Origin of the sequence: Alteromonas sp. Cnat3-28 (assembly GCF_022348265.1) — a bacterium.
GTDB lineage: Bacteria > Pseudomonadota > Gammaproteobacteria > Enterobacterales > Alteromonadaceae > Alteromonas > Alteromonas macleodii.
Map to the genome: position 1 here is coordinate 57672 of NZ_JAKREY010000014.1, position 48081 is coordinate 105752.

General features: G+C 45.2%; 41 protein-coding genes (1 of these 41 cut by a window edge). 16 read left to right on the forward strand and 25 right to left on the reverse strand.

Annotated features, from left to right (window positions below; genetic code table 11):
• A protein-coding gene (locus tag MHM87_RS14470; protein ID WP_239259767.1) for a BadF/BadG/BcrA/BcrD ATPase family protein crosses the window boundary here: on the reverse strand, positions 1–768 show its 5' portion. It extends 108 nt beyond the left edge of the window; the window shows 768 of its 876 coding nt (coding positions 1–768); it begins with the start codon at positions 766–768; its stop codon lies beyond the left edge, outside the window.
• A 253-nt stretch (positions 769–1021) separates the two neighbouring features.
• Here MHM87_RS14470 and MHM87_RS14475 point away from each other — a divergent pair, with 253 nt between their 5' ends.
• On the forward strand, positions 1022–1786 hold the full coding sequence (locus tag MHM87_RS14475; protein ID WP_049589038.1) for a MipA/OmpV family protein: 765 nt from the start codon (positions 1022–1024) through the stop codon (positions 1784–1786).
• 111 nt (positions 1787–1897) lie between these two features.
• Here the strand turns inward: MHM87_RS14475 and MHM87_RS14480 are convergent, their stop codons facing one another.
• The 4 genes from MHM87_RS14480 to MHM87_RS14495 form a co-directional block, all read right to left on the reverse strand.
• Complete coding sequence (locus tag MHM87_RS14480; RefSeq protein WP_230962271.1) at positions 1898–2392, reverse strand: CreA family protein; 495 nt, start codon at positions 2390–2392, stop codon at positions 1898–1900.
• Positions 2393–2523: 131 nt separating this feature from the next.
• Positions 2524–4107 carry a histidine ammonia-lyase gene (gene hutH, locus MHM87_RS14485; RefSeq protein WP_156077963.1) on the reverse strand — a complete coding sequence of 528 codons (1584 nt, stop codon included), beginning with the start codon at positions 4105–4107 and terminating at the stop codon, positions 2524–2526.
• A 2-nt stretch (positions 4108–4109) separates the two neighbouring features.
• Positions 4110–5849, reverse strand: coding sequence for a urocanate hydratase (hutU, locus tag MHM87_RS14490; RefSeq protein ID WP_239259769.1), 1740 nt, complete (start codon positions 5847–5849; stop codon positions 4110–4112).
• A gap of 105 nt (positions 5850–5954) precedes the next feature.
• Positions 5955–6779, reverse strand: a complete 825-nt coding sequence (locus MHM87_RS14495; RefSeq protein WP_275443723.1) for a UTRA domain-containing protein — start codon at positions 6777–6779, stop codon at positions 5955–5957.
• Between the two features lie 192 nt (positions 6780–6971).
• Here MHM87_RS14495 and hutI point away from each other — a divergent pair, with 192 nt between their 5' ends.
• Both hutI and hutG read left to right on the forward strand, forming a co-directional pair.
• Positions 6972–8231, forward strand: coding sequence for an imidazolonepropionase (gene hutI / locus MHM87_RS14500; protein ID WP_239259774.1), 1260 nt, complete (start codon positions 6972–6974; stop codon positions 8229–8231).
• Complete coding sequence (gene hutG, locus MHM87_RS14505; RefSeq protein ID WP_239239472.1) at positions 8224–9192, forward strand: formimidoylglutamase; 969 nt, start codon at positions 8224–8226, stop codon at positions 9190–9192. Before hutI ends, hutG begins: the two co-directional genes overlap by 8 nt.
• Before the next feature lie 34 nt (positions 9193–9226).
• Here hutG and sstT read toward each other — a convergent pair whose 3' ends face one another.
• The 5 genes from sstT to MHM87_RS14530 form a co-directional block, all read right to left on the reverse strand.
• A complete protein-coding gene (gene sstT / locus MHM87_RS14510; RefSeq protein ID WP_239259776.1) occupies positions 9227–10447 on the reverse strand; it encodes a serine/threonine transporter SstT in 1221 nt (406 codons plus the stop codon).
• A 114-nt stretch (positions 10448–10561) separates the two neighbouring features.
• Positions 10562–11983 carry a S41 family peptidase gene (locus MHM87_RS20000; protein WP_239259778.1) on the reverse strand — a complete coding sequence of 474 codons (1422 nt, stop codon included), beginning with the start codon at positions 11981–11983 and terminating at the stop codon, positions 10562–10564.
• A 125-nt stretch (positions 11984–12108) separates the two neighbouring features.
• Positions 12109–15846, reverse strand: coding sequence for an AAA family ATPase (locus tag MHM87_RS14520; RefSeq protein ID WP_239259780.1), 3738 nt, complete (start codon positions 15844–15846; stop codon positions 12109–12111).
• Positions 15847–15850: 4 nt separating this feature from the next.
• Positions 15851–17383, reverse strand: a complete 1533-nt coding sequence (sbcD, locus tag MHM87_RS14525; RefSeq protein ID WP_239259782.1) for an exonuclease subunit SbcD — start codon at positions 17381–17383, stop codon at positions 15851–15853.
• Positions 17384–17643: 260 nt separating this feature from the next.
• Positions 17644–18936 (reverse strand): TMEM143 family protein, encoded by a 1293-nt coding sequence (locus tag MHM87_RS14530; RefSeq protein ID WP_239259784.1) that lies wholly within the window; start codon positions 18934–18936, stop codon positions 17644–17646.
• 209 nt (positions 18937–19145) lie between these two features.
• Between MHM87_RS14530 and MHM87_RS14535 the strand changes: the two genes are divergently transcribed.
• The gene (locus tag MHM87_RS14535) at positions 19146–19400 is read left to right on the forward strand and encodes a hypothetical protein (protein ID WP_239259786.1); all 255 of its coding nucleotides are present in this window, start codon (positions 19146–19148) and stop codon (positions 19398–19400) included.
• A gap of 6 nt (positions 19401–19406) precedes the next feature.
• A complete protein-coding gene (locus tag MHM87_RS14540; RefSeq protein WP_275443725.1) occupies positions 19407–20444 on the forward strand; it encodes a methyl-accepting chemotaxis protein in 1038 nt (345 codons plus the stop codon).
• A gap of 128 nt (positions 20445–20572) precedes the next feature.
• Here MHM87_RS14540 and MHM87_RS14545 read toward each other — a convergent pair whose 3' ends face one another.
• Positions 20573–20896: a DUF3718 domain-containing protein gene (locus tag MHM87_RS14545; protein ID WP_014978455.1), complete on the reverse strand. Its 324-nt coding sequence runs from the start codon at positions 20894–20896 to the stop codon at positions 20573–20575.
• Positions 20897–21218: 322 nt separating this feature from the next.
• On the opposite strand from MHM87_RS14545, the gene MHM87_RS14550 reads away from it, so the two are divergent.
• Positions 21219–21821: a YigZ family protein gene (locus MHM87_RS14550; protein WP_239259788.1), complete on the forward strand. Its 603-nt coding sequence runs from the start codon at positions 21219–21221 to the stop codon at positions 21819–21821.
• Between the two features lie 130 nt (positions 21822–21951).
• Here the strand turns inward: MHM87_RS14550 and MHM87_RS14555 are convergent, their stop codons facing one another.
• The 3 genes from MHM87_RS14555 to MHM87_RS14565 form a co-directional block, all read right to left on the reverse strand.
• Positions 21952–22488 carry a redoxin domain-containing protein gene (locus MHM87_RS14555; protein WP_014975770.1) on the reverse strand — a complete coding sequence of 179 codons (537 nt, stop codon included), beginning with the start codon at positions 22486–22488 and terminating at the stop codon, positions 21952–21954.
• 320 nt (positions 22489–22808) lie between these two features.
• Positions 22809–24755 carry a M1 family metallopeptidase gene (locus MHM87_RS14560; protein ID WP_239259790.1) on the reverse strand — a complete coding sequence of 649 codons (1947 nt, stop codon included), beginning with the start codon at positions 24753–24755 and terminating at the stop codon, positions 22809–22811.
• A gap of 220 nt (positions 24756–24975) precedes the next feature.
• Entirely contained in the window at positions 24976–25404 is a 429-nt protein-coding gene (locus MHM87_RS14565) for an organic hydroperoxide resistance protein (RefSeq protein ID WP_171338468.1), read from the reverse strand.
• A 139-nt stretch (positions 25405–25543) separates the two neighbouring features.
• On the opposite strand from MHM87_RS14565, the gene MHM87_RS14570 reads away from it, so the two are divergent.
• From MHM87_RS14570 to MHM87_RS14580, 3 genes are all read left to right on the forward strand, one after another.
• Positions 25544–25996: a MarR family transcriptional regulator gene (locus MHM87_RS14570; protein WP_239259793.1), complete on the forward strand. Its 453-nt coding sequence runs from the start codon at positions 25544–25546 to the stop codon at positions 25994–25996.
• A 337-nt stretch (positions 25997–26333) separates the two neighbouring features.
• Positions 26334–27008, forward strand: a complete 675-nt coding sequence (locus MHM87_RS14575; protein ID WP_014948411.1) for a hemolysin III family protein — start codon at positions 26334–26336, stop codon at positions 27006–27008.
• 46 nt (positions 27009–27054) lie between these two features.
• Positions 27055–27582, forward strand: coding sequence for a hypothetical protein (locus MHM87_RS14580; protein WP_239259796.1), 528 nt, complete (start codon positions 27055–27057; stop codon positions 27580–27582).
• 100 nt (positions 27583–27682) lie between these two features.
• Here MHM87_RS14580 and MHM87_RS14585 read toward each other — a convergent pair whose 3' ends face one another.
• The 4 genes from MHM87_RS14585 to MHM87_RS14600 form a co-directional block, all read right to left on the reverse strand.
• Positions 27683–28624 carry a hypothetical protein gene (locus tag MHM87_RS14585; protein ID WP_014975764.1) on the reverse strand — a complete coding sequence of 314 codons (942 nt, stop codon included), beginning with the start codon at positions 28622–28624 and terminating at the stop codon, positions 27683–27685.
• 17 nt (positions 28625–28641) lie between these two features.
• Positions 28642–29400, reverse strand: coding sequence for a hypothetical protein (locus MHM87_RS14590; protein ID WP_239259798.1), 759 nt, complete (start codon positions 29398–29400; stop codon positions 28642–28644).
• Entirely contained in the window at positions 29400–29930 is a 531-nt protein-coding gene (locus MHM87_RS14595; RefSeq protein ID WP_014975762.1) for a sigma-70 family RNA polymerase sigma factor, read from the reverse strand. The genes MHM87_RS14590 and MHM87_RS14595 overlap by 1 nt, the downstream gene beginning before the upstream one ends.
• 256 nt (positions 29931–30186) lie before the next feature.
• A complete protein-coding gene (locus MHM87_RS14600) occupies positions 30187–31095 on the reverse strand; it encodes a hydrogen peroxide-inducible genes activator (RefSeq protein ID WP_014948406.1) in 909 nt (302 codons plus the stop codon).
• Between the two features lie 335 nt (positions 31096–31430).
• On the opposite strand from MHM87_RS14600, the gene MHM87_RS14605 reads away from it, so the two are divergent.
• On the forward strand, positions 31431–32408 hold the full coding sequence (locus MHM87_RS14605; RefSeq protein WP_014975760.1) for a universal stress protein: 978 nt from the start codon (positions 31431–31433) through the stop codon (positions 32406–32408).
• Positions 32409–32504: 96 nt separating this feature from the next.
• Here MHM87_RS14605 and MHM87_RS14610 read toward each other — a convergent pair whose 3' ends face one another.
• The 6 genes from MHM87_RS14610 to MHM87_RS14635 all read right to left on the reverse strand — a co-directional run bounded on the left by MHM87_RS14610 (position 32505) and on the right by MHM87_RS14635 (position 39535).
• Entirely contained in the window at positions 32505–33776 is a 1272-nt protein-coding gene (locus tag MHM87_RS14610) for an inorganic phosphate transporter (RefSeq protein ID WP_039224609.1), read from the reverse strand.
• Positions 33777–34116: 340 nt separating this feature from the next.
• On the reverse strand, positions 34117–34833 hold the full coding sequence (gene phoU, locus MHM87_RS14615; RefSeq protein ID WP_014948403.1) for a phosphate signaling complex protein PhoU: 717 nt from the start codon (positions 34831–34833) through the stop codon (positions 34117–34119).
• A complete protein-coding gene (locus MHM87_RS14620) occupies positions 34821–34991 on the reverse strand; it encodes a hypothetical protein (RefSeq protein WP_239259814.1) in 171 nt (56 codons plus the stop codon). The genes phoU and MHM87_RS14620 overlap by 13 nt, the downstream gene beginning before the upstream one ends.
• Positions 34984–35790, reverse strand: a complete 807-nt coding sequence (gene pstB / locus MHM87_RS14625; RefSeq protein WP_014948402.1) for a phosphate ABC transporter ATP-binding protein PstB — start codon at positions 35788–35790, stop codon at positions 34984–34986. Before pstB ends, MHM87_RS14620 begins: the two co-directional genes overlap by 8 nt.
• A gap of 15 nt (positions 35791–35805) precedes the next feature.
• Positions 35806–37365: a phosphate ABC transporter permease PstA gene (gene pstA, locus MHM87_RS14630; RefSeq protein WP_049586204.1), complete on the reverse strand. Its 1560-nt coding sequence runs from the start codon at positions 37363–37365 to the stop codon at positions 35806–35808.
• A complete protein-coding gene (locus MHM87_RS14635) occupies positions 37358–39535 on the reverse strand; it encodes an ABC transporter permease subunit (protein ID WP_239259800.1) in 2178 nt (725 codons plus the stop codon). The genes pstA and MHM87_RS14635 overlap by 8 nt, the downstream gene beginning before the upstream one ends.
• A 209-nt stretch (positions 39536–39744) precedes the next feature.
• Between MHM87_RS14635 and MHM87_RS14640 the strand changes: the two genes are divergently transcribed.
• The 4 genes from MHM87_RS14640 (at position 39745) to MHM87_RS14655 (ending at position 45007) form a co-directional block, all read left to right on the forward strand.
• Entirely contained in the window at positions 39745–40251 is a 507-nt protein-coding gene (locus MHM87_RS14640) for an ACT domain-containing protein (RefSeq protein ID WP_239259802.1), read from the forward strand.
• 187 nt (positions 40252–40438) lie between these two features.
• Positions 40439–42511: a polyphosphate kinase 1 gene (gene ppk1 / locus MHM87_RS14645; protein ID WP_014948398.1), complete on the forward strand. Its 2073-nt coding sequence runs from the start codon at positions 40439–40441 to the stop codon at positions 42509–42511.
• 16 nt (positions 42512–42527) lie between these two features.
• Positions 42528–44090: an exopolyphosphatase gene (ppx, locus tag MHM87_RS14650; RefSeq protein WP_239259804.1), complete on the forward strand. Its 1563-nt coding sequence runs from the start codon at positions 42528–42530 to the stop codon at positions 44088–44090.
• Between the two features lie 149 nt (positions 44091–44239).
• Positions 44240–45007 (forward strand): transporter substrate-binding domain-containing protein, encoded by a 768-nt coding sequence (locus MHM87_RS14655; protein WP_239259806.1) that lies wholly within the window; start codon positions 44240–44242, stop codon positions 45005–45007.
• A 24-nt stretch (positions 45008–45031) separates the two neighbouring features.
• Here the strand turns inward: MHM87_RS14655 and MHM87_RS14660 are convergent, their stop codons facing one another.
• The gene (locus MHM87_RS14660; RefSeq protein WP_239259808.1) at positions 45032–47158 is read right to left on the reverse strand and encodes a S9 family peptidase; all 2127 of its coding nucleotides are present in this window, start codon (positions 47156–47158) and stop codon (positions 45032–45034) included.
• A 233-nt stretch (positions 47159–47391) separates the two neighbouring features.
• Between MHM87_RS14660 and MHM87_RS14665 the strand changes: the two genes are divergently transcribed.
• Positions 47392–47841, forward strand: a complete 450-nt coding sequence (locus MHM87_RS14665; protein WP_014948394.1) for a hypothetical protein — start codon at positions 47392–47394, stop codon at positions 47839–47841.
• Between the two features lie 155 nt (positions 47842–47996).
• Positions 47997–48081: valyl-tRNA synthetase (locus tag MHM87_RS14670; protein WP_081333992.1), on the forward strand; the 85-nt coding region annotated here is incomplete at its 3' end.

Sequence of the window (48081 nt, forward strand, 5' to 3'; positions counted from 1 at the left end):
ATCAGCGAGACCGCCAACCAAACATAGCGGCAATGTAGAAGCCTGATTAATCAATGCTTCACCCAACTGATTGAGGTAATTTGCTCCCTTTCGAATAAGAGAGGTCGCGGCGGCACACTGGTCTCGATAAGCCTGTATAACCACTGGGGCAATATCACCAAAATCTGCAGCGTTGTAATTTGCCACCAAGGTCACTAATTGCTGAGGTGACGCTAAATTAAGGTGCTCACAAATTCGCTTCTTTAGTTCACTAACGGGCTCTACGCCGTCATAAGAAAGCAGTACATGCTTTATAGCTGATAAGCCCAACCACGCACCACTTGCATCATCGCCAACTTGCAGACCGTAACCACCTTTGTCAGTAAATACACCCTTGTCGTAACGGGTTGCCGCTGAACCTGTACCGCAAATAATAAGGGCTCCAGACTGATTTTCGTGCGCGCCCAAACAAGCGGCGTGTAAATCACTTATTACCACGGTATCGGAAAATGGGTTGTCTAACGCCAAAAAAGACTGCTTTGCTTGCGGAATATTCGCCCCTGCCAATCCAGCAGCTAGCAACACTTCTTCGCATGTAATCGGCAACGCAGCACTGCCTATTGCGTCTAACGTTGCGTCTATTACCGACCCCATTGCTTGTTCGGGGTTGGTCATTATATTTGCAGGGCCTGCCGCCCCTTCACCTAATGTATTGCCATCAATATCTTGCAACAATGCACGGCACCGGGTGCCACCACCGTCAATACCCACTACATATTTGTAACTCACGGGTTACCTGCTTCTCTAAACTATTCAATACAACTTGTTGTATGCACTTTACCACACCGATTTCACAGAATAACTTGCTTTCTTGCCAGTAAAGCAGCCTTTCACGTTACCTGAAGGCCCTTATACCAATCCGCATAGATAATTGCCCACTCAGAAGCCGCTGCAAAAACGTACAGGTTAGCTCAATAGGCACAAGCGAATATGATCGAAGAACACAGCAGAGCAGTATCTTGATTAAAAAGGAAATTTACCTATGAATTTAAAAACCGTTATTGGCGCAATAACTCTAGCTTGTATAGGTGTTAGTTCTACTCCTGCTTTTGCACAACAAGCTGGCGCTCAACAGCCTCAGGGTTGGATGTGGGGTTTTGGCGTCGCAGCATCGCAAGATGTATATACCGACTTTGATAATCGCGTTGTTCCTATTCCTATTATCGGCTACACCGGTGAAAAGTTACGCGTTTACGGACCATTTATTGGCTATGAACTTTTTCGCGAAAGTGGCTTTACTCTTGACGCTCAGCTTGTCCCGATATTTGCAGGTTATGAAGAAGATGACAGTGCCGTATTTACAGGTATGGACGACAGAGATTTTAGCTACGCGGCCGGAGTTGGGCTTAACTACAACACGGGTAGCTGGGTTTATTCATTGTCAACCAATGCCGATATTCTTGGTAAGTTTGATGGCTACCAAGCGTCCGCCCGTATCGGGAAAAGGTTTAGAATAAATAACGTCATGATCGAGCCGTCTATAGGCGTAAACTACCAAGACAGCAATTACGTCGACTATTACTACGGCGTACGCCCTGAAGAAGCCACAGCATTTCGAAGTGCATATAACGGCGATAGCGCGCTCAATACGGAAGTACGCGTTGCCATCTCGACCCGACAGTTTCTGGGCGGCATGACCCGTTTAGAAGTTGGCGCCACCTTCTTTGACGATAGCATCAGCGATAGCCCGCTGACAGACGATGATACCGCGCTTAACGCCATGCTGGTTTATACACGCTTTTTCTAGACTATTGCTAATAGCCTACTCTACAACCGCGTGGATAGATTAAATACAAGGTGCTAGCATCAAAAAGCCCTCATGTAAGAGGGCTTTTTAATATTGAGTTGATGCGTTTCGCTACGCGGGCTTTTTAAACGCTAGCGTTTCCCACAGTGGTACCGTAGACAAACTATGTTTATAGCTGCCAGATGTCTCTTTGGTGCTGTAAGACAAATAAATCAGCGTTTTTGAGTCGGCATCGTAAATTCTTCGAAGCTTCATGTTTTTGAAAAACACGCTCTTAGATTTTTTAAAAATTACTTCACCTGAATCTGACTTATCAATGGCGTTTAACATCTCAGCCGTAATAGGGCCGGTTTGTCTGCACGCGATTGAACTGTCTGATGGGTCCGACAAATCAAGGTTCGCTTCAATACTTGAAATATGGCAGGTTACACCTGTCACGATGGGGTCTTGAAGCGCATCAATTTTAATGTCTTTTGTGGTAAAAAGACCAAGAGACACATCGCCCACTTCGCTGTCGCTACAGCCTGCCAACGTAAACACCGACGCGGCGAGTAAACCCAACACAGTGCTTTTCGCAAAAGAGCCGCTCTTAAATCTGCCTTTCATAGAAGTATGATTCATAGAAGTACGAGCCTCGTATGAACTTAACCAACGTCCATTTGTTTTCATATCATTCCCACCTCTACTCTATTGATGATCTTTATTTGTTTACTCGAAATACCGAGCCTGTGATCATTTTAGCCTAACAGGTTTAACTGTGTCTTATCCATAAGGTCGTGCTGCTTAATAAGTTGCTTTGCCTTTTCAATGTCTGGCGCAAAATAACGGTCTTTGTCGTAAAACGGCACTTGGTCTCTTAGTAGCTGCATCAACACTTGGAGCTTTTCGCTGGTTTTAAACGGCTTCCTGAAATCTAACCCTTGGCAGGCCGCTAACCACTCAATGGCCAATATACCTGCCACGTTATCGAAAATATCTCGTAAACGCCTCGCGGCGAAGGTAGCCATAGACACGTGGTCTTCTTGGTTCGCAGACGTAGGCAACGAATCGATAGATGCGGGGTGCGCCAGGGTTTTGTTTTCACTAGCAAGCGCCGCACAGGTAACCTGCGCAATCATGAAGCCCGAGTTTACCCCACCATTTTCAACCAGGAACGGTGGCAAACCACTTAAATGCGTATCAATCATTAGCGACATTCTGCGCTCCGACAGTGCGCCAATTTCAGATAGTGCAATAGCCAGCATATCTGCCGCCATTGCCACTGTTTCCGCATGAAAGTTTCCGCCAGATAGAATATCGCCAGTTGGCGTATCAGCGTCATCATTATTTTCAACAAAAACCAACGGGTTGTCGCTTACTCCATTAGCTTCAACCACCAAAATCTCTTGGGCATAGCGCATTTGCTGTAAACACGCTCCCATCACCTGTGGCTGGCAACGCAGAGAGTACGGGTCTTGCACTTTTTCACATCGTTGATGTGAATGACCAATCTCTGAGGTGTCTAGCAATGTTCTAAACGCAGTGGCCACATCGCTCTGGCTTTTGTGGCCACGCACTTCGTGGATCCGCGCGTCGAACGGCACGCGGGAACCTAACGCGGCCTCAACAGTAAGCGCACCAATACCAATAGCACTATGAAGCGCATTTTCAGTATAAAATAACCCCTGAAGTGCAAACGCTGTCGAGGCTTGCGTGCCGTTTAACAGTGCTAAGCCTTCTTTGGGTGCCAGCGCAATTGGCTGCATGCCGGCTATTTCAAGGGCTTGGGCTGCACTAATTCTCTCTCCTTTATAAAAAGCTTCCCCTTCCCCTAACAGCACCACACTCATGTGTGCTAAAGGCGCTAAGTCGCCGCTGGCGCCTACCGAGCCTTTTTCAGGAATGGCGGGATAAACCTGTGCATTAAACAAGGTAATGAGCGCTTCTATTACGCTGAGGCGAATGCCAGAATAACCACGGGCCAAGGAGTTAATTTTTAACAGCATGAGCAGGCGCACAGTATCTTCTTGCATAAAGTCGCCCGTACCGGCCGCGTGCGATAACACAATACTGCGCTGTAATAGCTCTAACTCATCAACATTAATACGAGTATTAGCCAACAAACCAAAGCCGGTATTGATGCCATAGACAGTACGGTTTTCTTTAATGACATTAAGCACTACTTGCTCGGCGGCGTTTATAGCGGGTACTGCGCTTTCATCTAACGATAAATGAACGTGGCTTCGATGTACTTCCCGTAGCTGATCTAACGTCAATGTACCTGGCACAAGATTAAGTTGCTTAACACCACCGTTTTCAGTAATAAAAGACGAATGCGACATGACTATTTCTCCCCACCAAAGCTTTTGTTCGCGCTTGAATGTGTGCTTGTTCCATCGGGGCTTTGATTATTAGCCGCGCTATTGACCATGGGAAGATCCAAGTTGTGCTTGGCAGCACAGTCTTTTGCAATGTCGTAGCCTGCATCTGCATGACGCATTACGCCCGTGGCAGGGTCGTTATGAAGAACCCGAGCAATACGCTCAGCCGCTTCGTCCGAACCGTCACAAACAATGACTACACCCGAGTGTTGGCTAAAACCCATTCCTACACCGCCACCATGATGAAGGCTTACCCAGGTTGCACCACCCGCTGTATTTAATAGGGCGTTCAGCAGCGGCCAGTCCGAAACGGCATCTGAACCATCGAGCATGGCCTCGGTTTCTCTATTCGGTGAAGCTACCGAACCAGAGTCGAGATGATCCCGTCCAATCACAACTGGCGCGCTTAGCTCGCCACTGCGAACCATTTCATTAAAGGCAAGCCCCAGCTTTTGTCTTTCACCCAGCCCCACCCAGCAAATACGCGCGGGCAGGCCTTGGAATTGAATGCGTTCTTTGGCCATATCTAGCCAGTTATGTAGATGGGGGTTGTCGGGTATAAGCTCTTTAACTTTAGCGTCCGTTTTATAGATATCTTCCGGATCGCCTGACAGCGCAGCCCATCTGAAAGGCCCTATGCCTTGACAAAAAAGCGGTCGTATATAGGCAGGAACGAAACCTGGGAAATCGAACGCATGCTCAATACCCTCTTCTAGCGCCATTTGTCTAATGTTGTTGCCATAATCAAGAGTAGCAGCGCCAGCTTGTTGGAAACCAAGCATTGCTTTAACTTGCAGCGCCATCGACTGTTTAGCACTTTTCACCACACCCGCTTCGTCTTTTTTACGCTGCGCCTCAGCCTGATCTAACGTCCACCCCACTGGTAGGTAGCCATTCAGCGGATCGTGCGCACTGGTTTGATCGGTTACAACGTCGGGAATAATCCCTTTCGCTAGCATATCGGGAAAGACTTCAGCAGCATTGCCTAATAGGCCAATTGATACAGGCATCCCAGCTTCTTTGGCTTCTTCTAGGAGTTGCATGGCTTCATCTAACGAATGCGCTTTTTTGTCCAAATAGCCCGTGCGAATTCTGAAATCTATGCGAGTTTCATCCACCTCCACAGCTACCATTGAAAAGCCAGCCATGGTTGCAGCTAAAGGCTGTGCTCCGCCCATACCGCCCAAGCCACCAGTCAAAATCCAGCGTCCTTCAGCGCTTCCTTCAAAATGCGTTTTGGCCACGCTCACAAACGTTTCATAAGTACCCTGGACAATGCCTTGCGAGCCTATGTATATCCATGACCCTGCGGTCATTTGCCCGTACATCATCAAACCTTCTTTATCCAGAGCGTTAAAGTGCTCCCAGTTTGCCCAATGCGGTACAAGGTTAGAGTTAGCAATTAACACACGAGGGGCATTTTCGTGAGTGGGAAATACCCCAACAGGTTTGCCTGATTGAACCAGCAACGTCTCATCAGTATTTAAGCGCTTGAGTACTTCTACGATTTTGTCGTAAGACGCCCAGTCACGGGCCGCACGTCCAATACCGCCGTAAACCACCAGATTCTGCGGATGCTCCGCAACGTCTGGATCCAGGTTATTCATTAACATGCGAAGCGGCGCTTCCGTTTGCCAGCTCTTCGCATTTAGCGTACTGCCTCTTGGGGCACGTATTTCTCTTGTAGGGTCGAGGCGTTTCATAAACTTCTCCTAGGCATATTCTTACGTTTGCCGATTTGTTTTTTATTAGGAAGTGTCATCTTTTTAGAAAGCAATGAGTTGCTAGCGCCTTTGGCGCAATGACACTTAGAACTCCAAGTGTCCTCCCAAGCGGTATCGACTGCCTGGGTGATACAGCACCGCGTGGCTAACCACTGCGCTTGAACTCGCTTTTGGACTATTATCTAAGGATGTATCTGACGTCGCCTTTAAACCGTTCTTTAACTTGGCATTCGCCGTCGAGGGCTCGCCAATATTGCTCTCATCACTCGTTATTGCGCTTGGCACTCGAGAGAATGTTCGTCGCGTAATTTTCAGGCACGGCTCTTTAGGCTTAATCAATAGTGCTTGTGCAATATCTTTTTCAACAACCACAGCTTCTACGCTGTGATCGGCTTGTGAAAGGGGCGCGACCTGATTCAAATAAAAGTTTGCAGTTTGAGCTTTAAAATCTTTATCTAAATAGTCGTTAATCCACGCTGGGTTAACCCACCTATCTTCATACTGCACGGGTAGATTGTTCTCGCAGTGTACGATAATGCTATGAAATACTGGTTCTCCCACATCGATACCCAGTCGTTGAGCAATAGCATCACTGGCTGGCGAGGTTTCCAACACTAATATCTCGTTAGTGTATCTATGCCCCCGCTGCTCTATTTCATCGCGAATACTTTTGATCTCAAGCATTGAGCTCATAGGGCGACTATCTGACACAAACGTGCCTATCCCCTGGCTGCGCATTAAAATGCCCTCGTCCACCATTTCACTTAACGCTCTTCTAGCAGTCATTCGGCTTACACCGTGCTGCTGGGCAAGTTGGTTTTCTGAAGGCACTTGGCTACCCGGCTTCATCTCACCACTTTCGATGGCATCCAAAATTGCTGTCTTAATTACTCTGTACCGAGGTTGCATATCGTGGCCATTCACAACTAAATTGTTAATAATATGCTAACAGCATACTTGTATATACAAGTATGCACAAGTACACTGAACTCAAAATTTACACTGCGTTTCAGTAAAGATTCTGGACAAAGCCAGTCAAAGAACTAGAAGACCAGTTAAACGAAAAAACCAGACAAGAGGTGGCTTAGAGTGGAGCACGTTATGGGTTATCAGTACGACACGCTTATTTACAATGCTCGCATTGCGTCTATGCAAGACAACGAGTTGCCATATGGCGAATTACTGCCACACGCCATTGCCATAAAAGACGGCAAAATTGCTGCGTTACTTCCTTGCGATGACTCACTAGACGAAGTGTTTGAGCAGGCCAAAAGCATAATAGATGCCACTACCCTAATTCAGCAAATTGAAGGATCAACACCCAAACATCCATGGATATTGCCTGGTTTCATCGATTGTCATACGCATCTGGTGTATGGCGGCAATCGCGCCGAAGAATTTGAAATGCGATTGCAGGGGGCAAGTTATGTAGACATTGCGCAGCGCGGCGGTGGCATTAAAGGGACGGTTGAAAAAACTCGACGCTCTGACGAACACACTCTGCTTCACACTGCGATAAAGCGAGCAAAGCGACTGTGCGAAGAAGGTGTTACCACCATTGAAGTCAAATCAGGATACGGGCTGGATTTAGACACTGAAGTGCGTATGTTACGTGTGGCAAAATCCCTTGAGCAGCACCTTCCTGTGAGTATTCAAACTACCTATTTAGGCGCTCACGCCCTGCCCAATGAATTTGCTGAGGACTCAGACGGATATATCGATTTTATTTGCGAGGAGGCACTGCCTCATATTGCTTCGCAAAACTTGGCTGACGCCGTTGATGTATTTTGTGAAACTATTGGTTTTTCAACTTCACAAACAGAACGGGTGTTTAGCTGCGCACAGCAGCACGGCTTACCCATTAAAGCTCATGTAGAACAGCTTAGCGACAGCAAAGGTGCAGTGCTAGCAGCTAAGTATGGCGCACTATCGGTAGATCACATTGAATATTTAGCTGACAGCGATATTCCCTTACTTGCCCAAAGTGGCACCGTTGCCGTGCTTTTACCAGGCGCTTTTTATTACCTAAGTGAAGTTCAAAAGCCGCCGGTAGACGCCCTAAGGGCGCACAATGTGCCCATGGCCTTAGCGACTGACTTTAATCCAGGTAGTTCGCCGTTGGCCTCAATCCTTACCGCGATAAATATGGGTTGTGTGCTGTTTCAACTTACGCCAGAAGAAGCGCTACGCGGCGCTACTGCTCACGCGGCTAGCGCACTCGGGCTGCACGACCGAGGTGTTATTGAAGCAGGCAAGCTTGCTGACTTAACGCTGTGGGATATCGAAACACCGGCAGAGCTTGCCTATTGTATTAATGGACACCGCCCCATTGCGGTGTTTAAGGAAGGTAAACATGTTTAAGTGGCAAGGCAGAATAGACAGTGAAGACGGCATTGAGGGCCTACGTTGGCATCAAAAAGTTAACGAGCTTGAAGTTGGCGAAGATAATTCATTAGCCAACGCCGTTACCCTTGTTGGGTTTGAGAGTGATTTAGGTGTGGCATTTAACAAAGGCCGCGTAGGTGCAGCGGCTGGTCCAAACGCTATTCGCCAGGCACTGGCAAACTTGCCTTGGCACTGGCCAAGCGCAGCATTGGCTGATCTAGGGAATGTTACCGCTAAAGAGAACTTAGCCCAGGCACAAACCCAATATGCCGACGCCATTTGCTATGCGCTCAAGCAAAATGATGGTTTGGTCATCGGTCTGGGAGGGGGACATGAAATTGCATGGGGTAGCTATCAAGGGGTTTTCAATGCTAAGCCCGAAAGCGCACGCATTGGTATTATTAATTTCGACGCCCATTTTGATTTAAGAAAGCCTTCACCAAACACCAGTTCAGGTACGCCGTTCAGGCAAGTGTATGATCACTGCCAGTTACACGACACACCGTTTCATTATGCTTGTTTGGGCGTATCGAAAGCGGCTAATACACCAGCGCTGTTTAACTTTGCCAATACGTCCAACACGCGCTATTTAACCGATGTGGCGTTAAATGATGAATCACTGTGTATGCAGCGAATAGATGAGCTACTATCTCCGATGCTAAAAGACATCGATGAGCTTTACGTCACTGTATGTTTAGATGCATTTCCAGCAGCACAAGCACCTGGCGTTAGCGCGCCCAGTGCATTGGGAATATCCCCCACACTTGTTATCAACACGCTACACTTTTTAGCACAGCACCAAAGTACTTATGGGTATCAATGGAGACTGTGTGACGTTGCGGAAATGAACCCCAATTATGATATTGATAGCCGCACAGCAAAGCTGGCTGCACGGCTAATTTTTGAAGCAGTAGATGCAATAAACTCGCACATTTAACGAGTTAACGCTTTAACGTTTGACGCTTTTATGTTTACTGGCCGCCTGCCCTTTCACATGCAGCGGCGGTAAACAAGACATCAGTGGAACTATTTAATGCTGTTTCAGCAGAGTCTTGCAGTACGCCAACAATAAAGCCCACCGCAACCACCTGCATAGCCACTTCATTGGGTATATTGAACAGGCTACAGGCAAGCGGAATAAGCAGTAGCGAACCACCTGCAACACCTGAACTTCCACATGCTGATACCGCAGCGATAACGCTTAACAATACAGCAGTAGGGAAATCTACAGCAATTCCCAAGGTATTAACCGCAGCTAGCGTCAACACGGTTATTGTGATTGCAGCCCCAGCCATATTAATCGTGGCGCCTAACGGAATAGATACCGAATAGGTGTCTTCATCAAGCTTTAAGCGTTTACAAAGCGCCATGTTTACCGGAATGTTCGCCGCCGAACTACGGGTAAAAAACGCCGTAATACCGCTTTCTTTCAGGCATTTGAACACCAAAGGATAAGGGTTCTTTTTGGTTGCCAGAAATACTAACAAGGGGTTGGTCACAAGTGCGATAAATAGCATCGCGCCAATCAGTACCGTTAATAAATGAGAGTATCCAAGCAATGCTTCAAAGCCCGTTGTAGCAATGGTATTAGCTACCAAGCCGAAAATACCGAAGGGCGCGAGTTTAATAACAAAACCCACCACGGTTGTTACGCTATCTGCCATATTTTGAAGTAGCGCTTTCGTTGCCTCGCTAGCATGACGTAGACCTAAACCTAGGCCTACAGCCCACGTGAGAATACCAATGTAGTTTCCATTTACTAATGCATTTACCGGATTATCTACCATGTTATAAAGCAAAGTAGTAAGGACTTCCGACACACCTTTCGGCGCAGCTTGGCTAACATCTGAAGTCACTAAGCTTAAGCTTGTAGGAAAAGCAAAGCTTGCCAACACGGCGGTGAGCGCGGCCAGTAGTGTGCCCATCAAATAAAGCACAAGCACGGGTTTGATAAAGGTTTGCTCGTTTTGCTTATGGTTGGCAATGGATGCCATGACCAAAACAAAAACCAATAAAGGAGCTATTGCTTTTAAGGCTTTTACAAATAAGTTACCCAATAGCCCTGCTGATTGAGCAGCTGAAGGTGAAAAACTCGCTATCGCAATACCGCATACGATACCAATGATAATTTGCAGTACCAAACTGCCATTCATGTAGCGCTGAAACAGGCTGGGGCGTGACGTTGAATCCATAAATGTTGGTCCATTATTATTTTGACGACGCACCATAATGTAAAACCCCAGACAAATGAACCTGTTTGGTCTTAGTTACTCGCAAATAACCGTATGCTTGCCGTTTATAAGGGTTTACATGCCTTCAAGTATCTTTTGCGTATAAGACGTCCACTGGTAAAGCGAAAGTTCTCCATCAATATAATAGTCTGGCTGAATGCCTACCCCATCAATGGCCATATGCGGAATGCGTAAACTTTTAGTCAGGCTGTAATACAAAGTAAAAGTACCGCTCGGCGAATCAGTTTGATACATGTTAGAAATATCGAGTACACCTGCGGTAGTTTGCCCAAACAACTTTACTTTTTTGCTTTGTTTAGCTGCCAGTAAGAACTGCTCAGCGGTGCTGCCATTACTTGAATCAACAAGCACGCCAATACTCTTCGGCAAGGGTTCAATTTTATCGAATGTCTCCACCGTTACGTCTTCATCAATATTGATGTAGCTGCCGATGTGTTGATTAAGAATGTCGTACCCGTCTTTTGCCCATTGCTTTTCTTCTTCACTAAAATGAGGGTTTTGCAAAAAGCCAAGCATTCTAGAGTTGTTAAGCTCCGTAGATAAATATTCCATGCCTACAGTGCGAATAGGATTGGTGTATAAAATAGGGAGTAAAGACGCATAGCTTACGTCACTACCACCACCGTTTCCTCGGATGTCGATAATGAGGTTTTCAGTTTTCAAAATCGTATCCAGGTGCTTTGCAATAACCGCGTCGATGTCTTTTTTGAAGGCATGATCGAAAGCCGGTATGCGAACTAACACAGTGTTCTCTGAAACTTTCTCGAATAGCGGAGCCTTTGTACTTAGTAGGCGAACATAGCGTGTTATTTCAGGCGACGATTCTTGTCGCGGTTCCTCTCGCGACATAACGATAAAGCTATTGCCCAACACCACTTCATTGTTACCCAAGAGTGTCATGGTATCGATTTGTCGGGCGGAGTGATCGCCCATAAAAAACGTCACTTTTGCAGTATTGTTGTCTTCAGGGTCATTAACGATGAACTTTACTTGTCCCGCCTTCCATGAAGGGTTGGTACTTTCAACGATATAAGCTTTATGGACATTACCTTCTTTTTTTAAGGCAACCGTATAGCTTGAGAATTGCCAAATCCCCTCAAGAGTTTCGTCACGTTGGCTTTTCAAATACTGTTTAAATGCCGATAAGTCGAAATCATGCACTACCGATTCGCGTACCGCTTCCTCTGAGCCATTCGTATTTAGCGCAAGACCAACATGTCCCTTGCGAAAAAACGTAAGCCAGTCGCTAAGCACAGTTTGGCATTGCGCTTCGCTTTTGGCGCTTTGTACTCGCGCCAAAATCGCACTATTGTGGGCGGAATAAAGGTCCAGCCCTTTATTCTCTACGGTATATTGAAAACCGGCATCGTTGTTTTCAAACGTGCTTTTTAGCCATGCAAACTCACTTTCACACTGAAAGGTACTACCAAACGAACAGAAAGAGGCAAAAAGAGGGAATATCGCAAATCGTTTCACTAAATATGATGTCCATATCTACTTTTAATAACGATAAAGTATCATAAAACCATGATCTTGCGAGTATTTACCAAGCACATACTTGTAAGCAAACGTTTTAACTACTAATTCCTAAAGCGGTGAGTTCACCCCACCGCATAAGGTTTTTCTAGTGCACTTAAGCCCACACCGTTGCGTTTGATCACTTTAAGCTGAGTAGGAATACGCTCTTTCATGGCTTCAATATGGCTTATCACACCAATCATTTTTCCGCTGGCATTTAAGTTATCTAGGGCATCAAGCGCCACATCCAAAGTTTCAGCATCTAGGGTGCCAAAGCCTTCATCCAAAAACAGCGAATCAATACTGGTCTTGTGACTGACCAAGTCAGATAAAGCCAATGCCAGCGCTAGGCTCACTAAGAAACTTTCTCCGCCAGACAGGGTTTTGGTGTCTCGCACTACGTCACCTTGCCAGGTGTCTAATACACTTAAACCCAACCCTTCGTTTTCTTTTCGAATTAGCTGATAGCGACCGTGTAATTTATCCAGCTGCTGATTAGCAAGCTGCACTAAGTTGTCCAGAGTAAGCCCTTGAGCAAAACGTCTGAATTTGTCGCCGCTTGCCGAGCCAATTAACGAGTGCAGGTAAGTAATATCATCGTAATAGGCCTCAAACGCGGCCATCTCATCCACAAGCTGCTGCTGCCTTTCGCGGGCTTGATTGTTAGCGCTTAGCTGCTGTTCAATTTGCCCTAAAGACGATAACAGGGTGTCACGCTGCTGAGCTTGCTGAGTAATTTTCGAATCGAGCCACTGTGCACCGTGCTCTTCTAACTCGCTCTGCCACTGTGCTGCGTTAGCATGGGCTTTTAGCGATTGTTCGGTAGCTATCGCGTTTTCTAGCTTTAAGTCCGCTTGTTGTTTTTGCTGAGCTAATCGCTTTTGCAGTTCAAGCAAGGTGTTGCGGGTATCTTCGTCTAAAAGCGCATTACTAAACGCTTGCTCATCGTCAAATGGGCTGCTCGCCAACTGACGGCTAAAGTGCTCTGTTGCCTCTGTAAGTGCTTGCTCTTTTTCGCGCATTTGCTCATTAAGCTGGGCAATTTCGGCTTCTAAACGAGACAATATAGTGTCCGTTTGTTGTAGACGAGATTTGCATTCATTTACATTTCGCTCAGCCATTTCTTGGGCGGCGTTTGCCTTATTCCTTGTTTCAGCAATATTGCCTTCAGGGAATACGGTTGTGCGCGAGTCTCGCAGCGCCTTTAAACTATTATCTAGCTGCACAAGCTCTTCAGATACATCCTTTAGCTGATTCTCAGCGCTTTCGATATCACGATTAACCACAAGCAAGGTGCTACTTACCTCTTGCAACTCATCTTTAAGTTTGGCGTGTAGCTGATGATTGTGTTTATAGGTTTTTAGCGCTTCGGCTTTTTCATTTAACCACGTGGCAATTCCATCAATAGACAGGTTGTGAATGTCAGCACCGCGCGCCGTCATAGTTTCGCTAAGCGCTAAAATACTATTATTAATCCCTTGTGTTTTGTTCTCTAGCTCTACATTGCGTTCGGTGAATTGCTTTTCCAAGGTTTCGCGCTGCTGCAGAGAAACTGCAAGTTCTGACTGTTTGGCTTGTAGCAACTGTTGCGCTTCATTTTTAGCCTGCAGTGCAGCATTTAGAGCTTGCTCGCACTCATCTAAACGGGTTAATTGAGCACTAATATCATCGAGACGAGTTTTAAACTGCTGGGTAAATTGAGAGACGCTTTGCGATGTATTAATGTCGACCTTTTCAAAGCTCGGTATATCAGCGCTAAGTACGCTTGAAATCTGCTGCCACTTTTCTAGCAGCGTATCTCGTTGCCCGCTTGCCTGTTCTAGCTGCTTATTAACCTGAGCAAGAGTGAATTCAGTTTGTGTAACACTTTCTTTTGCCCGCGCCCCTTGCTGCTCAATATCATCTAACTGCTGCTTTAAGCTATCTCGCTTTTGGATAGTTTCAGGTACATCAATAACCACGGTAGACGTGGTGTGCTCGTTTGCCCCACAGACAGGGCATGGCTCGCCACTTTTTAACTGTGCGCGCAGGTGCGCCACTTCAGCATCCAAGGCGATAAGTGCCTCTATGTCTTTTAAATTACTACGAGTTTGCTTGTAAGCATCAACCAAGGCTTGGCGGTCAGATTGCTGCTGAGCTAGTTTCTTCGCTAAGTCTTCCTTTTGCGCACCCAGCGATACTTTCTCTTGTTCTAGTGCCAAATATTGCTGTTGAATATGCCCTATCTGTAATACGTTATCCCAATGATGAAGCTTGGTATCACGCTCTTGCTGAAGACTTGCTTTACTGGTTGCATTAGCACTATTAGTATCACTTGGTTTGTCAGATAGCGCGGCCTGAAGTGCCTTTTCACACTTGGCTACTTGCGCGTTTTTGTCATCGAGGGTCTGCGTTAACGCGCTTAACGACTCATTTGTTTTTGCGATAGCGTCATCTAGGGATGAAAGCGCCTGACGATGATTATTTACGCTTTGTGTCAGTGTTTCTAACTGCTTTTTATCATGTTCAATATGGCGCGCCGTTTCACTCCAACCACTTATAAATTCCGCTATGCCGCTAAGTGAGTGATGTTCACGTAAGTAGGTTTCCAGTTCACCAAGCTTGGTCTTGTTATCTGCCGAAGCGTTTTCGATTTCTGTGCGCTTTAGCGTTAACGCGTTTATTGACTGCCTTAAACGTGCTGCGTTTTCGTTAGCTTTTTGCTGTTCAGTAGTGAGCTGCGCTATTTGGTTATCTAGCGGAACTACCTGCTCATTTATGCGCTTTTCAAGCTCACGGCTTTGTTGCTTTGTAAGAACTAACGCTTGTTCGGCATGGGTGACTTCTGAACTACGTTGTGCCTTTTGCGTCTTTAAATCGGGAAGCTGAGCCGCCTTCTCATCGAGCCTTTCTTTATAACGGGTTACGTCTTGCTGAAGCCCATTTCTTTGCAAGAATGGCAGGCGAAGCTTTTCAGCTGGCTCACTTTGGGTTAAAATATCAAGTTCTTGTCTCGCCTCATTGATGGCGTTATTCGCGGTCTGCTGCGCTTCACTGGCTTCTTTTATGGTTAGCTCATTGGCGTTAAACGCTTGTTGCCACTGCTGTTGCTTTTGTAACTGAACAAGTGTTTGGTTAGACGTCGCGACTTGGCTCTTGGTTTGTGCTTGCTCTTCTTCAAGCTGGGTGATTTGTTCGTCGCTAAGTAAGGTTACGCCTTCTAGCTTTATCGCAAACTCTTTTTTCTTTTGTTTAGCGTCACTAAATTGCTGATGTACTGCCTGTGATATCTGCCCGTAAATTTCGGTGCCAGTTAACTCTTCAAGCAGTTCGGCTCGGTCGGCCTCGTTAGCATTTAAAAACGCAGCAAAATCCCCTTGCGACAACATCATAGACTTGGTGAAACGGGCAAAATTAAGGCCAGTCAGCTTTTCAATCTCTTCGCTTTTCGGCCTAACTTGGGTAGCCAGTACCTTGCCGCTTTCAACTTCGGCCAGCTCAACATCAGCACTTTGCAGGTTACCGTCAACTTTCCCTCTGGCCCGACGCATACTCCAAAACGCACGATATGCTTTCCCCTTAATATCAAACTCAACCTCCGCCAAACACTCCGCCGTGCCGCGGGTCATGATGTCATTGTTAGACGTTGAAATTGGCCCCAAGCGAGGGGTTTGGTGATAAAGCGCTAAACAAATGGCATCAAGTAGCGTGGTTTTACCCGCCCCCGTTGGACCCGTGATAGCAAACAGGCCATTGTCGATAAACGGCGACTGGGTGAAATCTATCTTCCATTCCCCTTTTAGGGCGTTTAAGTTTTTAAGGCGTAAGGTCAATATTCTCATTGTATTACTCGCCTTTGTTGTCTGTCGTGTTTGCCAATGGTGCCTCTACTGATACTTCAGCATCTTCATCATTGGTATGCACCCGCTCTAGCGCTTCATTAAACAGCTGCCTTACCCGGTTTATGCGTGAAGCGCTTTTCTCTGAACCTGCTTCTTCCATTGCTCGGGGGCTTTGGTCGTCATCTAGCAGGGTTTCTCGTACCGACTCAGTTGGTGCCGACTCATTTGGTGCCAACTCACTTGTTGGATTATCTTCTATGCTCTCCAGTGCCAAACGCGCTTCAAATACATCGTTTACCGATAGTTCACTAAGCTGAACGTTTTGCTTTTCCGTTAAGCTATTTACTGTGCGCTTACGCTTGCGTTTCAACTGTAAAATCTCAGCGTTTTTCCCTTCTAACAAGCCCTGAATACGCTGCTGTAGATCAGTCAGATAGTCTTCTGTTTCAACTTCAATGCATAACCACACAGGATCTCGAGGACTAATGCCATTATCCGTTGCGCTAACGGCTTTATTCATTTCGCTAAGGGCTTTATCTACTTCATCCAATTCGCTAACGGCATCATCTGTGTGAGAAGCTAACGCGATGGCCTCGCTTTTATTAATGGCCGCCTCAATCGCTTGTAAATCGCCTTTTATAACTTCCATGGCCTGAAAGCGCGGCACCGGAAGCGTTGAGATAGTTGGTGTTGTGCTTTCAGATTCAAACGTTACCAACACCACTTGCTTTTGCGTGTTTAGTTCATCAAAACTTAGCGGTATGGGTGAGCCTGAATAGCGAATGTGTTCTGTCTTAGCGACTTTCTGTGGCCTGTGAATATGCCCAAGTGCAATGTAATCGGCGGGCGGAAACCCTTTGGCGTCAAAGCCTTCAAGGGTGCCAATGTAGATATCGCGTACACTTTCTGACTGACTCACGCCTAAAGCGGTTAAGTGCCCGGTAGCAATAATAGGAATAGCAGCGCTATTTTTACTGCCCTCCTCTCCTTGTTTTTCTTCAATTGAAGCGCGCATTGACAAGGCTTTATTATAAAGCGCCCCGTAATGCTGCTTTATCGCATCGCCCAGTGCTTGACGTTTGTCAGTGGCGCTTTGCCCAGCCTCACTGACAAGCACATCACGTGGACGAATAAAGGGTACGGCACACAGTACGGCACTGGGCTGCCCATTGCGATCGTTAAGCGTAATGACTTGTTCACTTAAATCGCCGTATGTACTGGCTATTACGTGGCTATTTAAGTACTTCAGTAGCGCCTTACTTTCGTTTAATACCGACACTGAATCGTGATTTCCCCCCAGCACCACCAATGTACACTGCATGCCCTGTAGCGCACCAATAAACGCATGGTAGAGCTCTCTGGCATAGCTAGGCGGCGTGCCCGTGTCGAACACATCGCCCGCGACAATAATCGCATCTATTTGATGCGCTTCTACTTGTTGAAGAAGCCATTTAAGGAAAGCGGCATGTTCATTTTTGCGACTTTTCGTAAAAAAACTCTGACCTAAATGCCAGTCAGACGTATGCAATATTTTCATGTAGAAGAAAACCAGGCTTGTTGCATTGGAGATAGAGATGCGCATTCAGTGCAATGCGGCTGTTGCCAAGATGTGTATATAGTTCGACACACCTTAAGGCAACTATAGAGATTTTGTGCTTTTATGACAACGTTTTGATAGCGTGATTGCTTGTATGAAATAGTTATATCTTCGCACTGCTCGTCGAGAAAACTCGTGTCATAAAGCGCGCATTGTGGAATATGCTAACTTGCTCTAAATAAGGGCGACGTAAGCGCACATTAAACAGGCTGGTAAATGTTATCCCAGTAATCATCGAGTGTTTTCACAGCATCGTTAAGCGCCCGCGCCACAAAAACATCGCCGTCTTGTTCGACTAGTTCCATGTCCACCAGCTTATTAATAGCGTCAGTAACGTCGAAGTCGAGAGCACAATCAAGCTCTTCTGAAAAGTAACTTTCTATCACACTATCAAGAGATGCTAATGTCATGCCGCCCGCGGCAATCTCGCGCTCTGCACGCACCGCGCAGAATGCAGCACCACCTTCTACAGACACTTCACTACATTTCAGCAAAAATGTATAAGCCAACAAAGCTTCTTTGCAGTCCTCTTCCTCTGCTGCATCAATTAACGTATGAAACACGCCTGCATTATTGTCTAAATTTTTAAAATAAAGATTGTCAGACAAGGCTTTCATAAACCTGATTTTTCTGTTTTTAAACTTTGTCCATTCCTTAAAGATAAAGCTGCCGAATACACCCATGCCAATACCAAAAGTGATTAGGCTTTGCTTAGTCAGCTCCACTTCGTCGTCTTTAAAGCCAAGCCAAAAGGCGAGGAAGGAAACCATGAGAAGTAACGACGCGCCTAACTTAGTCACTAGTACCACGGTGCCACCTATTGCCGCCGATGCACTAATGATCAACTTATCTAGCGGACGCATTTTCACTTCACTATTGGGAAACAGCATCTCCAAGTCTGCTTTAGGTACGTTTTGAAAAAGCTTCACTATCGTGGAGCCAGGTTTAAAGGTGACTGGCGTTTGCCCTTTCTCTTTGAAGTAGGCTTTATCTTTAAAAGTGATATAAACGGCCACTTTGTCGTAGTTGGTAAATGACACCTGCTTTTTTCGCAACCCGAAAAAAGTACGCAGCGTTTCAGTTTTTACCGACTCACCCCGTCGATAAAACACCACATCTTCAAAGTCTTCGAAGCTAACCGCAAGGCGCACTTTAAACAGCGACTCTTCGTTTAATGCTGCTTCTAAATCTTCGTTTGTGACTTTTTCAAAATTGGCTGCGTTTAATAGATTGGCAAACGCACTCGAAAACGCCTTTTGGCTTTGCTTTCTCGTAGCTTCACTTGAAAGTGTAAGATCGCGGGTGTCTTTGTTTGGGTCAAAATCGTTATAGCTATCTTTCAGACCCTCAAGTTGCTCATGATATTGATAGTGTATGCGATTAACGAGCAATGTTGAGAACGTACGAAAAAGAGTCCTCTCTTGCACAATTACGTTTTCACACAATCTACTAACATCATGTTTGCGAAATGGGATAAAGCGTTCTAATGGCATCGAGTGGTCTTATTAGTTCGAATGTTTCTTGTTAGATAAAAATAGTTACCGTACTGTAACAATGAAAACAACCACTTATAAATAAATTAAGCCTAATTGATAATGCCTTAGACATAGGCTTCGCCTAATATCTAAACGACATAAATGTTAAATATAGTTAACATAGACTACACTAATTCTTAATTATACTTGTAATTTTCGGAGACGTTATGTTCGTATCAAGTTCTCGATACAATAATGACATTTCGGCTCTTAGGGACGAAAGCCAAGGCTTGCTTGGTACGCTGGATGCGTTCAAAAACACAATGGCCTATGCCATCTATAGTACCGATGGACAGTGCACATTTGCCTCTCCCGTATTACTTTCCATTTTGGATTACTCAAATTCAACCGCAACGTCGTTTTCCCATGCGGCAATGCGCGTTGAAGGTGTTGAACCTGAGTCACAGTACAAATCGTTTTGACAACACTTGGTCAATGGCGGCAGCTTTAGCGACACGGTTGCAAGAAAATCGGCGTTAGGTGAAACGAAGTGGCTTAAGGCAAGCTACGTAGCGGTGAATAAGCATGGCGTTACAGAAATTCATGCCATTTACCACTATATCACTGAACATGAAAATGCTTATTTTGCCGGTAAAGCAGCGACTGACGCACTAAACAAGTCGATGGCGGTAATTGAGTTTCATCCTGATGGAACAATTATCACGGCAAATGAGAATTTTACTGCAACAGTGAAATACAGTTTGGCCGACATTCAAGGTAAACACCATCGCATGTTCTGTCGCGATAAGTTTTATCAAGAAAATCCTAATTTTTGGGATAACCTTGCCCGGGGTAATTTCTCTTCAGGCCAGTTTGAGCGCGTAGATGCGCACGGTAACGCATTGTGGTTGGAAGCAACGTACAACCCCGTGTTTGACGCTTCGGGCCGAGTAGTAAAAGTTATTAAATTTGCATCTAACATTACCGATGCAATTAACGAAAAGAATGCAATCGCACAGGCGGCGGAACTCGCAGTATCAACGGCAGAAGAGACGTCTCAAATTGCCCATGAAGGTGCCTCGTCACTTCAACGAAGCGTTGAGATTTTCAATACAGCCATGTTAGAAGTTGAGCAAACCAATCAACTTATGCACGAACTGAGTGAGCAATCGCTAAAAATTGAAACCATTGTGACAACGATTAGTGGCATTGCTGAGCAAACCAACCTTTTAGCACTAAATGCCGCTATTGAAGCTGCACGTGCAGGCGATCAAGGTAGAGGATTTGCTGTAGTAGCAGATGAAGTGAGGCAGCTAGCGCAACGTACCAGCGATTCGACTGTGGAAATTGAAAGTGTAGTGGCAGAGAACAGAAAGCTTGCTGACAAATCCACGAAGAAAATGGCAGGCGTTAAAGACAGTGTTGACCAAAATAGTCAACAGATTGCGCAAGTGCAAAGCATTATTGATGAAATTCAAAAAGGCGCATTGAATGTATCTGAAACTGTATCAGGTATTCTACGCTAGCAGTCATGTTAAATTAGTAAAAAGGGCTGTTGTATCATCAACAGCCCTTTTTTTTAAACCCGCTTTTTCACACAAACGATTTTTCGCGTACGCATACGTACAAGCCTAGCACCGTTTAATTGTGGGGGTTATTTTGCGTGCACCACGCTAGCAATCTGCTGCTGTTGAATATTCAGGTATTTCTTGATGCTGTCCCCGTTCTTGCCATATTGATCAACAAACGCAGCGACAGATAGTCCGTTACACGTCATGTCCTGTGCTACGTACTTTTTATCTAGCGCAGATTCTTTAATTTGTTCATGTAGCTTCCACTTGTTCCCGGTAGCGGCAGCAACGCAAAGGTTAGAGGTGACCGAATCGTCGGTAGGCTTAAATTCTACAGAAGCTAAAGCACTTCCGGTGAACACAGAGGTAAGAGCAACAATAGCGATAGCAGTAATACGTGATTTCATAGCATGATTTCCTTATTGGGACGAAGTTACGTTGTTGTGGCGTTACGCCTTGGCCACACTCATATTCACTATTACAATCACTGCGCCAACTTTACAAAGCTATTTAAATTCAAAAACTTAACTACAAACCCAGAAATAAGCACCCGCTAGAACAGTAAACGAAATACGACCTTTCAAGATAATTCGCCAAATAGTAGTATTTTTGACCACTGCGTTCTATCTGAGCCTATCGTCGTCTAAAATTTCGTTTTATTGAGCGATAAAACACACTGCTTACCTTATTTGGCTTAAATAAAAAATTGTCTTAGCTTACAATGCGCTGATGACTTATCCCGTTCCAGCTAAACAGGTTGAAACCCTGTACGAAATTAAGAAAAGCAAATTCATTGCTTGTGCCGGCTTTGCAAATTCTCGTGAAAGTGCAATGGCGCTTTTAGATAGTGTGAAACAACGGTATCCCGACGCCAGACACCATTGCTGGGCTTATGTTTTTGGCAACCCTAACTCGCCAAGTAGCGCGGCGATGGCTGATGACGGCGAGCCTAGCGGCACTGCCGGTAAACCCATATTAAATGTACTCCAGCACAAAGATATCGGCGACATCATGATTATTGTCACGCGTTATTTTGGCGGAATTAAATTAGGTGCGGGGGGATTGGTAAGGGCTTACTCGGCTGCAGCACAGCAAGCCATAGATGCTCTTGAGGTAAGACAAGAGATAAAGCTGGAAGCGCTTAGCGTAGACATCGATTTCAAACACGAGCAGTTTGTACGTCACTTGGTAGAGCAAGCTCAAGGTAAAATTGCGAACTGTAACTATGGAAGCAGCGTGGTAATAAATGTTGAGCTACCTTTAGATGCACTTCAAGACTTTAAAAAGCAGATGGCCCCCATTGCTTTTTCAGTGTCAGTTGAAAACGAGTAAGTCCTAGAAAACAATAAGCAAGTGATAAAATTAGGGCTAGCTTTTGATGGTTTCTATATGTAAATAAAAAAGGCTCTGAAAACCACCAGAGCCTTACCTTTTAATCACACATAACTAGGGCCTGTTAACCTTATCCTTTAAAGGTGCCTCGAATGGGGTAGTTGTTATCTGGGTTACGTATAAACTCCAAGCCTGATACAAGTTGCTCTAAGTCAGGGCGCACAAACGGCGCGTTTGCTATTTCAGCAATATGAATGTCGTTTTTTTCATTCACTACAAATAGCGCAGGTTCAGCAAAATTGTGGTCGGTTTCTTTATCTGAACGCGGCTTGGAGATGTATAGCCCAAGTTTTTCCATATCTTCTTGCGAGAGACCGTAAGCAATAGGGAACGTAATCGACAGGTCGTCTAGATGCTCATCGAGCTGTGCTTTGCTGTCACCACTTACAGCCACCAAATCAATATTGAGCTCACGTAGACGACCTTTATAATCTTCTAATTTGTTCAGGAATTTAGTACATATTGGGCAGTGTTTACCGCGATAAACGACCACCATTTTCCAATCACATCCCTCTTCTTTATTGGTAAGCGACACCGTTTCCCCTGTGGATAGGGTTGCTGAGACATCGGGAAATGTCGTTGCTGGATGCATTTTTTGCGTATACATAAAAACTCCTTAAAGTCGGTTTAATCCTTCAAAGTACAAGCGAGATCGCGATAAACTGCTTTGTACAGATACACATCAAAGTAAAATTCTATACGTTGTACCCAACTTTCAGATCGTTTATTTGAACAATTGTTCAAATTTTTATTATCTTTCCTCTCGCGTTTTCTATACCAGCGACAGACACAAAAAAAGCAGCTCAATTGAGCTGCTTTTATTTTTTAGCCAAGTAACGGAAACCTACAAACGTAGACCTTTACTGTCGTTATCACAAAAACGAAGGTCTTCTTATCGAGACCGGTTCGCATGAGTCTAATAAAGTCTTAGTTCACATAGCCTTCATTAGCTTTCACTGTAAGTGGGTGATAGCCCGGTTTCGCTTCTTCAAATGCGCGTTTAGCAAACGCCTTGCCTTCAGGTGTTTTTGATAGCTCGCGATAAAGGGGCTTAACAAGCTTATTGCGCCCTATCGACACCAAGTAGCTATACAAACGATCATAGGCAGGCTGATAGTTATTCTCTACTGCGATCATCAACCAGCTATGAGCAATTTCGTTGTTTTTAGTCGAGGTGAGTGAAAACGCTGAATCTAGCTCAGCCAGCTGTGCGTTGCTTAGCGATTCTGGCATGTTGTTTAGAAAATATAGCCACTCGTGTACAGTCCACTGCGCGGTTTCAATATCCGCCGCTTTCACGTCGCCAGAAAGCCAAGCGCTTCGTGTGTCATCGATTTTAGTGAACGCATCAGATTCTGGCTGTGGCGCTCCCTTGGGAATGCCTGGTTCAAAAATCCACGTTTGGATGCGCTCCGCGTCTAGCTTATCTGGATACTGCTTTAACAAGGTATCATCTAAATAAGCAATAAACGTGTCGGTAGTAATGCTCTTAAAAGCAAAGTCTTTAAAGTACTGCATCAAGAAAGCATCAAAGTTTTCTCGGCCAATCTTTTGTTCAATTTCACGTAAGAACAGTGCGCCTTTTTCATAGGGAATATTTGAGAAAACATCGTCCGGATTGCGACCACGAAGGTCAATAGCCAGGATCTCATCATTTTCCTCTAATGCAGCAACATCATTCTCCAGGTCTTGATAACCGAGCACCGCTTCTTTTTTAAAACGATCGTGACCGTAGATCATTTCCATAATTCGGTAAGTTAAGTAGGTTGTGAAGCCCTCGTTTAGCCACAGATCACGCCATGTAGCGTTTGTTACCGTGTTACCAGACCAGCTGTGCGCCAGTTCATGAGCAATCAATGAAACCAAGCTTTTATCACCAGCAATGACCGTTGGGGTGATAAACGACAAACGAGGGTTTTCCATACCGCCAAACGGGAATGACGGTGGTAGAATTAATAGATCGTAACGGTCCCACTGGTAAGGTCCATAGGTCTCTTCTGTTACTTCTAACATCGCCTCAGTGTCTTCAAATTCTTTTGCTGCACTTTCAAGTAGCGCAGGCTCAGCATACACACCGGTACGCTCACCCATGGCTTTAAATTCTAAATCACCTATAGCCAGCGCAATAAGATACGAAGGGATAGGCTGTGGCATGGTGAACTCATATTCACCATCGCGCTCGGTGGAGGGATCGTTTGACGCACTCATTACCGCCAACAGCGCTTCAGGTGTCTTAATGGTCGCGTCATAGGTTACGCGTACTTGCGGTGAGTCTTGAAGCGGAATGAAGCTTCGCGCGTGAACCGCTTGCGCTTGGGTAAACAGGAACGGGTGCTTTTTACCTGCAGTTTGCGCTGGTGTTAACCATTGTACGCCAGACGCTTCAGGTGAGGTTGAATACGCAACCGTTACTGCGTTTGCGGAACTAGGTAACGTAATAGTAAGAGGTGTACCTAAATCAGGGTCAACCTCTCCCATTTCAAAAGGAACACTTTCACCGTCTACGGTAACACTTTGAATGTCTAATGCTCGCGTATCTAACACCAGTGTGTTGATGTCGGGCTTTTCACGCTTTACATCAAGCGTTACGTCGCCAACAAGCTGCTTGGTCTCAAAGTTTGCAGTTAGGTTTAGGCTGAGATGGGTAACCCGAATCTCATTAGGGTTCGCGAAGGAGTGATAATCTACCCCAGAGGCAATAGCCGCATCAGCTTGGTTTGCTACTGCAACATTTTGTGCTTCAGTGTCTGAAATCGAGCCTACGCTGACGGCTTGATCTTTGTCTGTCTTGGCTGCGTCTACATTGCTGTTGTCACTGCATGCGAACAAAACAGGCGCGCATACGAATGTAGCCAGTAATCCGTATTTTTTCATATAACTTCCTAAAGGATGATTGATACTACCTCAGTGTATCAATCTGTTATATGACTGGCGACTCTAATTCGAAGAGCTGCGTTGTAACTGCGCTATATTTCGAAAAGCAGTAAGGGTTAACGTGAATAAGTGCAGGACAGCTACGCCATCTGACGAAGGCGTAGCTATCCGACGAGGGCATTAACTATCTGCGTTAACCGCTGACTCGTTTGCCGTTTAATTAAGCAAGGCTAATATCTACTTCAATGTTACCGCGGGTCGCATTTGAGTATGGACATACTTGATGCGCAGTTTCCACCAAGCCTTGCGCTTGTGCTTTGTCCATATCGCCCAAATCTACCGTCAGTTTTACTGCAATAGCAAAGCCTTGTTCAATAGGTCCAATTGCAACGTTGCCAGTTACACTAATGTCATCGGCCAGCTTAATTTTTTGCGATGCAGCCACATGCTTAAGTGCACCGATAAAGCACGCCGAATAGCCCGCTGCGAACATTTGTTCAGGGTTCGTCCCTTCTCCACCTGCACCGCCCAACTCTTTAGGTGTAGAGAGTTTAAGGTCTAGCTTACCATCACTTGATTTCGCTGTTCCTTCACGACCACCCGTTGCTATTGCACTTCCGGTATAAACGACTTGTTGAAGTTTATGCATAGTTACTCTCCTCATAGGTTTATTTAAACAAATACTTTGCATGCAAAATAAATTATCATCAAACCAACTTGTAGATCAAGTGATTTGTATGCAAAATATTATTGTTAAGAAAAAGCCGTATCGATAAGGGTTAAGCGTCATGTCAGAATTATTGAAGTTGGAAAATCAGCTTTGCCACCGTTTTTATACGCTGTCGAATGCATTCACTCGTGCTTACCGCCCCCTTCTTAAAGCGCTGGATATCACCTATCCTCAATATGTGACGTTAATGGCGCTATGGGAAAATGACGGCATTACTATTGCCGAGCTTTTAGACAGAACGGCCATAGACGGTGGTGCTATGTCGCTGATTCTTAAAAAGCTACAAGACAAAGGCTTCTTAGTTGTCACTAAAGATAAAGCCGACAAACGCGTTAAGCGCGTTCAACTCACTGAAACGGGCAAGAAGAAGAAAGCCATAGCAGAAGACGTGCCTGCGCAGATGCTCTGCAAGCTCAATGGCATGACTGCAGATGAAAGCCGTACGTTAAAAGTCCTACTGGACAAATTAGGCGGCTGTTTCGAGAATGCAGATTTAAACCAGTCCGGATAGATAATCACCACTCAGCCCTGCATTCCCATGCTTTGCTAGGAAACTTACCAGCGCCTTGTGAGTGGGCAATTATCTATGCATATTGGTATTTTAACCTCTTTTTGTAATCTGATTGTCATCAGATTTTTGACGTTTTCTGTTATTATTTTCGCATTGAGCGAACAAGTGTGCGCTATAATTGTCCTAATGGACGTAGTAGGGAAAATGCTGAACTGCGCGCTTCAATTGAAAGCGCTAGTCGCTGAAATGCTCGCATTTCTTATCGAGAAAGTGCGACAAGAGGCTTTAAGGGCATTTACTACCCATTATTCTTAGAAATAAAAAAACAGGAGCTGTGATGATCCAAGAACAGATTCAGACACAGGCTGTGCCGCAATCAAAAAGCATTCCTGCAAAAGCCTACTCTGTACTGGAAGAGTGGCTGAACAGTATTAGTCATGGGGTTGGCTTTATTGCTGCTATCGTGGGTTTAGTATTTATGTTGTATCGAGCGGAAGATACGCTCGCGTTAACTACTGCAGCTATTTATGGCTCTACACTCATTCTGGTGTTTTTAAGCTCAACCCTTTATCACGCCATTTCCCATCAAAAGGCAAAGGGATGGCTTAAGCTATTTGACCACAGCGCAATATACTTATTGATAGCAGGTACTTACACACCATTGTTACTGGTTTCGATTGGTGGCGTGTTGGGTATTACTATGACCGCGATTATCTGGAGCTTGGCAATTGGCGGCGTGGCGTTTAAGCTCGTCGCGCAGCACCGTTTCCCAAAGGTATCCGTGATGACTTATTTGCTGATGGGATGGATTGCACTGGGTCTTATCTACCCTCTTTATGTCGCCCTTCCCGGTGCTGGCCTATGGTTATTGGTAGCAGGCGGGCTGTGTTTCAGTGTAGGCGTGTGCTTTTACGTGGCAAAAAAGGTAAAGTACACTCATGCAATTTGGCACATGTTCGTGATTGGCGGATGTAGCTGCCACTATTTTTCAATTTATTATTTTGTCGTTTAACAAAAGGCCCAAATTAAGCTGCTATGCCAAAACCATGTAAAAACTTATGCTAACAAACAAGCAAGACGCTGAGAAAAAGGAAGACAGCCCAACAGTAGAGCCGAATATCGCGTGGTTTTCTCTAAGCGCAGGGCATATATGCCTGGGTAAAAAACCTGTTGAAAGTGATTTTGAACGCCTTAAGTCACTGGGTGTTACCCATATTGCAACGGTTCAGACCAGTGAAGAACATGCACCAGTTATACGCGACAATTCTGTCGCAGCTGGGCTAGAGTGGCTTTGGGTTCCTTTTTTACACCCGTCGTCAGAGTCCCCCACCGAAGACGTACACCTTCATCAATACCTTCATGAACTATCTCAAATGTTGACCGAAGGAGCGAAGATATACTTACACTGCGATGGCTCACAGCACCGCTGTAGCCTTTTGTTCTATGCACTTTGCCACTATTGCCGTGTTCCATCTAATAGCGCTTACAATGCGCTGCACAGCTTTGGCGCTAGTGCGGCAAATAACCTTAAGAGATCCGAACTCACTTGGGCAGCAGAATTAGGGCATATTGCACCTAAAATGTAGGCCAATAAAAAGCGCGCCTTCGTTATCAACGTTCATTAACGAAGGCGCGCGTGCTGTTTTAACAAAGCAAAGCGTTCATAAGTGCGCCGAGCTTATTTATTTAAAACTGATAAATATTAGCGTTGGTGAGAAGTTTATTCGCGTCTATTTTTTCTTGAACACAGCGCACTATATCAGCACGAGTAAATACATAAATTCGGTCTTTGCGCTCGCGGCTCTCGTCCATCTCAAAATCTTTCAGCACCATGCTGATATGTTCATTTTCCGGCAGACCGCGTAAGCCTGACCCAAATCTGCATAAGGTCTCGCTCATGCCCGACTCAAAACCGGCCAGAAACGTTTTGTAAGCTTGCTGCTGCTGCGCTTTACGCGCCTCCATTTGTTTAGTCTGCTCTTTTTCAATTGCTTTAAGCTCATCCTTCATGCTTTTTTCTTTCGCTTCTAATTGCTTAAGCTGCTCTCCAGACTGCTCTTTTTGCACGAGTAATTCTTTTTTTCGCGCCTCGTCAGCGTGACGCAATTCGAAGGTAATATCTCGCAGTTCACGCTCTACTTCTCTTGCTTCCCAGGCAAGTTCACGCTGCATGTTGCGCAAGTCGCGTAAGCGACTATTGTTGTCAGCAAACGCCTGAGAAAAACGATGGCTGGTTTCTTCTGCGTAAGCTTCCCACTCTCTGGCTGCTTCAAACACAATGTCATCTACATCACTAAACGAATTTGCAGACGGAACTGGTGGTGCAGGCGGTGCAGGTGGCACGGTGGCAACTAATCCTTCTACCAGCGTTTCTATCTCTCGTACCCAGTTACCGCTTTGGCCTCTTACTGAAAAAGTAAATACCGCCCCCTGCCCAGCAAGATAGCTGGTTTCAATTTGACTCACTCTCCAAGAGTCAGTCGCGGCATTTTGTCGTAAGGACGTTTTGAGTACCCCAGACATTATTTCTAATTCATTCGATAGCGTGTCATATTTTTGCGCACTTTGTGCGTTCGCAAGACCACCAGCAGCAGAGCAAAGTAGTAAAGCAGTTAATAAACGTTTCATAATTTCACCTAATTACATTAATCATCTAGCGACGACTGTGGATTGTTTGTTTCATACGGCATGGTTAATGGCACTTCAGAACGCCTGTTAGGTAAACTTACCGCGCTGTACCCTATTTCAATGTCATCAATTTCATCCTGTAGACGCGTAAATTGGCGTGCATAGAATCTTTGATCGTCAATACGCTGCTCGTTGATAAATTTAATAAGCTCGGCAAAGTCGTGTTTGCGCTCTTCTCTACTCGACGCTAATAAGTACTTAGTAAGCTCTGCACTGCTTTGTTGCTGCTGTGTAGATAGCGCCTGAGCGTATTCTTTGAATAGTGTTTGGTTTGCTTGTTGATAGAAATCACGTTGCTCACCTAAAGCTTTAGCAACTTCCTGCGTAACGCGCTGCTCAACCATTTCATCTACTGTGTTGGCGCTTTTGTTTGAAAACGTAAGCGCTATACCGCTATCGCTATACGACAGCTTTGCGCCGGTGAGTACGGCTAACAGCGCACAGGCCGACATGGCCATGGCACACGCTGGCAAGCTAAACCAAGACGACAGCGAACGTGGTTCATCTTTCTTAAAAAAGGTCTGTTCTTTGTCCCACTGGGGAAGTGCCGGAGCAACGAAGCTTGAGCTTGCGCTGTTCAAACGGGCGCTATTTTCTACCGCCTGCGCGAACTCAGCATTTGAATCACACAACGCGTTAAACTGCTTTTCTTGCTCGCTATCAAGCGAGTTGTCCAGATAAGCTGAGAATAAGGCTTCTTTGTCATATAAGGTCATTATTCCAACTCCAACTTCAACTTTGCTAAGGCTGCGTAAAGTCGCGACTTAGCGGTATTTACTGAGATATCCATTTGCTGTGCAATTTCTTCGAACGTGAAGTGGCCGAAGAACTTCAATTCCACCACCGCCTTTTGGCCCAAAGGAAGGGTCTGCATAGCCTGCGTTAATGCTCTACTCTCTCTGTCGCTATAAAGCTGCATTTCAGGGCATGGCGCACCGCAAAGTGGCGCCTGTATATCGTCAATATCAGAATGCGGCTTTCGCTTGCGATACAGTTCAACGCAGCGACAGTGGGCAATGCGATAGAGCCAACTTTTAAAACTGCCCTCACCTTTAAAACAAGCAAGACTGCGAAACACAGAGATAAAAATCTCCTGCATTAAATCTGCTGCATCATGGCTATTCCCTGTCATTCGAATACCGTATTGATACATAGCGGTTTCGTAGCGAGATATAAGCGTAAACCACGCTTTTTTATTACCCTTTAATGCCTGTTCCACGAGTTTTTCATCTCGTTTATTAAACACGCCGTTCCCCGTTTTTACGCTCTGTTTTTTTACTTAACCATTAAGTCGATAAGCTTTGCAAAAAAGTTTGTTTAATTGATAAATAAATTGTCATTTAGGGAATAACGCCAATGAAACTGTGCTTTAAGCGATGGATGAAGAACTTCTTTGGAGTTGGTGCACAAGACAATAATTGATGTCAGCAATAAAAAACGGCTGAACCTATAGGCTTAACCGCTTTAGATAAATATGAAAGGTAGCGCGCTCAGCGCCAAGGTTATTTTAGTGTAGGAATAGGCAACAGTGGCGAGATAATTTCACCGATACGACGAAACAGCTGCATACGCGTAGTGCCTGAACGCCATACTAAGCCAATCTCACGAAACCCCTGCTCTTCAGCGGGGAAGCTCTTAAGACCTGTGTGCTCAAGAATAGACTGGTTTATCGCAAGTTCAGGTAAGAAGGTGTAGCCCATTTTGCTATTCGCTAATTGCACCAAGGTATACAAACTGCTAGCCGCTACGCTGCTAATTTGGTCGCTGTGCTGAAGATTGCACGCACTTACCGCATGCCCGGTCATACAGTGCTCTTGCTGTAGTAAGAAAATACTCTTTTTCGGCAAGGTTGAAATGTCGACAGGATTAGGTAGTTGCTCAGCCATATCTTTGTGCGCAATAAGATGGAACGGGTCATGCCCCAAGACCATCTGTTTACACCCTGGTGTTTCCATTGGCAACGCTAGAATAAGTAAGTCTAATCTGCCGTCGGTCAATTGCTGTAGCAACTTCTCCGTCGTGTCTTCCTGCATTTCTAAGTTGATCTCGGGTAAAAATGCAGAAAACGCCCCCATCATGCCTTCAAAAAGAAACGGCGCAATGGTTGGAATAACACCTAGTTTTAAGGTGCCTCGCTGCCAATTGCCCGCGTTTTGCGCATACTCAACCAGCTCTCCCGCTTCCTGAAGTAGCACTTTACTGCGTTCAACAATATCTAGTCCCAACGATGTAAACACAAAGGTTTTATGTTCACGCTCAAGAAGTTGGCTTCCGAAGTGCTCTTCAAGGTTCTGAATGGCCGTACTCAATGTTGACTGACTTACGTTACAGCGCTGTGCAGCACGGTGAAAATGTTGCTCTTGATGTAGCGTCACCAAATAGTGCAGGTGCTTAAGATTAGGCCATTTCATGGGCATCTCACAATTATTTAAAAAGGGATTAAAAAATATTGGATTAATCTAACATAAAGATTAAATAGCGCCTAGGGTTGATGCCCATGGTTAACGAGAGCGATCTTCTATTATTTGCAGCTGTACGTATACAACATCCTAAAAAAAGAGGTAGATAATTCTGTTTATTGTGCAATCTATAAGAAGCTTTTGAGAATTTGACATTTCGCGCTGGAAAGCCCCCATAAGTAGCGTTAGGATTAAATTAAAGCATTATACGCAACATATTTTTACAGCGAAGTAAGACCCGCTCTTGTATCATTCAGTCAATAGAGCGATTAACTATTGAGGGCAGTATGAAAGGACATTATAAGAACATTTTATGCGTATTGAGTGACTCGCATCGTCAAGATGATACGGTAGCCCAAGCACTGCATATCGCCAAAGCGCATCAAGCCTCGCTTACCATTATGCTTTCGTTAGAATCTTTACCGCCCAACGCCAGTATGGTTATGGAGTCTTTCTCTTATGTTGATTCTCAGCAAACCATGGAAACCCAAGCCCAGCATTGGTTAAAAGAACAAGCGGAAAGCTGGGGAAAACACTATCCTGTGTCTACCGCGGTAACGGTAGGTCAGCCGCTTATTGACGTTGTGCGTTATGTAAAAAAGAACAATATCGATCTAGTAATTAAACGGGCAGAAGAGAGCTTTCTAGATAAGTTGTTCGGAAGCTTAGACATGCGTTTATTCCGCAAATGCCCTTGCCCGGTTTGGATCATTAACCACAAGCCTCGCAGTCAGTACAAAAACGTAGTTGCAGCACTGGATTTGAACTATCACTATCCACAGCATGAAGTGTCTATTAGGCGCGATCTTAATCGCGACATTTTGCGTCACGCAAGCCAAATAGCCTTGTTAGAGTTTGCACAGCTACACATTGTTCACGTTTTTGATGCGGTTCCTGAGAACATAGCAAGAGACGGTTTCATATCGGTTGATAACGATAGAATGGAAACCGATCTTGCAAAAATCCATGCCGAGCGTGAATCGGAACTAGACAAATTGCTTGAAGAACTAGGCAATGAATTGGATGACAATGTATTAGAGTATTTGAAACCTCAGAAGCACATTGTTCACGGTTACCCTCGAAGAGAAATTGCAGCCACAACCACATCCCTTGATACCGACATTATTGTTATGGGCACAGTGGCACGTTTAGGTGTGCCTGGCTACATCATGGGCGACACCGCAGAAGAAACTATCCATCAGCTTAAGTGTGCCGTTGTGGGTGTTAAACCCCGTGGCTTTGAAACGCCTATCTCTATTGATTAAAGAAAACATTCCACAAACAAAAAGGCCGTGCTTCACTTCAAGCACGGCCTTTTTTAATTCTTTTCGCTTAATACGAACGTTTGTAAGCGCTGTGTTTTACGCTACGCCAAACGACGCTTTAAGAATGTAGAAGAAAATAATCGAGAGGATTGCGCCTGCAGGCAACGTAACAATCCACGATACGACGATATTTCTCACAATGCCTAGGTTAAGCGCTGATACACCACGCGCCAGACCTACACCTAGTACCGCTCCTACAAGCGTTTGGGTAGTCGAAATAGGTAAACCCGTACCTGATGCGATAACTACCGTACACGCTGCAGCGAGTTCTGCTGCAAAACCGCGGCTTGGTGTTAAGTGTGTAATACCTTGACCAATGGTCTTGATAACGCGATGTCCAAATAGCGCAAGACCCGCAACAATACCTAAACCACCAAGAGGAAGGATCCAAGGTGCAAGCGTAGTGCTAGAGTTAATTTCGCCGCCACTACTTACTACGCTAACTACCGCAGCCAATGGTCCAATAGCGTTAGCTACATCATTTGAACCGTGGGCAAACGCCATACAACAGGCTGTTACTACCATTAGAAGTGCGAATACTTTCTCAACGTTAGCCGCCTGTAGGTCTGCATCTTCAGAACCGCTGAACTTCATACGGCCGATAAACCATTTACCCAAGAAGCCCAACGCTACGGCAATAGCAATCGCCAGCACATATCCGTTAACAGCGCTTAGCTCTAAACCAACGTGCTTAAGGCCTTTCTTGATAGTAACAAGCGACATCACAAAGCCCGCTAATGCCATATAGAACGGCACATAACGCTTAGCATTTGCAAACGGAGAGGCAGTTTGGAAGATGAGCTTGTGCGCGCTCATGAAAATAAGATAAGCAATGATGCCTGAAATAGCTGGGGTTACTACCCAACTACCAACAATACCACCCACTTTGTCCCATGCTACTGCGTCCATGCTGACGCCAGTGGCAGTAAAACCGATGATTGCACCGATAATTGAGTGAGTGGTAGATACAGGCCACCCCAACCATGACGCTACCGCAAGCCAGATTCCAGCTGCAAGTAGTGATGAGATCATGCCTAATACAAGGTATTCAGGTATGTCTATAAAATAGGTTGAGTCGATAATCCCTTTTCGAATGGTAGACGTTACTTCGCCACCTGCTAGGTAGGCGCCAGCAAACTCAAATATCATTGCAATGATAATGGCTTGTTTTATGGTTAAAGCTTTAGAACCTACTGACGTACCCATTGCGTTGGCAACGTCATTCGCTCCAATACCCCATGCCATGACGAAACCAACGCCGGCGGCAAGGATTATAAGAATTAGGCCATAACTTTCAAAAAATTCCACGGATAATCGCTCCCGATCTAAACGCGATTTAGGCTGGACGCTACTTGAGTAAGTAGCATGATCTCTTCACCACAAAGGCTAGAGAATGAAGTTAAAGACAAATTGTGTTTTATCATAAGGTTCGATTAAATTTTGCACGATCTGTTCTTGGCTGCGGCGCATGATAACGTAATCATGTTAGAAGCCATAGCGAAAATCACTGAAAAACGATAAAAGTATGCGGAATTATTTGAATGCGATGATAAAACCACCAAATATTTCAGTTTTATGACAAATAAATTTCACGAACTTTCATATTTGAATATTACTACGCAAAATAACACTGACCATTTGGACAGGTTTACGTCAAATCTTCCAGCTTTTGCTGCATATTTTCCAGCGGTGTATGTCTAACATCAGTACCGCGAGTGAGATAAACCACATATTCACACACGTTTTTACATCTATCACCAATTCGCTCTAACGAGCGCATTGCCCACAACACATCCAGCCAATCCTGCATGTCGTCAGTGCTTTTCTGCATTTCGGAGGTGGTATACGACAGCAGCCGTTTGTACTCACTGTCAATGCGGTTGTCTTGGTCATACACTTCTAACGCCGCAGCCTCATCCTGACGAGCAAAAGCGTCGAATGTGCCGCGCATCATGGCGGCCACGCGCTCGCCAATAAGTAACATGCTGCTCTTAATGGTATCTGAGCTCGGCAACTTATTGCGCGTTACTAGTTTGGCAATACGCTCGATTTCATCGCCCATTCGCTCTATATCGGTAATGGCTTTGGAAATGGTCATAATTAAACGCAGATCGCTGGCGGTAGGATGACGTTTTGCAATAATGCGCAAGCACTCTTCGTCAATTTGAATTTCCATGGAGTTAATTTTTAAGTCGTTCAACACCACTTTTTCAGCCAGAGCGGCATGATTGTGCTTTACCGCTTTTAACGTATCCACCAGCTGCTGTTCAACTTCGCCCCCCATGGTTAATACCGAGTTACGCAAGTTTTCCAACTCGATATTAAACGTACCCGAAATATGCGTGTTTAAGGCTACCTGTCGCATGGTGTTTTCTCCTCGCGGCGTAAGCATAACGAATAACGACAATCAATCGTGCCGCTACCTGTGGCAGAACTATCGTGACAAACCGCTACATCTTGCCAAATTGAAGCATTACGGCGCAAACCCATGTTAGAACACACACCTACTGCTACGTTATCCATATCGCCCCGTTATGTAGTCTTCGGTTTGCTTCTTCTCTGGCATAGTAAACAGCGTATCGCTGTCTGCATATTCTATCAGCCTGCCCTGATGGAAAAAGGCGGTGTAGTCGCTTACCCTAGCCGCTTGCTGCATGTTGTGCGTCACGATAATAATGGTGCATTGTTTCTTTAATGCATCCATCAGTTCTTCGATAAAAAGCGTGGTCAGAGGGTCAAGGGCCGAGGTGGGTTCATCAAGAAGTAGAATGTCAGGCTTCAACGCTAGTGCTCTTGCAATCACCAAACGCTGCTGCTGACCGCCAGATAAAACATGAGCGGATTCAAATAAACGATCTTTAACCTCGTCCCACAGCGCCGCCTGTTTCAGTGCGCTTTCCACCGCGTCGTCTAAGTGTCGACGAATTTTAACGCCTTGAAGCTTAAGCCCGTAGCACACGTTCTCATAAATGCTCATAGGAAAGGGGTTGGGTCGCTGAAAAACCATGCCCACGTTCGTTCTTAGGCGTGACACATTTACTTTGCGGCTATTGATGTTTTGCCCATCAATAATAATTTCACCATCGTATTTGCAACCGTCATACAAATCGTTAAGGCGATTGAAACAGCTAATGAGTGTAGATTTACCGCAACCACTTTGACCAATTAACGCTGTGATTTTGTTTTTTGGGATCCGCATACTGATGTCGTTTAACACATGCTTGTTGCCAAACCACAGGTTGAGGTTTTTAACCTCTACCGCAGTTTGTTCTTCACCAATGTCGTTAACGTTCAGCGTATTGTGTTCAAACAACTTCAACATGTTACAAAACCTGTATTATCCTTTGAGATAGCGTTTGCGCAGGCGCGCTCTAAGTACAACTGCCAGAATATTTAATACAAACACCACCACGAGTAAAAGCAAGCAAGCGGCAAACATCATGCTTGCGCTCTTTCCATCAGTTTGGCTGTGAAACGCTCCGTCATAAATAAGCACGCCCAAATGCATAAACTGCCTATCAAGGTGGAGATAAGGAAACTCTCCATCTATAGGCAAGGTTGGCGCAAACTTGACCGCCCCCACTAACATAAGTGGCGCTACTTCACCTGCCGCCCTCGCAATCGCCAAAATTACGCCAGTCATAATACCCGGAGACGCAATAGGCAATACGGTACGCACTATAGTCTCAATTTTGGTAGCTCCTAATGCGTAACTGCCCGCTTTCAACCCTTCCGGCACCCTGCGCAAGCCTTCTTCAGTCGCCACAATCACTACAGGTAAGGTCAAAATTGCCATGGTTAAGGCAGCCCAGAAAACGCCAGGGCTTCCCATTGTGGGTGCTGGCAGTGTGTCACTAAACAATAGCTCATCAATACTGCCGCCCAAGGTATAAACAAAGAAACCAAGGCCGAATACGCCGTAAACAATAGAAGGTACACCTGCCATGTTGCTTACACTGACACGAATAATAGTGGTAAGCGCCGTGTTAGGTGCATACTCGCTCAAGTAAATAGCGGCTAATACACCAAAGGGCGTTACGATGATGGTCATTAAAAATACCATGAGTACAGTACCAAACAACGCAGGGAAGACGCCACCTGAGGTATTCGCTTGTTTAGGGGAATCGGTGAGAAAAACACCGATTTCCGAAAACGCCACCTGCCACTTTTCCCATGTACTTAGACGACTGACAAAATCCACATCTTGAATACTAGATATGGGAATAACAAACGGCGTTTCGTCAGCAAAACTTACCAATAAGGTATACTCGGCTCGTGTTGCTTCTAACGCTTCCACACGCTTTTGGTATTCGTCAAACGATGCCACTAAACGCTCTCTTGCTGGCGCGTCGGCAACAACATTACGTTTATCAAATTGAGATAGCGCTTCGTGAATAGGTGCAAGGTGTTGCGTATTTAAATCTTCAATTTGAGCGCTTATTTGGGCCACTTCCTCTAGCACAATGTCAATGTTACCAAGAGGTTGAGGCGGTTTAGATGGCACGACGATGTATTCAGGAATTGCCAACACACGCCTGCCGTCTAACAGTTTTATTTCTGCGCTTTGGTTTGCAAGTAGAGAAGTCTCTATTTCCTCTCGAGATAACTGGACTTGAAAGCCATAAGGATGCTGAGCATCTGAGAACTTAAGTGTCACATCCTCATTTGTCGATTCATCAAATAGGTTCGCAAGCACCGAAAACCTTGTGCCGTCTTGATGCGTACCGGTAACCGTATAGATGGGCTCTGGCCAAAAATATGCCGTACCTCGAAAACTAATAAGTATAAGAATGCTAACTAGCGCAATAAGCAGCAGGCTGGTGAAAAAAGCCGTTAAGCTAATGACTAACGATTGACGCTGTACCGCACTTAACCCAAACGTTGTTCGATTAACCATAGTACGCCCTACTTCTTATACGCTGTCGCAATAGCTCTGCCATGGTGTTTACCAAGAAGGTAAACAGGAACAAAATACACGCGGTGAAAAATAGAATTTGATAGTGCGCCGATGATACATCTGCTTCTGGAAGTTCAATTGCCAAGTTAGCAGTAAGTGCTCGCAAACCTTCTATCAAGCCCCAGCTGGAGATTGGCGTATTCCCCGTCACCATAAGGACTATCATGGTTTCACCAAACGCGCGGCCGAAACCTAGCATAATCGCGGCAACAATACCCGGTAGTGCAACGTGAAGAACAACATGAAGTAAGGTCTGTAATCGTGTGGCGCCTAAAGCAAAAGAGGCGTGTTTTAAATCATTTGGAACGCCGTTTATGGCATCTTCAGCAAGGGAATAGATACTAGGTGATATGGCCACACCTAACGCTAACGCTACCACTATAGTCGTTTTCCCGATGGGACTATCGGACTCGGCCGCAAGCATTGTAAACCCGTCTCCCCCCATTATCGAGAAAATAAGCGAAGGCGCATACTCCACGCTAATAAAACCTAAAAGGAACACTCCGCTTATAGCAAATAGTAGCTCTGCTCCGTGTCTTAGCTTCTTTGGTAAGTATTCCGCAACAGGACGCTGCACCAGGGCAACGACAATAAGCACAAAAGGGATAACGATTAGGAAAAAGGCAAAGGAAAATAAAAACTGCTCAGCTTTTGGCGACAACCAAATAGCCGCGATGAAGCCGATGAGTACACTGGGAATCGCTTCGAGCAATTCGATAGCCGGCTTAATAACGTTGCGAAGGCGGCTTTTAGCAAAAAACGCGGTGTAAATTGCGGCACCGATAGCAACCGGAATAGCAATAAGCAGCGCTAAAAGAGAGGCTTTAATACTGCCTATTAATAGCGGTGTTAAGCTAAACTTTGCCTCTTGAAAATCAGAGGCACTGGTGGTTTGCCATACGGTTTCTTCCGTTTCATACCCTTCGTAGTGCTGCGGTTCAAACAGAGAGGCCCATGTAGTAACGCCGCTTAAGTGCCTGCCTTCCCATACTGATAAGGTGCTATCTGAATAGCCATAAAGCTTATTGCCGTACCAAATGATATTCTCAGCAGAACGCTCTATCTGTTGTGATGCCACTACATCGCCTGATACACGGTTTACCAACAACACTCTTGCTTTATCGGTCAGCACAGCCACCAAGTTCATACTGGCATGTTCTGCCACATCCTTAACGTTCTCTCCTGGTAGCGCTACTTGGTAGGTTTGTTCAAAGGTAAGGCCTTTATCGCTTTTGCTCAGCACCCAGCGAGTAAGTGCCTGTGTATTGCTGTTCATTAGGAAAAAGGTGCGGTCTTTAGCAAGTGGGAATACAATCTTCTCATCTAATGACGCTGTGATGTTTCCTGCTATTGGCAGTAGTGACGCCCCTTCATCCGTGAGCCTATTTAGGTAAAGCGCATCATCCACTTGGAGTAACACGCTCTGACTGCCGGGTAACAATACGAGTCTGCCTATATTATGAAACCGTTTATCCACAACCTGTGTAGGACGAAGCCGATTTACCCAACGGATAAACACTTTATTGTCTTGAACGATAGAAACCACTGCCCATTTTGAGGACAGTGCAATGCTCCAGTCACTGCGTATCTCCCACTCACCTTTGGGAAGCGCGAACGTAATGCTGTTCGACAACGCTGCTTGCGGTGTACTTGTGGCAATATCCTCTGCGCTACCGTCGGTCATATTGAACGATCTGACCGGTAAAACTCTCACTTGGGCGTTGGGAGAAACGTCTACGATATAGTTCTCTCCCATCACACTGTGGGAAGACAGCCTATGCTCGCAAGGACGGATATAATCGTGATTACTTACCAGAGCATCGCCTTTAAGCAACTTTAATCCCAATCGACAGTCAGACTTCCTAACCAGCATTGGCTGACTGTTAATGATGTCGCCTGCGCTGATAATTTTTTCATTATCTGACGTTTTCAAGCTCAACAGGTGATTTAAGCTAGGGGTATATGCCAACGGCAGAGCTTGGCTGATTAGATGAGTAATAAGAATAACTAACGTCAACAAAACAAGGCCGCCGAAGCCGGTCACTACATAGCGTGACCACCTGTCGCTTCGCTGGCGTTTTTTGTTTGTGCTGTTGCTGTCGAAAGTCATGCGGCTGTTTAGTAATTCTTATTTTCGAAATTCTTCATTTTTAAGAAGAATAACTCTAAATTGCACTGGTGAGCAGTGTAAGTTTTGTTATGCTAATAGCAAGTGAAAGTTTAAAGCATTACCTTCGCGCAACCTACTCTGCGCCTATGGTATTACCCAACAGGAAGACGATCAAAGTTTTTCTCTACACGCCCAATAAGGAGCATCGTATGCAATCATTGGTTATAAGCATTATGGGTAAAGACAAGCCGGGTTTAGTAGACGCACTGGCTAAGTGTGTATACAAACATAAGGGCAACTGGCAAGGGTCGAGCTTTGCGCATATGGCAGGAATGTTCACCGGTTTTGTAGAAGTACATGTTGCCGATGAGAACAAACAGGGCTTAAGCGATGCGCTAGACGCCATTAAAGATTTGTCGGTGCAATCTGTAGCGGTAGCGAGCAGTGAAAATAACAACACCACCAAATTGACGGTTGATGTAATGGGCAATGACAAAACCGGTATTGTCCAAGAGCTTACCTCTGTTTTAAACCAGTTCAATTTGAATATTCTCACCTTTGCTTCACACTGTGAAAGCGCGCCTAACTGGGGCAGCCTGATTTTCAAAGCAAAAGCAGAAATTGCGGTGCCAGAAGATTTTGACGACGGCGCATTGCAAGACTCACTGGAGTCGTTGGCTAACGATTTGGTGGTGGATATTACCGCGAAGCGATAAAAACAAGGGCGTATTTGTGGTGCCATACACTATCCGCGCATCACAATTACGAACTTATCATATTGAAAGTTAATGGAATAACCACAACGCAATGCGTGCGCACTTGCACCAGAATACGTGTTGTCACAGTAGTGTCACTGACTGATGGCAGTCTTTGACCATTTTTATGAACGTGAATTGAGACATTATGGATAACGACGTTTTATATTATCCCAAAGAATTAAGCTGGCTTGCGTTTAACGAACGCGTATTGCAAGAAGCCGCAGATAAAAACAATCCCGCCGTGGAGCGAATTCGTTTTCTTGGTATTTACTCAAATAACCTAGATGAGTTTTATCGCGTGCGCGCCGCTGACGTGAAACGACAAATTACCATTGCGCAAAATGACGGCAATGAAGAGGAAGCTGAACGCCAAACCGCTCTTATGGCGCTTATTCAGAAAAAGGTAGTCCAGCTTTCTGAAAAGTTCGACCAAATTCATAAGGATGTGGTCAAGTCTCTAGCTCGCTACAACATACATATTCTTCGAAAAGACGATTTAGACGATTATCAAAAGCAGTGGGTACGCAACTTCTTCGTTAACAAAGCACTGCGTCACATTGCACCTATTTTAATAGATAAGAAGACCGACCTACTTAGCCGTTTGAACGGTACGTCGGTGTATTTATATGTGGCGCTTAGAAGAAAGGACCGCAATCCTAAATTTGCGGTTATTCAGGTTCCTACCTCTGAAATGTCGCGCTTTATGCTGATCCCACCGCAAAAAAGCCGCAAGAAGAAGAGCATTATTATGCTCGATGACATGATTCAGCTGTGTATCGAAGACATTTTCCGCGGTTTCGTGAAGTTCGACGAAATTGAAGCATTCTCGTTTAAAATGACGCGTGATGCGGAATATTCTATCAACGAAGAAATTGACGAAAGCTTCGTTGAAAAGATGTCTGAAAGTATGAAGCAGCGCCTTATCGCTGAGCCTGTGCGTGTTATCTACGACACGAATATGCCAGAGGACATGAAATCTGACTTGCGCAAGCGACTTAAGATAACCAAGCTAGATACCATGCACGCTGCTGGGCACTATCGTAACTTTAAAGACTTTATTGGCTTCCCTAATGTGGGTCGAGAATATTTAGAGCATACGCCGCTGCCTGCTATCGACAGCAAGGCATTCTCTAAGTACAACACCGTTTTCGATGCCATTACTGCACGAGACATACTACTATACTACCCGTACCATCGCTTCCTACACTTCACCGAGTTTTTGCGTCAGGCGGCTTTCGACCCGAATGTTAAGACCATACGTATTAATATTTATCGTGTTGCCAGTAATTCACGCATTGTAAACTCGTTGATTGACGCAGTAGACAACGGCAAAAAAGTAACCGTTGTGGTAGAACTTCGCGCCCGTTTTGACGAAGAGGCAAATATCGAATGGTCTAAGCGCATGACCGATGCAGGTATACGCGTTGTACTTGGCGTGCCTACTCTTAAAATTCACTCTAAACTTTGTATTGTGACCCGTGAAGAACGGGGCAGTTTGGTGAACTATGCGCATTTCGGTACGGGTAACTTCAACGAGAAAACAGCAAAGATCTATACCGACTACAGCTTATTCACCCGTAATCAAGAACTCGCCGATGAAGGGGTGGCGGTATTCGATCTTATTCAATACCCTTACCGACGCTACAAGTTCCAGCATCTTCAAATATCGCCATTAAACGCCAGAACCAAAATTCAGTCGTTAATTCGTCAAGAAATTCAGCATTTGAACCAAGGTCAAAAGGCACAAATCACTTTCAAAATTAACAACCTTGTTGATAAAGAACTCATTGATGATTTGTACCGGGCTAGCCAGGCGGGGGTTAAGATCCGCGGTATAGTGCGCGGTATGTGCTCACTTAATCCTGGGATAAAAGGAATAAGCGAAAACATCGAAATTATCTCTATTGTTGATAGATTTCTCGAACACCCACGCGTGATGATTTTTGAAGGTGGCGGCGACAGAAAAGTGTATATCTCTTCTGCCGACTGGATGACCCGTAACATGGATAACCGCATTGAAGTAGGTTGCCCTGTGTATGATAAAGGTCTTCAACAGCGCATTGTTGATATAATGGAACTACAATTTAAAGACACCCTGAAGGCTCGAGTGATTGACAAGGATCAGAGCAACAAGTACGTTCGCAGGGGAAATCGTAAAAAACTTCGCTCACAAATAGAAATTTATGACTATTTGAAGAAGCTAGAAGACACTTTGTAGGATAGAAAATTAGTACATGACCCAGCACGAATCAGTTTTTAATGACGTGGAAACCCGCGAAGTCAATAAAGTCGCAGCACTAGACATTGGCTCAAATAGTTTTCACTTGGTAGTAGCACGCATTGTTGCTGGGTCTGTGCAGATTCTGCATAGAGTTAAACAAAAAGTACGCTTGGCCGAAGGTCTCAACGACGACGATATCTTGTCTGATGAAGCGATGGAGCGTGGGCTTGCTATGCTAAAAGTAGTAGCAGAGAGCCTGAAAGGTTTTGAGCCCGACTCCGTGAGAATTGTCGCCACCCACACGTTGCGCAGGGCGCGTAACGCCCGCGATTTTATCAGCGCAGCAAAAGATATCCTTCCCTACCCTATCGAAGTCATTTCTGGTGTAGAAGAAGCGCGACTTATTTATTCAGGCGTTGCACATACTAACCACTCCGACGGCCAACAGCTGGTTATTGATATAGGCGGTGGCTCTACTGAGTTCGTTATTGGCGAAGGTTTTACGCCTTTACTTTGCCGCAGCCTTCAAATGGGCTGCGTAAGCTATACCAAACGTTTTTTCCCTGACGGTGAGCTAAAGCCAAAATCCTTTGATCGTGCTATCACGGCTGCACAGCAAGAGCTTGAGTTAATAGACAATAAATATCGCAGACTGGGCTGGGTTCAGTGTATCGGTACGTCGGGTACCATTCGTTCGCTGTTTACACTTTGTCAGCAAGACAGACCCAATGGCCACGATATTCCGGTGACACTTAAAAGTTTGCGCAATTTAATGAAGCAATTCATAAGCGCAGGTCATATAGACAAATTAAGCTACCCAGATTTAAGTGAAGATCGTCGTGTGGTTATTGCTGGCGGCCTCGCTATTCTTATCGCCGTTTTCAAAGCGCTAGAAATTGAAGGCTTGGTGTACTCGCCTGCCGCCTTGCGCGAAGGCGTGCTTTATCAGATGGAAGATGAGCTTCATCACGCTGATATTCGCGGCAGAACCGCGAGTAGTTTGGCAACCCGCTACGATGTAGATACGTCCCAAGCCACTATGGTGCTTAATACAACCCTTTCACTTTTCAACGATGTTGAAAAAGCATGGAAACTTAAAGGGCGTGACTTTAAAAGCATGCTCGGCTGGGCAGCTTTACTTCACGAAGTCGGCATGCAAATTAACTCTCGAGGCATACAAAAACACAGCGCCTATATTCTTGGTAATGTGGACATGCCTGGGTTTACGCAGGAACAACAATTACTGCTAGCTACGCTCGTGCGATTTCATAGAAAGAAAATTCGAACCAATGAATTGCCCGCATTTAATCTTTTCGATGAGCAGTCGGTTAAGCATTTAATCGCGTTACTGCGTTTGGGTGTACTGCTTAATATTAAACGCCAAGAGGGTTTTGTACCTGACCTCGTTGTTAATGTAGAAAAGAACGAACTGACCATTACCTTCCCCGATGGCTGGTTAGATGAAAAACCTATTATCTCAGCTGACCTGCTACGAGAAAGCCACTACTGGAAAGCGCTTAATTTAAAACTCACAGTTGTTCCTGATATCGAGCAATTACATCCCGCGGTAGAATAAGCAAGTACCGACTATCAGCACCTCAAATTGAACATTTTATAGGCAAATATCAGTATTATTTGCCTATAAAACCGGTATACTACGCATTAGCATTACCTTATCTAAAACCTCCAATTGATGTTATTTTTCATAGGTTCTTAACAGTAGTCATGTTTCGTAGTATCTGGATTTTTTTGTTGCTGATTGTAAGTTCATTTGCCTTCGCATCGTCCAACCATGTCTACTTTCTAACCGAGGTCACCCCACCCTATTACTGGATTAATAAGGATGGAAAAGCACAAGGCGTCAACGTAGACCTCGCAAACGCACTAGAACCTCTGCTGCCATTTAGCAGTTCGTTGGAACACATGCCGTGGGCCCGTGCAGTACAAGAAACCCTCGATAATCCCAATCTGGTACTTCTATCTTTATTGAAAACACCGAACAGGGAAGATGAATTTGAGTGGATTTCATCAGTAAATCACATGCAAGCCTCGCTGATCCGCTTAAAGCAGAAAGAGACAGCACACGTCAATTCCTTAGACGACGCGAAGCAGTTCCGAGTAGGCTCAATACGCGGCTATGGCTCAGCATCGTTTTTGCAGCAAGAAGGTTTTGAAGAAAATAAAAACCTCGCTTTGGTTGCTGAGCCAGCACTACTGTGGAAGCTTTTGTATATGGGGCGCATTGACTTCGCATTAGCCAATTTTGAGACAGGAAAGTATGAAATCAGCGACGCAGGCTTTAATCCTAACGACGCAACGAGCGAATATGTTATCGAAGCATTGGGTGCTGATCTTTTTGTTGCCACTGGCCTTAAGACTGAGCAAGACAAAGTGAACTCACTTAAAAACGCGCTCTCTATCTTAAAGGCGAATGGCGAGTATGAGCGAATACTAAAAAAATGGGGCCTTGAGCCGATTGAGTCGGCGCATTAGCCCCACTTAGTCTCAGCACACTAATTATTGAGCTTCAACTTGCGTACTTTGTGACTGCACGCTGTCGTATTTTTTAAACCACGCCAAGATATTTTCAACTTTACCAATCATTCTAGATGGCTTAGAAGCGATCCCGTGGGGCGATCCAGGTACTTTTACCAGCACGCTATCAACCTTTTGAATCTTTAACGCTTGATAGAACTGCTCGGTCTCAGACATTGGCGTGCGCTTGTCCTCCACTCCCGTGATCAGCATGGTGGGGGTCGTTACATTGCCTACTAGCGATAGCGGTGAGCGCTTCCAGTAGTGCTCTACATTATCCCAAGGCATACCCGGAAATTGGAAAGGGATTTGATATAGACCTGAATCGGCAGTCAGCACTTTCGATAACCAGTTGATAACGGGTTTAGCGACTACGGCTGCTTTAAATCGGTTAGTAAGGCCAATGGCATAGGCTGATGCAATGCCGCCTGCTGAACCACCAGTAATAAACAGTCGCTCTGGATCAGCGATGCCTTTTTCAATAAGCGCATCTACGCCCGACATATGGTCTGAGAAGTCATATTCCGAACTGTATTTCCCTTGAAGTAGCAATGCAAAGCGTTCTCCATAACCTGTACTACCTCTGTGATTATCATAAAACACCACGTAGCCCTCTGCAGCCATGCGCTGTAGCTCGGCCGTGAAGACAGGGCCATAAGCGAGATTAGGTCCGCCGTGAATTTCTAAGATAAGCGGATACGTTTTCGAACTGTCGTAGTTTGGCGGCAGAATGTACCACCCCTGGATTTCTTCGCCATCAATAGAAGACGGATAGACAATTTCTTTTACTTCGCCAAGTTGCTTATGACCTAGAACGTCTTCGTTTAGTGCAGTAAGCTGTCGCTCGTTTCGCGTAGTGACATATAAATCAGCGGGGCGATCGGTACGTCCTTTGGTATACGCCACTACATCATCAACAGCGTGATAAGTGCCAAACACATAAGGTCGTCCTAACGTAGTACCGCCCAGCCCCTTAGCTACGGCTTTTACGCTGCCCGATAGCGATACAACATCTACCTGCGCTAAACCGCGAACCGACTGCTGAAAATAAACGTGCTTATTATCTTTCCAGTGAAAGTTAGACACTGAATTATCAATGTCTTTTGTTAAATTTTGAGCATCTGTACCATCGATCTTCATCACATATAAATAGCTATTTTTGTACATCACTTTTTCGTCATCGCGGCGTGCGTAAGCAATGTGCTTTCCGTCAGGCGATACGACAGGCGATGATTCAAGGCCTTTGTCGTTGGTAAGCTGTGCGATATTACCCATCATATCCACAGAAAAGATGTCCCCCTCAACAGGCTCATACTCCCAATTGTCACTGCGGTTGGCAGAGAAATAGATTTTGTCGCTATCAGGAGAGAAACTTAAGCGCCCATTGTGGTGATAGTTCCCTGAAGTAAGCTGTCGTGCTGTGCCTCCGTCAGCAGGAACAATAAAAATATGGGTGTAAGCAGGTTCAAGAATGCCTCGGCCATCGGCTTGATAGCGCGCTTTGGTAATATATTGAAAGCTAGGAGACCACTTTGCACCGTCAGGCTTTTTAGGCATTTTAACGTCTAGCGGCTTTTCCTTGGCATCAACGCTCATAGTGAAAGCAATGTGCTTACCATCTGGCGACCAAGTGATGTTACTTGGGTTTGAGGTGACATTTGTTACGAGTGCCGTTTGCCCTGTATCCATCCAACGCACATACAATTGCGGTTTACCTTCTTCATTAGAAAGGTAAGCCAATCTGCTACCGTCTGGTGACCAGCGAATAGAATAGTAACTCTTTTTCGACGACAGTAAGGGGCGGTGTGACTTTCCATCAACCGACGCTAGCCAGACGTTCGCTCGACTGCTGTCCGACATAATGTCGTTTGAACGGCGCACATACGCAACATATTTACCGTTTGGCGACACCTGAACTTCGCTCACGTATTCCAAATTAAAAATATCTTCCGATTTAAAATAGCGTTCAGAGTCGGTAGTAAGAGATTCTCTCTCATTGCTTGCAAGCGCTGTGGCTGGCATAGCTAGTGTGCCTACGCTAAATAGTGCAGCCCATATAGCAAACCGTTTTTTGACTGACGGGTACCTGTGATTTCTCGTAAAAGACATATCTCACCTTAATCTATTTGTTCTTATCCGTTCTTTTTATGGGGTGATCACGTTGTAGTGATGCATTTATCGTCTCCATATTACTGAATATATTCAGCCAATAAAGATTAAACGTTGAGCGACATCGCTAGGCGATTAAGCGCAGTACACAGGGGCGCTGGCTTTAGCCGAATGGTTAGTTGCGTGATAGCAGTAAAGTGCTAACTTCTATATAAGACTTAAAGGTATTCCCCATGAATAATCCACACGGCGAGTTTGAATGTAGCGTAAGCGGTCAGTTGCTGCTCTTCTCAGCGCGCGGACCGTGGAATGACGAAACCATGAGAAATGGCGTAGTTAAGATGTCTTCTGACATTTCAAAATTCGAAAAGGGCGCTAAATGGGCACAAGTAAGCTGTCTTTACGGTGAAAGCCTGATGCCCCCTTCCACCTTTGATATTTTTGTAAAACAAACTCGGGTAAGAAAAACCCGCGGCCTGTCGTTTCTTGCCGTGGTGATATTAGATACCGACATTATGCTGACAACTAAGCATCAGATTTCTCAGTGCTACGACGCTGCCGAAGTTCCTTATGGCTTTTACGAAACGGTAGAAGATGCTTTGGAAGCGATGACGAATAATGGCTATGATTTTGATAGTGACGAAGCTGAGCGCTTTTTTGCCCGCTTTAACTTTACGCGTTAACATTTAACACCGCATGCGTTCTGCTTTTGTCACACGTTGAGTCTGAAATTCACCGCCAGCTTTTGATAAAGGCGAAAAAAAGGAGAGCGAGCGCTCTCCTTTTTATTTTAAGACTGTCCCGTCCTGAAATACGTTGACATAAAGAGGATTTCTTTATGACAACTTCAAGTAATCAAAGACCTAAGCGTACACAGCGTGATTACACCTTAGCTTTTAAATTGGGTGTAGTTGAGCGTGTAG

Excerpts from the sequence above, each read along its gene's own strand:
- sstT (WP_239259776.1), bottom strand. The coding sequence starts at position 10,447 with ATGGATTCAACGTCACGCCCCAGCCTGTTTCAGCGCTACATGAATGGC.
- MHM87_RS14535 (WP_239259786.1), top strand. The coding sequence starts at position 19,146 with ATGTTCGTATCAAGTTCTCGATACAATAATGACATTTCGGCTCTTAGG.
- pstA (WP_049586204.1), bottom strand. The coding sequence starts at position 37,365 with ATGGTTAATCGAACAACGTTTGGGTTAAGTGCGGTACAGCGTCAATCG.
- MHM87_RS14480 (WP_230962271.1), bottom strand. The coding sequence starts at position 2,392 with ATGAAAGGCAGATTTAAGAGCGGCTCTTTTGCGAAAAGCACTGTGTTG.
- MHM87_RS14620 (WP_239259814.1), bottom strand. The coding sequence starts at position 34,991 with ATGGATAACGTAGCAGTAGGTGTGTGTTCTAACATGGGTTTGCGCCGT.
- MHM87_RS14635 (WP_239259800.1), bottom strand. The coding sequence starts at position 39,535 with ATGACTTTCGACAGCAACAGCACAAACAAAAAACGCCAGCGAAGCGAC.
- hutH (WP_156077963.1), bottom strand. The coding sequence starts at position 4,107 with ATGTCGCATTCGTCTTTTATTACTGAAAACGGTGGTGTTAAGCAACTT.
- MHM87_RS14565 (WP_171338468.1), bottom strand. The coding sequence starts at position 25,404 with ATGCATAAACTTCAACAAGTCGTTTATACCGGAAGTGCAATAGCAACG.
- pstB (WP_014948402.1), bottom strand. The coding sequence starts at position 35,790 with ATGTTGAAGTTGTTTGAACACAATACGCTGAACGTTAACGACATTGGT.
- MHM87_RS14575 (WP_014948411.1), top strand. The coding sequence starts at position 26,334 with ATGATCCAAGAACAGATTCAGACACAGGCTGTGCCGCAATCAAAAAGC.
- MHM87_RS14495 (WP_275443723.1), bottom strand. The coding sequence starts at position 6,779 with ATGCAACCTCGGTACAGAGTAATTAAGACAGCAATTTTGGATGCCATC.
- MHM87_RS14560 (WP_239259790.1), bottom strand. The coding sequence starts at position 24,755 with ATGAAAAAATACGGATTACTGGCTACATTCGTATGCGCGCCTGTTTTG.
- phoU (WP_014948403.1), bottom strand. The coding sequence starts at position 34,833 with ATGCGACAGGTAGCCTTAAACACGCATATTTCGGGTACGTTTAATATC.
- MHM87_RS14520 (WP_239259780.1), bottom strand. The coding sequence starts at position 15,846 with ATGAGAATATTGACCTTACGCCTTAAAAACTTAAACGCCCTAAAAGGG.
- MHM87_RS14600 (WP_014948406.1), bottom strand. The coding sequence starts at position 31,095 with ATGAAATGGCCTAATCTTAAGCACCTGCACTATTTGGTGACGCTACAT.
- hutU (WP_239259769.1), bottom strand. The coding sequence starts at position 5,849 with ATGAAACGCCTCGACCCTACAAGAGAAATACGTGCCCCAAGAGGCAGT.
- MHM87_RS14580 (WP_239259796.1), top strand. The coding sequence starts at position 27,055 with ATGCTAACAAACAAGCAAGACGCTGAGAAAAAGGAAGACAGCCCAACA.
- MHM87_RS14640 (WP_239259802.1), top strand. The coding sequence starts at position 39,745 with ATGCAATCATTGGTTATAAGCATTATGGGTAAAGACAAGCCGGGTTTA.
- ppx (WP_239259804.1), top strand. The coding sequence starts at position 42,528 with ATGACCCAGCACGAATCAGTTTTTAATGACGTGGAAACCCGCGAAGTC.
- MHM87_RS14655 (WP_239259806.1), top strand. The coding sequence starts at position 44,240 with ATGTTTCGTAGTATCTGGATTTTTTTGTTGCTGATTGTAAGTTCATTT.
- hutI (WP_239259774.1), top strand. The coding sequence starts at position 6,972 with ATGGGTTATCAGTACGACACGCTTATTTACAATGCTCGCATTGCGTCT.
- ppk1 (WP_014948398.1), top strand. The coding sequence starts at position 40,439 with ATGGATAACGACGTTTTATATTATCCCAAAGAATTAAGCTGGCTTGCG.
- hutG (WP_239239472.1), top strand. The coding sequence starts at position 8,224 with ATGTTTAAGTGGCAAGGCAGAATAGACAGTGAAGACGGCATTGAGGGC.
- MHM87_RS14660 (WP_239259808.1), bottom strand. The coding sequence starts at position 47,158 with ATGTCTTTTACGAGAAATCACAGGTACCCGTCAGTCAAAAAACGGTTT.
- MHM87_RS14570 (WP_239259793.1), top strand. The coding sequence starts at position 25,544 with ATGTCAGAATTATTGAAGTTGGAAAATCAGCTTTGCCACCGTTTTTAT.
- MHM87_RS14555 (WP_014975770.1), bottom strand. The coding sequence starts at position 22,488 with ATGTATACGCAAAAAATGCATCCAGCAACGACATTTCCCGATGTCTCA.
- sbcD (WP_239259782.1), bottom strand. The coding sequence starts at position 17,383 with ATGAAAATATTGCATACGTCTGACTGGCATTTAGGTCAGAGTTTTTTT.
- MHM87_RS14605 (WP_014975760.1), top strand. The coding sequence starts at position 31,431 with ATGAAAGGACATTATAAGAACATTTTATGCGTATTGAGTGACTCGCAT.
- MHM87_RS14550 (WP_239259788.1), top strand. The coding sequence starts at position 21,219 with ATGACTTATCCCGTTCCAGCTAAACAGGTTGAAACCCTGTACGAAATT.
- MHM87_RS14530 (WP_239259784.1), bottom strand. The coding sequence starts at position 18,936 with ATGCCATTAGAACGCTTTATCCCATTTCGCAAACATGATGTTAGTAGA.
- MHM87_RS14665 (WP_014948394.1), top strand. The coding sequence starts at position 47,392 with ATGAATAATCCACACGGCGAGTTTGAATGTAGCGTAAGCGGTCAGTTG.
- MHM87_RS14545 (WP_014978455.1), bottom strand. The coding sequence starts at position 20,896 with ATGAAATCACGTATTACTGCTATCGCTATTGTTGCTCTTACCTCTGTG.
- MHM87_RS14590 (WP_239259798.1), bottom strand. The coding sequence starts at position 29,400 with ATGACCTTATATGACAAAGAAGCCTTATTCTCAGCTTATCTGGACAAC.
- MHM87_RS14585 (WP_014975764.1), bottom strand. The coding sequence starts at position 28,624 with ATGAAACGTTTATTAACTGCTTTACTACTTTGCTCTGCTGCTGGTGGT.
- MHM87_RS14475 (WP_049589038.1), top strand. The coding sequence starts at position 1,022 with ATGAATTTAAAAACCGTTATTGGCGCAATAACTCTAGCTTGTATAGGT.